Annotated in this window: 50 protein-coding genes (1 of these 50 only partly in view); 27 read left to right on the forward strand and 23 right to left on the reverse strand. The window is 65.7% G+C overall.

Going from position 1 to position 57,209, the window contains the following annotated elements:
• The 5 genes from AC5RT8_RS06880 to AC5RT8_RS06900 form a co-directional block, all read left to right on the forward strand.
• A protein-coding gene (locus AC5RT8_RS06880; protein WP_494094962.1) for an AAA family ATPase crosses the window boundary here: on the forward strand, positions 1–169 show its 3' end. 2,573 nt of this gene lie to the left of the window's left edge; the window shows 169 of its 2,742 coding nt (coding positions 2,574–2,742); its start codon lies beyond the left edge, outside the window; it ends in the stop codon at positions 167–169.
• 194 nt (positions 170–363) lie between these two features.
• Entirely contained in the window at positions 364–2,064 is a 1,701-nt protein-coding gene (locus AC5RT8_RS06885) for a sugar transferase (protein ID WP_494094963.1), read from the forward strand.
• A 49-nt stretch (positions 2,065–2,113) separates the two neighbouring features.
• Positions 2,114–3,103 (forward strand): NAD-dependent epimerase/dehydratase family protein, encoded by a 990-nt coding sequence (locus tag AC5RT8_RS06890; protein ID WP_494094964.1) that lies wholly within the window; start codon positions 2,114–2,116, stop codon positions 3,101–3,103.
• Positions 3,084–4,421 carry a glycosyltransferase family 4 protein gene (locus tag AC5RT8_RS06895; RefSeq protein ID WP_494094965.1) on the forward strand — a complete coding sequence of 446 codons (1,338 nt, stop codon included), beginning with the start codon at positions 3,084–3,086 and terminating at the stop codon, positions 4,419–4,421. Before AC5RT8_RS06890 ends, AC5RT8_RS06895 begins: the two co-directional genes overlap by 20 nt.
• On the forward strand, positions 4,421–5,113 hold the full coding sequence (locus tag AC5RT8_RS06900; protein WP_494094966.1) for an LbetaH domain-containing protein: 693 nt from the start codon (positions 4,421–4,423) through the stop codon (positions 5,111–5,113). Before AC5RT8_RS06895 ends, AC5RT8_RS06900 begins: the two co-directional genes overlap by 1 nt.
• Positions 5,114–5,130: 17 nt before the next feature.
• Here the strand turns inward: AC5RT8_RS06900 and AC5RT8_RS06905 are convergent, their stop codons facing one another.
• Positions 5,131–5,913: an SGNH/GDSL hydrolase family protein gene (locus AC5RT8_RS06905; RefSeq protein WP_494094967.1), complete on the reverse strand. Its 783-nt coding sequence runs from the start codon at positions 5,911–5,913 to the stop codon at positions 5,131–5,133.
• A gap of 107 nt (positions 5,914–6,020) precedes the next feature.
• Between AC5RT8_RS06905 and AC5RT8_RS06910 the strand changes: the two genes are divergently transcribed.
• From AC5RT8_RS06910 to AC5RT8_RS06930, 5 genes are all read left to right on the forward strand, one after another.
• Positions 6,021–6,884, forward strand: coding sequence for a glycosyltransferase family 2 protein (locus AC5RT8_RS06910; RefSeq protein WP_494095192.1), 864 nt, complete (start codon positions 6,021–6,023; stop codon positions 6,882–6,884).
• Entirely contained in the window at positions 6,877–8,136 is a 1,260-nt protein-coding gene (locus AC5RT8_RS06915; RefSeq protein WP_494094968.1) for a glycosyltransferase family 4 protein, read from the forward strand. Before AC5RT8_RS06910 ends, AC5RT8_RS06915 begins: the two co-directional genes overlap by 8 nt.
• Positions 8,133–9,581 (forward strand): O-antigen polymerase, encoded by a 1,449-nt coding sequence (locus AC5RT8_RS06920; protein ID WP_494094969.1) that lies wholly within the window; start codon positions 8,133–8,135, stop codon positions 9,579–9,581. The genes AC5RT8_RS06915 and AC5RT8_RS06920 overlap by 4 nt, the downstream gene beginning before the upstream one ends.
• Positions 9,578–10,402, forward strand: a complete 825-nt coding sequence (locus AC5RT8_RS06925) for a CDP-alcohol phosphatidyltransferase family protein (protein WP_494094970.1) — start codon at positions 9,578–9,580, stop codon at positions 10,400–10,402. Before AC5RT8_RS06920 ends, AC5RT8_RS06925 begins: the two co-directional genes overlap by 4 nt.
• A 63-nt stretch (positions 10,403–10,465) precedes the next feature.
• A complete protein-coding gene (locus AC5RT8_RS06930) occupies positions 10,466–11,638 on the forward strand; it encodes an MATE family efflux transporter (protein ID WP_494094971.1) in 1,173 nt (390 codons plus the stop codon).
• Between the two features lie 56 nt (positions 11,639–11,694).
• Here the strand turns inward: AC5RT8_RS06930 and AC5RT8_RS06935 are convergent, their stop codons facing one another.
• From AC5RT8_RS06935 to AC5RT8_RS06945, 3 genes are all read right to left on the reverse strand, one after another.
• On the reverse strand, positions 11,695–13,170 hold the full coding sequence (locus tag AC5RT8_RS06935; RefSeq protein WP_494094972.1) for a tyrosine-protein kinase domain-containing protein: 1,476 nt from the start codon (positions 13,168–13,170) through the stop codon (positions 11,695–11,697).
• Positions 13,171–13,235: 65 nt separating this feature from the next.
• Entirely contained in the window at positions 13,236–13,964 is a 729-nt protein-coding gene (locus tag AC5RT8_RS06940) for a hypothetical protein (protein ID WP_494094973.1), read from the reverse strand.
• An 86-nt stretch (positions 13,965–14,050) separates the two neighbouring features.
• Positions 14,051–17,128 (reverse strand): CBM96 family carbohydrate-binding protein, encoded by a 3,078-nt coding sequence (locus tag AC5RT8_RS06945; protein WP_494094974.1) that lies wholly within the window; start codon positions 17,126–17,128, stop codon positions 14,051–14,053.
• Between the two features lie 246 nt (positions 17,129–17,374).
• On the opposite strand from AC5RT8_RS06945, the gene AC5RT8_RS06950 reads away from it, so the two are divergent.
• Positions 17,375–17,827, forward strand: coding sequence for an FAD synthase family protein (locus tag AC5RT8_RS06950; protein WP_494094975.1), 453 nt, complete (start codon positions 17,375–17,377; stop codon positions 17,825–17,827).
• On the forward strand, positions 17,824–19,314 hold the full coding sequence (locus AC5RT8_RS06955) for a glycerophosphodiester phosphodiesterase (RefSeq protein WP_494094976.1): 1,491 nt from the start codon (positions 17,824–17,826) through the stop codon (positions 19,312–19,314). The genes AC5RT8_RS06950 and AC5RT8_RS06955 overlap by 4 nt, the downstream gene beginning before the upstream one ends.
• On the opposite strand, the gene AC5RT8_RS06960 is transcribed toward AC5RT8_RS06955, so the two are convergent.
• The gene (locus tag AC5RT8_RS06960; protein ID WP_494094977.1) at positions 19,311–19,784 is read right to left on the reverse strand and encodes a VanZ family protein; all 474 of its coding nucleotides are present in this window, start codon (positions 19,782–19,784) and stop codon (positions 19,311–19,313) included. The genes AC5RT8_RS06955 and AC5RT8_RS06960 overlap by 4 nt on opposite strands.
• A 51-nt stretch (positions 19,785–19,835) precedes the next feature.
• Positions 19,836–22,082, reverse strand: coding sequence for a LamG-like jellyroll fold domain-containing protein (locus tag AC5RT8_RS06965; RefSeq protein ID WP_494094978.1), 2,247 nt, complete (start codon positions 22,080–22,082; stop codon positions 19,836–19,838).
• Between the two features lie 338 nt (positions 22,083–22,420).
• On the opposite strand from AC5RT8_RS06965, the gene AC5RT8_RS06970 reads away from it, so the two are divergent.
• Both AC5RT8_RS06970 and sufU read left to right on the forward strand, forming a co-directional pair.
• The gene (locus AC5RT8_RS06970) at positions 22,421–23,737 is read left to right on the forward strand and encodes a cysteine desulfurase (RefSeq protein WP_494094979.1); all 1,317 of its coding nucleotides are present in this window, start codon (positions 22,421–22,423) and stop codon (positions 23,735–23,737) included.
• A complete protein-coding gene (sufU, locus tag AC5RT8_RS06975; protein WP_494094980.1) occupies positions 23,738–24,196 on the forward strand; it encodes a Fe-S cluster assembly sulfur transfer protein SufU in 459 nt (152 codons plus the stop codon).
• Positions 24,197–24,209: 13 nt separating this feature from the next.
• On the opposite strand, the gene AC5RT8_RS06980 is transcribed toward sufU, so the two are convergent.
• The gene (locus AC5RT8_RS06980) at positions 24,210–25,523 is read right to left on the reverse strand and encodes a UDP-glucose dehydrogenase family protein (protein WP_494094981.1); all 1,314 of its coding nucleotides are present in this window, start codon (positions 25,521–25,523) and stop codon (positions 24,210–24,212) included.
• 69 nt (positions 25,524–25,592) lie between these two features.
• Positions 25,593–27,149: a sensor histidine kinase gene (locus tag AC5RT8_RS06985; protein ID WP_494094982.1), complete on the reverse strand. Its 1,557-nt coding sequence runs from the start codon at positions 27,147–27,149 to the stop codon at positions 25,593–25,595.
• Positions 27,150–27,383: 234 nt separating this feature from the next.
• Between AC5RT8_RS06985 and AC5RT8_RS06990 the strand changes: the two genes are divergently transcribed.
• Positions 27,384–28,190 (forward strand): response regulator transcription factor, encoded by an 807-nt coding sequence (locus tag AC5RT8_RS06990; protein WP_494094983.1) that lies wholly within the window; start codon positions 27,384–27,386, stop codon positions 28,188–28,190.
• Between the two features lie 29 nt (positions 28,191–28,219).
• Here the strand turns inward: AC5RT8_RS06990 and AC5RT8_RS06995 are convergent, their stop codons facing one another.
• The 3 genes from AC5RT8_RS06995 to AC5RT8_RS07005 form a co-directional block, all read right to left on the reverse strand.
• A complete protein-coding gene (locus tag AC5RT8_RS06995) occupies positions 28,220–29,908 on the reverse strand; it encodes a sensor histidine kinase (protein ID WP_494094984.1) in 1,689 nt (562 codons plus the stop codon).
• A 109-nt stretch (positions 29,909–30,017) separates the two neighbouring features.
• A complete protein-coding gene (locus AC5RT8_RS07000) occupies positions 30,018–30,395 on the reverse strand; it encodes a hypothetical protein (RefSeq protein ID WP_494094985.1) in 378 nt (125 codons plus the stop codon).
• 309 nt (positions 30,396–30,704) lie between these two features.
• Positions 30,705–31,283 (reverse strand): arsenate reductase/protein-tyrosine-phosphatase family protein, encoded by a 579-nt coding sequence (locus AC5RT8_RS07005; protein WP_494094986.1) that lies wholly within the window; start codon positions 31,281–31,283, stop codon positions 30,705–30,707.
• Positions 31,284–31,507: 224 nt separating this feature from the next.
• On the opposite strand from AC5RT8_RS07005, the gene AC5RT8_RS07010 reads away from it, so the two are divergent.
• The 5 genes from AC5RT8_RS07010 to AC5RT8_RS07030 all read left to right on the forward strand — a co-directional run bounded on the left by AC5RT8_RS07010 (position 31,508) and on the right by AC5RT8_RS07030 (position 34,984).
• Complete coding sequence (locus AC5RT8_RS07010; protein WP_494094987.1) at positions 31,508–32,029, forward strand: alternate-type signal peptide domain-containing protein; 522 nt, start codon at positions 31,508–31,510, stop codon at positions 32,027–32,029.
• 83 nt (positions 32,030–32,112) lie between these two features.
• Positions 32,113–32,679 carry a SipW-dependent-type signal peptide-containing protein gene (locus tag AC5RT8_RS07015; protein WP_494094988.1) on the forward strand — a complete coding sequence of 189 codons (567 nt, stop codon included), beginning with the start codon at positions 32,113–32,115 and terminating at the stop codon, positions 32,677–32,679.
• 16 nt (positions 32,680–32,695) lie between these two features.
• The gene (locus AC5RT8_RS07020) at positions 32,696–33,445 is read left to right on the forward strand and encodes a signal peptidase I (RefSeq protein WP_494094989.1); all 750 of its coding nucleotides are present in this window, start codon (positions 32,696–32,698) and stop codon (positions 33,443–33,445) included.
• Positions 33,445–34,389 (forward strand): hypothetical protein, encoded by a 945-nt coding sequence (locus AC5RT8_RS07025; RefSeq protein ID WP_494094990.1) that lies wholly within the window; start codon positions 33,445–33,447, stop codon positions 34,387–34,389. The genes AC5RT8_RS07020 and AC5RT8_RS07025 overlap by 1 nt, the downstream gene beginning before the upstream one ends.
• Positions 34,382–34,984 (forward strand): hypothetical protein, encoded by a 603-nt coding sequence (locus AC5RT8_RS07030; protein ID WP_494094991.1) that lies wholly within the window; start codon positions 34,382–34,384, stop codon positions 34,982–34,984. Before AC5RT8_RS07025 ends, AC5RT8_RS07030 begins: the two co-directional genes overlap by 8 nt.
• Positions 34,985–34,987: 3 nt before the next feature.
• Here the strand turns inward: AC5RT8_RS07030 and nhaA are convergent, their stop codons facing one another.
• From nhaA to AC5RT8_RS07050, 4 genes are all read right to left on the reverse strand, one after another.
• Entirely contained in the window at positions 34,988–36,355 is a 1,368-nt protein-coding gene (gene nhaA, locus AC5RT8_RS07035) for a Na+/H+ antiporter NhaA (protein ID WP_494094992.1), read from the reverse strand.
• A gap of 172 nt (positions 36,356–36,527) precedes the next feature.
• Complete coding sequence (locus AC5RT8_RS07040) at positions 36,528–36,749, reverse strand: SCO4848 family membrane protein (protein WP_494094993.1); 222 nt, start codon at positions 36,747–36,749, stop codon at positions 36,528–36,530.
• A 3-nt stretch (positions 36,750–36,752) separates the two neighbouring features.
• The gene (locus tag AC5RT8_RS07045; RefSeq protein ID WP_494094994.1) at positions 36,753–37,256 is read right to left on the reverse strand and encodes a DUF2505 domain-containing protein; all 504 of its coding nucleotides are present in this window, start codon (positions 37,254–37,256) and stop codon (positions 36,753–36,755) included.
• Positions 37,257–37,378: 122 nt separating this feature from the next.
• Positions 37,379–38,044 carry a hypothetical protein gene (locus AC5RT8_RS07050; RefSeq protein WP_494094995.1) on the reverse strand — a complete coding sequence of 222 codons (666 nt, stop codon included), beginning with the start codon at positions 38,042–38,044 and terminating at the stop codon, positions 37,379–37,381.
• A 347-nt stretch (positions 38,045–38,391) separates the two neighbouring features.
• Here AC5RT8_RS07050 and AC5RT8_RS07055 point away from each other — a divergent pair, with 347 nt between their 5' ends.
• The gene (locus AC5RT8_RS07055; RefSeq protein ID WP_494094996.1) at positions 38,392–40,053 is read left to right on the forward strand and encodes a M28 family peptidase; all 1,662 of its coding nucleotides are present in this window, start codon (positions 38,392–38,394) and stop codon (positions 40,051–40,053) included.
• A 196-nt stretch (positions 40,054–40,249) separates the two neighbouring features.
• Complete coding sequence (gene mfd, locus AC5RT8_RS07060; protein ID WP_494094997.1) at positions 40,250–43,849, forward strand: transcription-repair coupling factor; 3,600 nt, start codon at positions 40,250–40,252, stop codon at positions 43,847–43,849.
• A 6-nt stretch (positions 43,850–43,855) separates the two neighbouring features.
• Here the strand turns inward: mfd and AC5RT8_RS07065 are convergent, their stop codons facing one another.
• The 4 genes from AC5RT8_RS07065 to AC5RT8_RS07080 all read right to left on the reverse strand — a co-directional run bounded on the left by AC5RT8_RS07065 (position 43,856) and on the right by AC5RT8_RS07080 (position 45,390).
• A complete protein-coding gene (locus AC5RT8_RS07065) occupies positions 43,856–43,993 on the reverse strand; it encodes a hypothetical protein (RefSeq protein ID WP_494094998.1) in 138 nt (45 codons plus the stop codon).
• Between the two features lie 133 nt (positions 43,994–44,126).
• Positions 44,127–44,378, reverse strand: a complete 252-nt coding sequence (locus tag AC5RT8_RS07070) for a hypothetical protein (protein ID WP_494094999.1) — start codon at positions 44,376–44,378, stop codon at positions 44,127–44,129.
• Between the two features lie 39 nt (positions 44,379–44,417).
• The gene (gene deoC, locus AC5RT8_RS07075) at positions 44,418–45,092 is read right to left on the reverse strand and encodes a deoxyribose-phosphate aldolase (protein WP_494095000.1); all 675 of its coding nucleotides are present in this window, start codon (positions 45,090–45,092) and stop codon (positions 44,418–44,420) included.
• A gap of 157 nt (positions 45,093–45,249) precedes the next feature.
• Positions 45,250–45,390, reverse strand: a complete 141-nt coding sequence (locus AC5RT8_RS07080; RefSeq protein WP_494095001.1) for a hypothetical protein — start codon at positions 45,388–45,390, stop codon at positions 45,250–45,252.
• A 217-nt stretch (positions 45,391–45,607) separates the two neighbouring features.
• Between AC5RT8_RS07080 and AC5RT8_RS07085 the strand changes: the two genes are divergently transcribed.
• The 3 genes from AC5RT8_RS07085 (at position 45,608) to AC5RT8_RS07095 (ending at position 48,815) form a co-directional block, all read left to right on the forward strand.
• The gene (locus tag AC5RT8_RS07085; protein WP_494095002.1) at positions 45,608–46,669 is read left to right on the forward strand and encodes a hypothetical protein; all 1,062 of its coding nucleotides are present in this window, start codon (positions 45,608–45,610) and stop codon (positions 46,667–46,669) included.
• Between the two features lie 260 nt (positions 46,670–46,929).
• Positions 46,930–47,244 carry a DUF7793 family protein gene (locus AC5RT8_RS07090; RefSeq protein ID WP_494095003.1) on the forward strand — a complete coding sequence of 105 codons (315 nt, stop codon included), beginning with the start codon at positions 46,930–46,932 and terminating at the stop codon, positions 47,242–47,244.
• Positions 47,241–48,815: a putative bifunctional diguanylate cyclase/phosphodiesterase gene (locus AC5RT8_RS07095; RefSeq protein WP_494095004.1), complete on the forward strand. Its 1,575-nt coding sequence runs from the start codon at positions 47,241–47,243 to the stop codon at positions 48,813–48,815. Before AC5RT8_RS07090 ends, AC5RT8_RS07095 begins: the two co-directional genes overlap by 4 nt.
• Before the next feature lie 15 nt (positions 48,816–48,830).
• Here the strand turns inward: AC5RT8_RS07095 and AC5RT8_RS07100 are convergent, their stop codons facing one another.
• Genes AC5RT8_RS07100 through AC5RT8_RS07110 form a run of 3 tightly spaced genes read right to left on the reverse strand, consistent with a single transcriptional unit; the run spans position 48,831 to position 52,016 of the window.
• Positions 48,831–49,388, reverse strand: a complete 558-nt coding sequence (locus AC5RT8_RS07100) for a dihydrofolate reductase family protein (protein ID WP_494095005.1) — start codon at positions 49,386–49,388, stop codon at positions 48,831–48,833.
• Between the two features lie 18 nt (positions 49,389–49,406).
• On the reverse strand, positions 49,407–51,167 hold the full coding sequence (locus AC5RT8_RS07105; RefSeq protein WP_494095006.1) for a phospho-sugar mutase: 1,761 nt from the start codon (positions 51,165–51,167) through the stop codon (positions 49,407–49,409).
• A gap of 48 nt (positions 51,168–51,215) precedes the next feature.
• Positions 51,216–52,016 (reverse strand): purine-nucleoside phosphorylase, encoded by an 801-nt coding sequence (locus AC5RT8_RS07110; RefSeq protein WP_494095007.1) that lies wholly within the window; start codon positions 52,014–52,016, stop codon positions 51,216–51,218.
• 92 nt (positions 52,017–52,108) lie between these two features.
• Here AC5RT8_RS07110 and AC5RT8_RS07115 point away from each other — a divergent pair, with 92 nt between their 5' ends.
• A complete protein-coding gene (locus AC5RT8_RS07115) occupies positions 52,109–53,515 on the forward strand; it encodes an NAD(P)H-quinone dehydrogenase (RefSeq protein ID WP_494095008.1) in 1,407 nt (468 codons plus the stop codon).
• A gap of 176 nt (positions 53,516–53,691) precedes the next feature.
• Positions 53,692–55,110 carry an MFS transporter gene (locus tag AC5RT8_RS07120; protein WP_494095009.1) on the forward strand — a complete coding sequence of 473 codons (1,419 nt, stop codon included), beginning with the start codon at positions 53,692–53,694 and terminating at the stop codon, positions 55,108–55,110.
• Positions 55,111–55,186: 76 nt separating this feature from the next.
• Here AC5RT8_RS07120 and AC5RT8_RS07125 read toward each other — a convergent pair whose 3' ends face one another.
• The gene (locus tag AC5RT8_RS07125) at positions 55,187–56,992 is read right to left on the reverse strand and encodes an acetyl/propionyl/methylcrotonyl-CoA carboxylase subunit alpha (protein WP_494095010.1); all 1,806 of its coding nucleotides are present in this window, start codon (positions 56,990–56,992) and stop codon (positions 55,187–55,189) included.
• Positions 56,993–57,209 lie beyond the last annotated feature (217 nt).

The raw sequence follows: 57,209 nt of genomic DNA on the forward strand, positions 1-57,209 counted from the left end.
CTCCGGCGCAACCACCAAGGACATTGCCGGCCATTTCACGTTGTCCCAGCGGACCGTTGAGGGGCATGTCTACCGTATCTACGTGAAGCTGGGAATCAGCCGGAGAGCGGATCTCGAGGCAGCCTACCGTGCCCTTGAACCGGGACCCCGGACGGCATCCCTGCTCTAGCTTTTCCGGCAGCAGCGGGACAAGGAGTTCCCGCGGTCTTCGTGCCCGCGTAGCAATACAGGTAGACGGGCTACGGGGCAGGGCCGGTCCATCCTTCCAACTGAGTACCTGGTACTCGTGCCCGCAGCAAACGGTCCTCCTAGATTGATGCCCGTTGGTAACTGTCGGCTTGGAAAAGGAATGACGGTCTCGTTATGGGTGCTGATATGCATGCCCGGCTCCTGCCGGGTGCCCGGGCAGGAGGAGCAGTGCCCCCGGCAAGCTCCGACGCCGCCGGCATGCAGCTGACCACCGATCCTCCCCGCCCTGCCGCCGCCCTTGCCGGACCGCTTCGGACACCACCAGCTGATGGGGGTCCGGCCATGACTGACCTTCGGGCTGCAGCGCCGGACGTGCTGCCGGCGGAGTCCTTCATCTTTCCCAGTTTCACGACCAGGCGCCCCTACAGCAGGGCAGCCCAAACCCGAAGCGCGGCCGTTGTCTGGAACCGGCGATACTCACTGATCCTCACGGTCACCGATGCCCTAGTGGTTTTCGTGGCGGCCCTCTCCGGACACCTCGTCTGGTTCGGCCTGGCACCGGCCCCGCTCCGGATCGGGTCCTTCACCACCACCTATCTTGTGGTGTCCGTGGTGGTGGGGTGTGCCTGGATGCTGGCCCTCCATGTCTACCGCAGCCGGGATCCGAGGATCATCGGCATCGGCACCGACGAATACAAGCGCGTGGTCAACGCCAGCGTCGTCCTGCTGGGGGGCCTTGCCCTTGCCTCAGTGGTCTTCCAGTTCAACGTGTCCAGGGGGTACTTCGGGCTCGTTCTGCCCGCCGGGGTCGGCGGTTTGATCTGCTCCCGCTGGCTGCTGCGCCAGTGGCTGCAGGGGCAGCGGAAGCGCGGACGCTACCTCTCCAAGGTCGTGGTCCTGGGGCGACCGAGGGACGTCCGGTACGTGGTGCACCAGATCAATGCCAAGTCCCGCGCGGCCTATCAGGTGGTGGGCGTGGTCCTTACCGGCAAACGGCGCGGCTGGCTTGACGTGGACGGCGCCCGACTGCCGGTGGTGTCGGATGAAGATACGGTTGTCGATGCCGTGGCCAGGCTGCAGGCGGACGCCGTGGTGGTCGCCGGTCCGACCAAAGGCGGAAGCCGTTACGTCCAGGAACTCGGCTGGCAGCTGGAGGAATCATCCACCCAGCTCATCCTGACCACCGGACTGACCAACGTCGCCGGCCCGCGGATCCACTCCCGCCCCGTGGAGGGCCTGCCGCTGATGCACGTGGAACTGCCGCAGTACACCGGAGGCAAACACGTTCTGAAGCGGGCCCTGGACATCGTTCTCTCCGGTGCCGCACTGCTGGTCCTCCTTCCCGTCTTCCTGGTCCTTGCCGTGCTGGTCCGCCGGGATAGCCCGGGCCCGGCCATTTTCCGGCAGGAGCGGGTAGGCCGCGGCGGAAAAGTCTTCGAGATGCTCAAATTCCGCTCCATGGTGCAGACCGCCGAGGATGACCTGGCCGGCCTTTTGGACCGGAACGAGGGGTCGGGGGTGCTGTTCAAAATGCAGCTCGACCCGCGCGTCACCCGCGTGGGGCGCTGGATGCGCAAATACTCCCTCGATGAACTCCCGCAGCTGTGGAACGTTTTCCTCGGCCATATGTCCCTGGTCGGCCCGCGCCCTCCGCTGCCCCGTGAAGTAGCCCAATACGGCAACCGGGTGCACCGCCGTCTGTACATCAAGCCCGGACTCACAGGTATGTGGCAGATCAACGGGCGATCGGAACTCAACTGGAAAGACGGCGTCCGGCTGGACCTGTACTACGTCGAAAACTGGTCGCTTGCCGGCGACCTCATCATTCTCTGGCGCACGGTGCAGATGCTGCGCCGGCCAGTGGGCGCTTACTAGCCCTTTCCCTCCGGCTTCGGCTGGTCTCCCCAATAAGAAAGCGGAAACCATGAAATCTCTCGTAACCGGAGCCGGCGGATTTATCGGCGGCCACCTCGTAGCACGGTTGATCAGTGAAGGCCACGAGGTGCGGGCCGTCGACTGCAAGCCGCTGGACCAGTGGTACCAGGTCCACGGCGGCGCCGAAAACATCCAGGGCGACTGCTCCCTGCTGGAAACCGCCCGGGACGTCACCCGCGGAGTGCAGCACGTGTACAACCTAGCTGCGGACATGGGCGGCATGGGATTCATCGAAAACAACAAGGCGCTGTGCATGCTGACGGTCCTGACGAGCACCCACATGCTGGTGGCGGCGCGCGACGCCGGCGTGGAGCGTTTCTTCTACAGCAGCTCGGCGTGTGTCTACGCGGCGGATCATCAGACAACCACCGATGTTGTCGCGTTGAAGGAAGAAGACGCCTACCCGGCCCAGCCGGAGGACGGCTATGGCTGGGAAAAGCTGTTCACCGAACGGATGTGCAGGCATTTCCAGGAAGACTACGGGCTGCAAACGAGGGTTGCCCGGTTCCACAACGTGTACGGGCCCGAAGGTACCTGGGACGGCGGCCGGGAGAAAGCGCCGGCGGCGCTCTGCCGGAAATTTGCCCACGCCTCCCTGACCGGCGACTTGGACCTGGAGATCTGGGGAGACGGCGAACAGACCCGAAGCTTTATGTACATCGACGACTGTGTGCGGGGCATCCTCGACATCATGAACGGCGACTCCGCCGAACCCGTGAACCTCGGGTCCGCGGAGCTGGTCTCCATCAACCAGATGGCAGACCTATTGGAGCAGATCTCCGGAACGGTCGTAAACCGGAAGTACAAGCTCGACGCTCCCCAGGGCGTTCGCGGCCGCAACAGCGACAACACCCTGTTCCGTGCGACCTACGGATGGGAACCGTCGATTTCACTGCACGACGGACTGGAGCAGACGTATGCCTGGATCCAGGACCAGGTAAAAGCGCAAAGGGGCAGGAATGCATATCCAGCTGCATGACTTTTCCGGCCACCCGTTCCAGGCCGAGCTGTCCCGCGAGCTGGCTACCCGGGGGCACACCGTGGACCACGTGTACTCGGCCCAGTACTCCAGCGGGAAGGGGACACTGGAACGCACCCCGGCTGATCCCCGGCAGCTGCGATTCACGCCGCTGACTGCGGATCAGCCGTTCCAGAAGTACAGTGCCGTGGGCCGGCTTCGGTTTGAACGCGCCTATGCGGCCGCGTGGCTGGCGCACGTCGAGAGCTCAGAGCCGGACTGCGTTGTGGCCTGCAACGTCCCGCTGTTCGCGCTCGGAATTTTCCAACGGACCGCAGCCCGGCGGAGGCAGCCGTGGCTGCTCTGGCACCAGGATCTCTTCAGCAACGCCATTTCCGAAGAGCTCAGCCGCCGCCTGCCCGGGCCCGCAGCTGCTGCGGGCCGGGCGCTGGTCCGGCGGCTGGAAGCCGGTGTCGTGCGCAGCGCCACCCAGGTCGTGGCGATCGGGGAAGAGTTCCGCCAGGCGTATCGGCTCTGGGGCGTCGGAACCGAACATGTCACCGTCATCCCGAACTGGGCCCCGATCGGTGAAATCGTGCCCCGGCCGCGCGAGAACGCGTGGGCGGCCGAACATCTTCCCGACGGAGACGAACTGCGCCTGCTTTACGCCGGGACCCTTGGCCGCAAGCACAATCCGCTGCTGTTGTCGGGTCTGCTCCGCTCGGCCATCGACGCCGGCCTGCCTGCCCGTCTGATCGTTGCATCCGAAGGGGAAGGTATCGACATGCTAAGGGAGGACCTCGAGAGGCACCCCGGGCTGCCCGTAACCCTGCTGCCGTTCCAACCGGCGGCGGAGCTTCCGGACATGCTTGGCGCGGCGGATGTGCTGGTGACCGTCCTGGAGCCGGGTGCCTCCAGGTTCTCCATACCGAGCAAGGTGCTGAGTTCCCTCGCAGCCGGGCGTCCGGTGCTGGGACTCATGCCCGGGGACAATCCCGCTGCGGGGGATATCAAGGCAGCCGACGGCTTCGTCGGGCCGCCTACGGAGTTCGGTATTGCCGGAGCTGTTGGATGGCTGCGCATGCTTCAGCGAAATCCGGACGCGGCAGACGCCGCGGGACGCAGGGGCCGGGACCTGGCCGAGAGCCGCTTCGGAATCGGCCCGATCGCTGATCGGTTCGAAGCGGTCATCGGCCGTGCCGCAGCCTCCGGACAGAGTTCGTCCGGAACACCTGTGTCCGCTCAGCGGCCGGCAGGACCGCCGCCGGAAGGGGCGGAAGGTCCGCGTCCCCGGCCGGCGCATGCTGCCTCGGGACCGCGCGGACGAAAGGCCTCCTGATGCTTCGGGAGAACAGGGAACAGCAGGGGGTCCGGAAGGACACGGAAGGGGAGGAGAGCCCGACAGCGAACCGGCGCCGTCGTCCGCCTGTCATCGACCTCTCACGTGCCCCCGGATCCGGCGAGGCTTGGGGCCGGCCCCGTGCGGTCGTCTACCTGTGGTCCGCCTGCGAGCTGGTCTTTGTCACCAACCCGTGGCAGATCAGCTCACGACTGCGTGTGGCTGTGCTGCGTGCCTTTGGCGCCGAGATCGGAGCCGGGGTGATCTTCCGGCCACGGACTCGGGTGAAGTCACCGTGGAAACTGCATATCGGCGACCGCACGTGGATCGGTGAAGGGGTCTGGTTCCACAACCAGGACCACGTCCATGTCGGCGCCGACGTCGTGATTTCCCAGGAGACCTTCCTGACCACCGGCAGCCACCGTGCACGGACGGACATGGGACTGGTCACCAGTCCCATCCGCATAGGTGATGGAGCGTGGATCACGTCGCGCTGCATGGTGCTGGGAGGAACCAGCATCGGGGAGTCGGCCCTCATCCAGCCCATGACCGTGGTCAAGGGGACCGTCGGGCCCAACCGCGTGTACGGGCGCGAAGCGCAGCCCGGCGAACTGGGGTCCCGGTTCCCTGACGCACGGGAAACCGGGAACAGTGCCGCCGGTCCCGCACCCGCACGGGACGGCCGGCCATGACCATCGGGCGGGCGGAGTCAGGAGGCGGGCACGAGGTTGCCGATCTCTTCCTTGAGGAGCGGGAAAACCTTCGAGGCAAGGTAGGCGTGGCCCTCGTCCGTGGGATGGATTCCGTCCGCACCAATCAGTCCGTCGCCCGCGTCCACAAACCAGCCTTCCGCGAGCGCATCGATGTAGCGCAGGTTTTCATCAGCGGCGGCCCTGGCCATGGCTGCGTTGTTCGCCGAAATGAAGTCCGGAACGTTGGCATCCACCCAGACCGGTCCGATGACCACCACCTTCGTCTGCGGAGCAATGTCCCGGATATCCGAATACAGCGCACGGGCCGCTTCATACATCGCTTCCTCGGTCTGCACGCCGTCGTTCCGGCTGCCGAAGACCATGACAATGTCTGCTGTGCTCCGGAGCCGGAGAGTGGCGGCTTCCCGGAACACCAGGCCGCTGCTGCCGCGCGTGATGTACCCGGAACCGGGCTGCGCGATCACATTCACCTCCACCTGGGCATCTTCGTCGTTGAAGCGCGTTCCCACGAGCCTGGTCCAGTTCGCTTCATCGCGTCCGCCCTCCGCCGACCCCGCCACGTAGGAGTCGCCGAGGATGTCGATCTGCGGGACCTGCTGCCCCAGGGCGTCGGGCCGGGAGTCCGTGGACCGCGGCTCATTGCCGGCACCGGCCGACTCCGACAGTGCATAGAGCGTTATCCATCCGGCAGCCAGGAGGAGGAGTGCGAAGCCAATAATCCTGGGCCACCGGTGGCGGCTCAGGAAAGGAGTCCGGCGATCATCGCGGCGTGTAGACATTCATAAATAATAACTGAACCGGTCCCATAATAAATGCCCGCGCAATCGAAGACAATTACCTGCTTTAGGGGGGAAAGTACGTGGATAAAATACCTGTATCCGTATTGGTGCAAACAAAAAACGAGGAAAATGGAATATCCCAGTGCCTGGCGGAACTTTATGATTTCGACGAGGTTATCGTCGTCGATTCCAACAGCACCGACCGGACCGCGCAACTGGCGAAGGAAGCCGGCGCGACAGTGGTCAACTTCACCTGGGACGGAAAATTTCCGCAGAAAAAACAGTGGCAGCTGGAAAACGTCCCGGTCCGTAACGAGTGGCTGCTCATGCTGGACGCGGATGAAGCTCCCACCCCCGAATTGGCCCGGGAACTGCGGCATATTGCCGCAGACCCGGAGGAAACCCGAGTGGCGTTCGACCTGCCGGTTGCCTACTATTTTGCCGGCACCGCGCTGCGGCACGGACACCGCGTGGTTAAGCGGGCCTTCCTGCGCCGGGGGAGAAACGCATTCCCGGACATAGACCTCCTGCATCTGCCCGGCATGGGTGAAGTGGAAGCCCATTACCAGCCGGTACCCGACGGACCGGTGGGACGGACCTCGGGCAAGCTCATTCATAATGACACCGATCCCGTACGGACGTGGTTCGAGCGCCACAACCGCTATTCCGACTGGGAGGCCTATATCCGGGTAAGTCCGGAAACAAGGGACAGCGTCAGGGAAGCGAAAAGCGGCCAGGGGCGGCGCTTTGATGCTGTTCCGTTGAAACCTCTTGTCTTTTTCCTCTACAGCTACGTCCTGCGCCGGGGGTTCCTGGACGGCCGCGCAGGTTTCGATTATGCGCTGGCCCTCTCCACCTATTACTGGCAGATCGGGCTCAAGAGCCGGGAACTGCGCCGTTTCCAGTCCGTAGGCCAGGCAACGGCTCCCGTGGCAGGACCCCGCACCGGTTTGGGTCGGCCCCGTGGATAGCCTGCCGGGACAACCGGAAACAACGGGCAACCCGGTCGGATCCACAGGAACGCTGCGGGTACTCCAGCTCGGCGGGCTGGCCGGTCCCGGCGTTGCGGCGGGCGGCGTCTGGGCCGTGGCCCGAATGCAGTGCGCCGCCCTGGCCGACAGAGGAAACTCCGTTGAACTGATTGGCGGGTGGCTGGGCCGCGTTCCGCGGGACGGAATGCCAACGGCTGCGGGGAAGGGGACGGCAGTGCGTCCCCGACGGCGGCGGGAGGCGCCGGAAGACGGGCTGCGCGCCCGGTACTTCCGCGTGCGCCGCCCGTTTCCCGGGGCGCGGCTCCGGGGGCTCGTCAGCCTCCGGTTGCCGCGGAAGGTAGCCGCATCGGCAGCAGCCGCCGACATTGTGCAGGTGCACCTCTGCCGCGACTTCATCACCACTGTCTCCACTCTGCTGCTGAGCCGCGGGAGCACACCCGTGGTCGCCCAGTCCCATGGAATGCTCGGGCCGCGGACGTCCTTTCCGGTACGGATCTTCGACGCAGCTGTCACCCGCCGGCTGGTGCGCATCCCGCATCTCTGGCTGACTCTGACCGCAGCCGAAGAGGACGGCCTGCAGCAGCTGGGTGTGGAAGCGGCTCGGATGCGCCGGGTGGTCAACGCGGCACCCGCATCCGCATCCGAGTGGGCCGACCCCGAAGAAGCCGTTTTCCTGTTCGCCGCACGGCTGGCGGCAAGGAAACAGCCGTTGGTCTTTGTCCGTGCGGCCCTTGCGGCGCTGGACGCCGGACTGGACGCCCGTTTTGTCATTGCCGGACCGGACCAGGGCGAAGCGGCAGGAGTGCGCGAACTTATCGCGGCGTCCCGGCATGCCGGACACTTTGATGTGCCCGGCGAGCTCTCCCCGGAGGAAATGCAGGCGGCACTGGCCACTTGCACCGCCTACGTCCTTCCGGCGTTGAACGAACCGTATCCAATGTCCGTCATTGAGGCCGCGGCCGTCGGAACGCCAATGATCGTGACCACCGAATGCGGCCTTTCTGCCGATCTTGATGCCGCAGATGCTGCGGTGCTGGCCGAACCGTCAACGGACGCGTTCTGCGAGGCCATGCTCAAGCTCGCTGCAGATCCGCATCGGCGGACGGAGCTGGGGGCAAATGCCCGGCGGCTGCACCGCCGGGCATGGTCCGCCGAAGCCCTCGCTCGGGATCTGTGCACCCATTACGCCGAGGCCATCCGTTCCGCCGGGCTGACGGGAGGCCGGTCATGAGCCTCCGTCTGGTCCCGCCGGAGGCTGTCTCGGGTGCACACCGTGCGGACACCCGTTTCGGTGTCCGGACCGCCGTCGCCCTGGTGGCATTCCTGCTGTTCGCCGTGGTCCTCCCGCTGGAGGTGCGCGGCGCCAGCGCGGTCTTTTTCACGCCGGCCGACTTCCTGATCCGCTACACGGTGGCCCTGTACGCCGCCGCCCGGCTTGCCGCCCTCCTATGGCAGGCCGAAATCCGCCCCGTGGCAGGAGTGTTCTGGATCTTTGTCTATACCGGCATGGGACTGGCGCCGCTGGCGCAGTTGACGACCGGACGGACCACAGCCCTTGCCATCCAAGTGAATGAGGACCTGCTGACGCTGGCCAGTCTCCTCACGCTGCTGGGTTGCCTGTGTTTCGACCTTGGCTACCACGTCAGGCAACGCCGGCGCGGCACCCGGGAGCCGCGGTTTCGTACCCTTCGCAGCATGGACGTGCTGCGGGTCTTCTCCGTTGCCGCCATTGTCGCGGCCGTCATCTACATCATCCAGGTGGGCGGATTGTCGGTGTTCTTCCTGAGCCGGCAGGAAACCAGCGAGGCACTGGATGAAATCAGCCCGGACAGCGGACAAGCGCTGCGCGCCATCATTTCGGCAGCCGGTTCAGTCACCTGCCTCACCGCGCTCATCTTCTACCTGCACCTCTGGCGTACCAGGGACCGGGCACCGGCTGCCGTGGACGGTGTCCTGTTCTCCGTCCTGGTGGTCATGAACGTCATCGTCAACAATCCCATTTCCAACTCCCGCTATTGGACGCTGGCGGTGCTGTTCGGCTTGGTGCTGCCGCTGATCCGCGGACGGAAAGGACTTTTCAACACGGCCGTGATCGGTGGCGTGCTGGCTTCGATCATTGTCTTCCCGTTGTCGGACATTACCCGGAGGGCAGCCGGAACCGGGACTGTGGTGCAGGTTGATTCCGTCTGGAGCACCATCGCCACCAAGGACTATGACCAGTTCACGATGCTCGCCAACACCCTCAGCTATACCCAGGATCACGGGCTGACCTGGGGGAACCAGGCACTGGGACCGCTGCTGTTCTGGGTTCCCCGGGTCGCCTGGCCCAACAAACCGTTGGATACCGGCGTCGAAGTTGGTCTGTGGATGAACAGCACCAACGTCAACCTGTCGGCGCCGCTCTGGGCAGAAGCCTGGATCAACTTCGGCCTGTTCGGGTTGATCCTGGTGTTCGTCCTGCTGGGACTGTTGGCCCGGCGGCTGGACCGGGGCTTCCGTGCCGAGATCCTCAGCAAGGGTGCCGTCGGCTACCTCGGCATTTCGATTTTCGCGGGATATCTCTTCATCCTTCTGCGCGGGTCACTGCTCCAGTCCATGGGACGGCTGATGATCCTGGCGCTTTCCATAGCAATCCTCACGGCGGCGACAAACCGCCGAGAAAGGCTGGAACAATGAGCCGGATCCTTCCCCAGTCCTCCGCCCGGCCTGCCTTCCGGGAATCGTTTCATCAGCTGAAGCAGGCGCAAAAGGCCAGGAAAGGTGTTCCGCTGTACCTGCTGTACGTGAACCGCCCGGCAGGGCGCGCCGTGGCGGCAGCACTGCGCCATAGCCGGTTCACTCCCAACCACGTCACGGCGGCGGGCGCGGTACTGACTTATGGTTCGCTGCTCTGGCTGGCCTTCGGCGCCGGGCCGACACCTGCCTCCGCCGCCGTGGGAATCCTGCTGGCACTGGGCTACGTCCTGGACTCGGCGGACGGGCAGCTGGCCCGGCTGCAGGGAACCAGCTCAGCCTTCGGGGAATGGCTTGACCATGTCCTCGACAACGGACGGATCGCGGTGATGCACTTTGCCGCCTTTTGCTTCCTGGCGCGCACCACCTCCGTGGACCATCTGCTGCTTGCCGCGGGCTGCGGTCTTTTCCTGGTGGCCAGTTCGGGGATCTTTTTCGGCGGGGCGCTACTGGACCAGCTGCGCCGAAATGCCCGGCCAAGGCCGCCGGTGCCCGACGGAGACCGGCAGGCGGGGACGCCGACCGCACCGATTGCGGAGACCGCGGCGGCCCGCGGCCGCGCCGACGAGGAGCGGAACCGACGGCAGCTGCTGCGTTCTGTGGTGACCCTGCCAGTGGACTATGGCCTGACCTGCCTATCCTTCCTGCTGCTGCCTTGGCCCCAGCTGTTCCTGGCGGCCTACCTGTTGCTGGCCTGCGCCCACGTGCTGATGTGCCTGGCATTCCTGCCGAAGTGGCGCTCCGAGTTGATGGCGCTGGGTTAGGTGGGAGGGTTCCGCCGGGTTATTACCTTTGCAGACCAGGGCGTTTCAAGCATTTCCAATTTCGTGGCAGTGGCCGTCGCCGCCAATGTCGCAACCGCACACGAATTCGGGCAGTTTTCCCTCGCCTATGCCGGGCTGCTGCTGTTTCTCGGAGGACAGCGTGCGCTGGCCGGGGAAACGCTGCTGGTCCGTTACTCCCGCACTGGACAGCTGACACCGGCCGTCGCTTCCGCCGGCCTGGGCGCGGCGGTGCTTGTCGCCGGCCCGGCCGCCATACTGCTGCTGGCCGGCGCGGTCCTTGCCGGCCCGGACGACGCCTTTCTGTGGTTGGTCATGGCGGCGGTGTCGCCCTTTGTCCTGCTTCAGGACAACGTCCGCTATCTGTTTATCTGCCAGGGCAGGCCGGGAAGAGCCTTGTTGATTGACGGCGTCTGGGCGGCCGGATCCATCACCGCCATGGTGCTGACCGCGGGAAGCGGCGGCCGGCTCGAAATTGTGCTCCTGTGGTGGGGGGCCGGCGCCGCCGCTGCCATGCTGCTTGGACTTCTCCTGAGCCGCAGCCGCCCGGCTCCCGTTGCAGGCGCCCGCTGGCTTTGGCTGAACCGGGACTCCGCCTTCCGTTACCTGGCGGAATTCGCCACCTTGAACGCGTCCTCTTTTGCCGTGCTGTATTTCCTGGTCTTCCCGCTGGGGGCCGCGGGCGTAGGTGCACTGCGTGCCGCTCAGCTGCTCTTTTCGCCGCTGAACACCGTGTTCAGCGCGATTAAGACGGCGGTCATCCCTGAACTGGTGCGTACCCGGGGCACACCGGCGTTCCGCAGCCGGCTGCGCGAGACAGCGGGCATAGTGCTGCTCCTCGCCCTGGGCTGGGGAGCGGCCGTGCTGCTGCTGCCGACGTCCGTGGGGGAGCTGGTGCTGGGGGAGACCTGGCACAACGCCGCGGAGCTGCGCTGGCCGTACGCTGCACAATACCTGGCGATGGTGCCCTATACGGTGCTCCTGGCCTATTTCCGGGCAAGCCAAGCCAACCGGCTTTCCACGATGATGCGCGGTGTGCTTGCTGCGCTGACTCTTGTCCTGCCGCTGAGCCTGGCGGTCACGGGGTCATCCGCGGCATCGGCGTGGGGCTTCGCTGCGGCGGCCGGTGCGGCAGCACTCTCCGGCCTGCTCGCCGTCCGGCACACCCGGCGCCGCCGCGGTACGACGGCGCCGGCGGTCCTGGAATCCATGGACTAACCTAGCGGATGCCCTCCGGACGGACTGGCCAGTGGTGATTCCCTGCGGGACAAGAATCAGGCAGAACCTGCTCCGCTGCTTAGCGGCTGTCCCTTACCCAGGGTGCGGCTGCGCTCGGTGTCACGGATGATCGCGGCTTCGGCTTCGGCAACCGGTGAGGCTGGTCCGCCGTCGTTGTCCTTCAGCACCGACAGAGGCGCCACGCCGTAATCGGCCAGGTAGGCAGAGTTGGCATCCGGGCCGTTGCGGGGAATCCGGTTGAGGACCACGCCCACGACATTGGCGTGGACGAGGCTGAGCTGTTCCACTGCCTTGGTCAGGTTGTGCTGGCTGACCCGGGTGGCGCCGACAACGAGGAGCAGGCTGTCGGCGTGGCGGGTCAGGATGGCTGCATCCGCAACCGGCAGGACCGGCGGAGCGTCGAAGATGATCATGTCGTACTCCGACTCCAGCTCCACAATCAGTTTCTCCATGGCAGCCGAGCCGAGCAGTTCAGTGGGATTGGGCGGCAACGGACCGGATGTCAGGACAGACAGTCCGCCTGAACCCCAGCGCTGAGTGGCTTCGGCCAGAGTGGTGCGGCCAATAAGGACGGTGGTCAGGCCGACGCCGCCCTCGAGGCCGGTGGCTGCCGCAACCGAGGGAAGCCGGAGGTCAGCGTCGACGAGGATGACTTTCTGCCCGCTGAGGGCGATGCTGAGGGCCAGGTTCAACGCTACGGTGCTCTTGCCTTCCGCAGCCTGCGAGGACGTGATCACCAGGGACTTCATTTGCTGGCTAACGGCGGCAAACTCCAGGTTGGTCCGCAGCTGGCGGAAGGCATCGGTGCCGGCACCCCCGAGGACCACCGGGCTGGAGGTGTGTCGCGGTGATTCGGTGATCCCGCCCAGCAGCGGCAGGGTGGTGGATTTACGAACATCGGATTCCGTGCGCACATGCCGGTCCAGCACATGGCGGAGAATCGCCACCACCAGGCCGAGGGCAAGCCCGTACAGCAGCCCGAGGGCCAGGTTCAGCGGTGTTTTCGGGCTGGAGGCAGCCGTGGGCGGCTGCGCGGTGTCCACCGAGGTCAGGCGTACGGGGGAGGGAAGGCCGTTCGTGGGGCGTTCGAGGTCCGCCACGGACGAGATCAGGCTGGCTACGACGCCGTTGGCGATGTCCGCGGCCCGTTGGGCGGAGGAGTCAACTGCTTCGATTTCGATGATCACCGTGTTGCGGGAGGTGGATGCCTTGACCCTCGACGCGAGTTCCTGGGCGGATATGTCCAGTTCGAGGCTGTCGATGACCGGATCCAGGACCTGGGGCTTACTCACCAGGTCAACGTAGGACTGCACGCGGGCGAGGGCGAAGACGCTGCCTTGCTGCAGTTCAGCGGACGTTTCCACGTTCTGCGTAGACACGAAAAGGCTGCTGGCCGCGGTATATGTTTTGGGCATCAGGACCGACACTGCAGCGGCGGTGATGAGTCCGATCAGTGCAAATGAGACTATGAGCATCCAATTCCGGCGCAGGATCAGTATTTGTTCGCGCATATCCATTGGTTACCCCTTCCCTTGGATAGGCAGGTGGGTTTGCAGGAAAACGTTGTGCGTATGAGTCATGAACGGAACCACGAATAGCACTGGGTGGATTCCACCCGTGCGGCGTCCGCTCCGATGCTCAGCGGAGCGGCCCCGTCGTACGTGCCGATCAGGTCCCCTGAGGCGGCGTAGACAGTGACGGTGCATCCCTCGGGTGCTCCGTACGCCCGATATGTGCCAACGGCAATCGACGGCGATTCCGCGTGCGGGTCCGGGTTTCCGACGGAGAAGACTCCGTCCGGAAACCCGAGTCCTGCTGCGTCCAGATCGGGCTGCAGCTCAGGGCACAGCGAGGCAATGGCGTCCGCGGTATCCGCCCCGGGATTCATGATGAGCTCACTGAGCACGGATTCCGGGTCCACGGCCTTGGCACTCACCAGCTGGTCGCAGCGCTCCTGTCCTATCTGCAGCACGGCGTTGGGATCTGTTCCTGCCGGCACCTTGTTCTCCAGGAACTGCTGCTCGGGTGCGGCGAACGTGGGTTCCGGCGCCGGCTGGGGTGACTGGACAACGGCTTCCGGTGCCTGGCTCTCGCCCGTCTGCCCGGACCCGCCGGTGGGTTCCGGCGCCGGAGCAGACGGCTCTTTACCCGTACCTGGACGCTGGGACTGTGACGCTTTGGCAGACGGACTGGACGTTGACCCGGCTTCCGTGCCGGGTTCCTGCTGGGAGCTGCAACTAGCTGCGGCTCCCAGCAGCGGCATCAGAAGGAGAACCACGGCCGTTCGCTTGAGACCTGTTTTCATGAGGCGCTTTCTGTCGGTTGGAGGAATACTGCGGCACCGGTGCCGGGCCGGACCCGGCATCCGGCACTGGCATCGGGTTCAGGCGGCTACGGAGCAAAGACGAGCGTCAGTACCGGCCGTCGGGTGGAGGGCGCTTCGCGGGTGTAGAACCAGGCGTTGTCCGTCCCGACGCCGGTGATCCCGAGGTCCACGGTTCCCGACAGCATCGAGGAAATCGCGGCAGTGTCCAGGGGGACGGTGTACGCCGTGTTGGTTGCGGTGGGGGAGAGGGTGCCCAGGGCCGTACCACCCAGGGCGGGACGGCTGTTGTAGGTGGTGGCCGCCTCGGACCATGCTCCCGACACTGCCTGGACGGCGTGCTGGTCAGTGGAATTACTGAACGTTTCAGAAGTGGTGTAGACCCTCAGGGTGGCCGACACCAGGCGCAGCCCGGCGGGAACCTCCGGGGCGAAGCGCAGATAGGACTGGTAGGCCTGGGTGCCGCGGGAAGCCATGGAGATGGCGCTTCCATTGGCCGCATTGGGGGAGCCCTGGTTGACGTAGGTGTCGGCGGTCGGCGTCAGGGACAGTGTCACCGGTTCGGCCGGCGGCCCCGCGACCGTCGCACTGACCTCGGCAGACGGCGGTCCTGTATTGCCGGCCGCATCGATGGCCAGCAGGCGGTAGTAATACGTGCCGGGCGCCAAATCCGTGTCCGTGTAGGACAGCGCGGAACCGGCAGTCGTGGCCAATAGGTTTGCGGCGGAGGGCTCAAACCCGGAGGTTGCGGACCGGTGGACCCGGTAGCCGGTGACCGCGACATTGTCGCTGGCCGCGTTCCAGGCAAGTGCGGCGGTTGTCCCGGTGACGGTGGCCTCGGCTCCCGTCACGCTGCCCGGAGCAGTGGTGTCCGGGGCGGGGGTGACGGGAGCAACGGTTCCACCGCCGGCAACGAAATGCCGGGCGACCTGCTCCGCGGTCAGCGCCGTGGGATAGGCAGAGAAGTCATCGATGGAGCCGGCCAGATAGCCGCTCGTGGGACGGCTCGGCCAGAGGGGGCTGAGGGTGTCTCCACCCACACGCCAGGAACCGGTGTAGGTCTGCGGTGCGGACGCGGGACTGCTCCCGACGGCCGCGCCGTCCACATAAAGGGTGAAGCCGGAGCCGGTCTGGGTGGCGACGGCGTGGTGCCAGGCGTTGTCATTGTAGGCACCGGCGGTGCTTACCGTGACGGGCTGATTCCCGGCGTCGAGCACCCCGTAGACCAACGTTCCGGCCGTGGTCATGTAGAGCCGGCGGTCAACCGTACCGCTGGAGTTGCGGTCGAGTCGGCGGTTGGGCTGGCCGGAGGCAAAGGCGAAGATTTCGCCTCCGCGGACGGTATCGGTCCTGAACCATGCTTCGGTGCTGTAGGTGCCGGGCGCGGGATACCGCTGCTGGCCGGAGACCTGGTCATCCACCCCGTCAAACACTGCCGCGGTACCGGGGGAAACCGCCCCGCCGGTGCCCGCCAAGGCTGGTCCGCCGTAGGGGATGCCCCTGCTGTTCCCGGGGGAGCTGTCCGCCGCAGTGGTCGCCGTACTGTCGTCCAGCCGCCAGTATGTGGTGGCCCCGTCGCCCAGGACGGCAGCCGGGTAAGGCTGCGTGGAAGCAGCGGTGGTAACGGATACCTGGCCGGAGAGAGCGCTGGTATTGGTACCGTCGCTGGCCCGGACCCGGTACGTGTACGCCGTTCCGGGTGTCGCCGTCCGGTCGGTGAAGGAGAGCTGCGGAGTGTTGAACCACGTGGAGTTTCCCGCGACCGTACCCAGGGCGGTGGAACTGCCGTTGCGGTAAATGCTGTAGGTGAGGGATGAATCGTCGTTGTCCACGCTCTGCGTCCAGCGGATCTGGTTTTGTCCGGCGGCCAGGCTGACGGCACTCACGTTTGCCGGGGTTCCGGGTGCGGCAGAGGCAGGGCCGGGACCAAAGCGTGTCAGGCCCTGCTGGGAGGCGCCGTTGGTGGTGGTGAATTCACCGCCCACCCACAGGACGTCTCCGCTGCCCGTGGAGGTGGTCGCGAGCGCCCTCGGGCCGAGGCCTTCGCCCGTACCGTCGTTTGTGTCCGGACTCCATCCCAGGAACGGATACGGATTATCGATGTCCTGGGCCGAAAGGTGCCGGCGGTTACCGTCGGCAAAGCCATTCATTCCGGAGCAGTCATGCACATGGTGCCCGGAATACAGCACGTCCTTGTAGGGCAGTACCGCCTGGGTGGCACCCTGGCAGGTGTCCTTCCAGATCTGCTCGAAGTTCCCGCCCAGGGCCAGGCGGGCCCGTCCGTCGAAGGACCGTGACCCCAGGCCCTCGCCGGCGACGTAGAAGCTGGTTCCGTCGCTGGTGATGTCCTTGAGTACCGCAGTGGCCGGAATGTAGCCTGCCGCCGGGTAGGTGCGGACATTTGCTCCCGTGCTGTTGTCCACTACCGCCATCGCCCGGGATTCAGCGCCGTTGACCGTGCTGAAATCTCCCCCGAGGAGCACCACGTTCCTGCCGTCGGGAACATCGACCGCCCGGCCGACTCCGTCGGCGGCGGGCGCCCAGGGAAGGAGTCCCCCTGTGGTGCCGACGGCGGCGAACCGGCTCCGGGCGCTGCCGCCGACGGACGTGAAGTCTCCGGCGATATAGACGGCTCCCGCGGTGGCTGCGATCGAGCGGACGGTGCTGTTCACTGTCCCGGGGGTGAAGCGGGTATCCACTGTGCAGTCCGGGAGGTTTATTGCCGCCAGCCGGTTTGCCGCGACGCCGTTCACGGTGGTGAAGCTGCCGCCGACGTAGAGTTTCCGGCCGTCCGGTGAAACGTCCATGGCCCGCACCGTGGTGCCTGTCCCCCCGGTAAACGACAGTGCGCAGGTGGTGGGGGACCCTGTGTAGGCATCAAAGGCGGCAAAGTTCACTGCAGAACGGGATTGGCCGCTGCCGGCGGCGGTGCCCGGCGGGCGGACCTGGGTAAACGTCCCGCCGACGTACATGACGCCGTTGGCCTCGGCCATGGTCCAGGCGATTCCGTTGGTTTGCCAGGTGGGGAGTGCGACCGCCGAGAAGGCGACACCGGGCGACAGCGCCGACGCCGGAGCGGCAAGGCCGACCAGAGTGGCCAGGGCCAGTCCCGCGGCGGAACATAAAGCTGCAATTCTCTTCTTCACGGCGTACCGCCTCATGAGCTGGGACGGGCCAGCGGCCCGGAAACTGGACGAAAGCGTATCCGCGGCTGATTGCTTGTCCCACGGTGGCGCTTACTCGATTAGTCGGCCCAAGTACCCAGACGTCCTGTACCGCTACGCATGTTTTTCAGGGTGCTACGCGAATCCGGCGGATTCGCTTTACCGCTTCCCGCGCTGCGTCCAAGCTGGGCTCGGCATGTAGTGGACAAGGAAGAGAGGTGGCGCCAAATGGCAATACGGATCGGTTATGCCTCGGGCGTTTATGACCTCTTCCATATCGGGCATCTGAACCTGCTGAAACATGCCCGCAGCCAGTGCGACTACTTGATCGCCGGCGTGGCCTCGGTGGAGATGACGAGGCGGTTGAAGGGGACTACTCCGGTGGTTCCGCTGGCGGAGCGGCTGGAGATTGTGCGCAGCATCCGTTTCGTTGATGACGTGGTCATTGATGACCATTTGAACAAGGCGGACACCTGGCGGGAAGTCGGGTTCAATGTCTTCTTCAAAGGGGACGACTGGCGGGGCACCGAGAAGGGTGACCGGCTGGAACGGGACATGGCAGGCATCGGAGTGGAAGTGGTCTATTTCCCGTACACGGCCTCCACCTCCTCGACCGTGCTGCGCCGGGCCTTGACGCTCCTCGACGGTGGCCGGCCTGAGGGCTCCGCCCTGAACGCATGAAACCTCCTTACCCGGCGGCGTCGGGGACCCCGCGCTCCGGCGCCGGACTGACCCGCCGCGAGCTGCTCACGCTCGGTGCCGCCGGACTGGTCCTGACGGCGTGCGACACACGGGCCGCCGGCAGTGAAGCAGGTCCGTCTGAGGACGCCGGGCCGGCTCCGGTCCACACCGTGGATTCCATGCTCGCCTCGGCTCCCTTCCTCGTGGCGCACCGCGGGTCCTGGGACAACTGGCCCGAACATACGATGGCTGCCTACCGGAACTCCGCAGCTGCCGGAGCGGTGGCCCTGGAAGTCTCCGTCTGCGCCACCTCCGACGGGCAACTCGTCTGCCACCATGATCTGACCACCGAACGCACCACCGGCCAGCGGCTGGTCATCAAGGATTCGACGTACGCCCAGCTGGCCGAACTCCAGGTCGATGCCCGCGCATGGTTGGGGCCGCAGGCGGCCCTTGAGAGGATCCCGCTCCTGAAGGACGTCCTCGATTCTTTCGCTTCCAGCCATGTGTTGTTCATTGAAGATAAACAGGGGACCAACGCGCAGGCCGTGCTGGATCTCATGGACAGCTACCCGGACTCAAAGGACCACCTGATCTGGAAACAGTCTGCCCAGGCGGGACAGATCGACGCCGTCTCCCGGCGCGGATATGCCAGCTGGGGCTATTTCACGGCGGAGCAGTTGGACCTGGTGCCGGAGCTTGGCGGCCGGTTCACTTATCTGGGAGTTCACCATTCGGCCACGGACGAGCAGTTGTCCGCCGTGGTGGCGACCGGAAAACCCGTCATTTGCTGGGAGGTCCATACCCGCGAGCTGCGGGACAGGCTCCTGGGACTGGGAGCTGCGGGACTGATGTGTGCAAACCTTCCCTATCTGGCCGCCGATGATCCGCTGGCCACCGAGGACAGCTTCGAGAACGGACTGCGCGCACCGGGAGACCTTCCGTGGAATGTCGGCCAAGGCTGGGAATTCCAGCCGCAGCTGAAGGCACCTGAAAAGTCCCTCCTGATGGCGGCACCGGCTAACAGCAGCTACCGGATGGGGTCCATGGGTCCGGTCCGCCGCGAGGTGTACAGCATCCGGTTTGATATGCGCTGGCCGGACACGTTGCCCATGGACAATACGGTCCACGCCGGGCTGGCATTCGGACAGGATGACGACCGCGCTTATCGGGTACTCATTCCCAGCGATGTAGGCGGCTACCATTTGGTCATTCGCCCGACGGGGGAAATGACGCTCCTGCTGCGCAAGCCCGGCGAAACCGGCGGACTCCGCCTGAATTCGATGGAAACGGCGCCGGCCCGCGCCGGTGAATGGATGAGCTTCAAGGTCGATATTGCACCGGACAGCATCCGGTATTCACGCCTGGACGGTGCCGGATGGGCAGGGATCGCCGGGGACCGCAGGTTCCGCGGCGGGTACTTCAGCCTGTCCCGGAACTATTCGGACGACTTCCCGGTGGAGTTCCGCGCCGTGAAAGTCACCTAGCGGCGCGTCCCGGCAGCCGTTTTCCCGCCGCGGGATTTGAGGCGGCGGCGACGCTGCCGCCGGTATTTCCATGCCCGGCGCGAGGCCGTTGCAACTGCCGCCCCGAGCAGGGCGCCGGAGGCATTGAGCAGGACGTCCTGCACAGTGCCGCGGCGCTCGGGGAGGACCAGCCCCTGGACAACTTCGACGCCGGCGGACAACCCGGTGCACATCAGGAACGCCACCCACCACAGCCTTTCGGGCAGCAGCGCGGCTGCCAGAATGCCCAGCGGGAGAAACAGCAGCACATTGGCGAAGGACTCGATGACCGCGTAGTCCACCCACTCGGGAAGCCCCCGGCCCCTCAGCGCGCGCACGGACCGCAGCAGGGTCCCGTAGTACGGCCGGTCCACCGGTGCAGGCCAGAACAGGACCACCGCCATTCCCGCCAGGACGAGTCCCGACGCTGACCAGAGGAGGACGCGCGCCAAGGGAGACCGCCGGTTATTCACCGACGGTCTCCCTGGCTGCCCGGACGGGGATTATCTGCGTCCCAGCTGATTGTGGTTGGCCACCTGGGCCGGCGAGAGTGCGGACGGGTAAACGGCGAACTCGTCAATGGCCCCGTTGAAATGGCGGCTGGCCGGTGTGCTGGGCCAGTTCGTTGAGAGCGAGTCTCCGGCAATCCGCCAGGACCCGATGCTTGACTCGTTGACACTGACCGTATTGGAGGCAACCCTGACGCCGTCCACGTAGAGCACCATCCCCCCGGCGCCCTGGGTGGCCACGACGTGATGCCAGGCGTTGTCGTTGTAACTGGCTGCCGACGTGATGACTTTCGGGCTGCCGGCGGACCAGGTGCCAAACACCAGCCTGCCTTCATTGGTCATATAGACATGACGGTCGTATTTACTGCTGTAACCGGCATAGGTTCCGTTGCGCCTGGGCTGTCCGTTTCCGAAGCCGAAGATTTTTCCGCCGCTGGTGGTGCTGGTGCGGATCCAGGCCTCGGCACTGTAGACCGACGGGGCGGTTATCCGCTGGGGCGCGAATATAAGGTCATCGGTGCCGTCGAACACCGCCGCCCGGTTGCTGTCATTGGCCAGGGCGCCGGCACTTTCTCCGATCCTCGGCCCGCCGTAGGGCAGCCCCATCCGGTTACCGGTGGACGAATCGGCGGCGGCGGCGAATGAGTCACCCAGCCGCCAGTACGTCGTTGCCCCGTCTGCCCGCACTGCTGCCGGATAGGCGGCTGCCAAGGAAGCCGTGGTGATCTGCACCTGTGCGGACAGCGGCCCGGTATGTCCGTTGGGGTCGGTTGCCCGTACCCGGTACGTGTACGCAGTCCCAGGCACGGCGGTGGTGTCGGTGAAGGACCCCTGGGGAAGATCCCACCAGCGGGAAGACACCTTGACGGTTCCGAGCGCCGTGGACGACCCGTTGCGGTAAATGCTGTAGGTCAGTTCCGAGTCGTCGGGGTCCGAAGCAGCCTGCCAGCGGACAGTGTTCTGGCCGGCGGCGCGGGACTCTCCGCTGAGGAACTGCGGTGTCCCCGGCCCCGCGTTTCCGGGGCCGGGGCCGAACCGCGTCAGGCTTTGCTGGGATCCTCCGTTGACCGTGGTGAATTCCCCGCCGGCCCAGAGGACGTCGTTTGCCCCGGCGGTGGTGTGTGCCAGGGCCCGCGGCCCGAGTCCTTCGCCCTGCCCGTCGTTGGTGATCGGATTCCACTGCAGCATGGGGGAGGGGGTGTCGATGTCCTGAGCACTCAGGTGCACGCGGACGCCGTCGGTGAACGCGTTCATGCTGGAACAGTCGTGTGCGTGGTGCGCGGAGTACAGGGTTCTGCCGTAGATGGATACCGCCTGGGTGGCACCGAGGCAGGTGTCACGCCAGACCTGGTTGTAGGTGGTCAGGTCCAGCCGGATGCGCCCGTCAAAGACGCCGCCGCCGGTGCCCTCATTGCCGACGTAGAAGTTCGTCCCGTCCGAATCTATGGATTTCACGGAGGAGGTCCGCGGGATGAAGAAGTTCGGGTAGGTGCGGACATTGCCGCCGGCGCTGTTGTCCAGGACAGCCAGCGCCTTGGAATCGGCGCCGTTCATGGTGAGGAAGTCCCCGCCGGCAATCACCACGTTCCGTCCGGCCGGGGCGTTCAGTGCACGTACCGGCTGGTCCGCTGCGGGCGCCCACGGCAGCAGCGAACCGGTGGTGCTCACCGCGGCCAGCCTGCCGCGGGACGCCGTGCCCACCGTCCTGAAGTCCCCGCCGAAATAGACGGCAGATCCGGTGGCCTCGATGGCCCGGACAGTGGAACTGACCGTGGGTGGTTTGAAAGCGGTGTTGACGGTGCAGGAGGGAAGATTGATGGCTGCAATCCGGGTGGTGCTCACGCCGTTGACGGCCCCGAAGCTGCCTCCGATGTACAGCGTCCTGCCATCCGGTGAAACGTCCAGTGCCCGGACCGTTGCGCTGCCCCCGGTGACCGAGAGGGAACAGCCGGCCGGGTTCCCGGTGTAGGCATCGAAAGCGGCGAAGTTGACCGCACTGACGGATCCGGCTCCGCCTGCTGCGGTGCCCGGCGGACGGATGGCCGTGAACGTACCGCCGGCATAAACCACGCCGTTGGCCTGGGCCAGTGCCCACACGATCCCGTTGGTTTGCCAGGTGGGCAAGTTCGTCGCGGAAAAGGCGACACCGGGTGAGATGGCTGCGGCCGGCGGGGCCAGCCCGATCAGGGTGCCGGCGGCGAGTAAGGCTCCGGTAAGTAATGCAATGAGTTTTCTGCGCACGATAATCAGACCCCTGGCTCGTGTTCCCCCGGTACGCCTCATCGAGGCGCTTTCCCCATGACGCCCGCTGCAGGACGTTTCCCCTTAGGAAGCTAGCCGTCGCCTCTGCGTCCGGTAATGCGTACAGGTACGCGCTTTCTTGGTGCTGCCTACGTAGTGGTCCCGGAAGGTGGTCCCCGGAGCCGTCGTGCGGGAGCGCGTGCCGGGATGAGACGAACTAAGGCCCGGCTCAGATGCGCTTAGCGGGCGGCGATGGGATGATTAGCAAAGAGTTCCGTTGCGTAATGGTGCAGATCACCTGACGCGCACATCCGACGGCCAGCCAAGGAGATTCTCCCGTGCCTGTGGTTTCCACCCCCGATACCCTCCGGCCCGCCCACGGGCCCCTGGACAACGCCGAAGTGCTGCGCATCCGCAACGACTTCCCCATCCTGGACCAGAAGGTCAACGGCAGGCCCCTGGTCTATCTCGATTCCGGTGCCACGTCCCAGAACCCGCTCAGCGTCATCGAGGCCGAACAGGAGTTCTACGAGCAGCGGAATTCCGCGGTCCACCGCGGCGCCCACACCCTGGCGGTTGCCGCAACGGAGGTGTATGAGGACGCCCGCGCCAAGGTTGCCGGTTTCGTGGGGGCGCGCCCCGAGGAAATTGTCTGGACCTCCAACGCCACCGAGGCGCTGAACCTGGTGGCCTACGCCTTCTCGAACGCCGCCGTCGGACGCGGCGGGGAAGCGGCCCGCCGCTTCGCACTGGGCGCAGGCGACGAAATAGTGGTGACGGAAATGGAGCACCACGCCAACCTGATTCCGTGGCAGGAGCTGGCGGCACGCACCGGAGCGACGCTGCGGTTCATTCCGGTGGACGACGACGGCGCGCTGCGGCTGGAGGAGGCCGAGCGGCTGATCACCGGGCGCACCCGGATCGTGGCGTTCACCCACGCCTCCAATGTGCTCGGAACCATCAACCCGGTGCAGGCCCTCGTGGACATGGCACACCGGCAGGGGGCGCTGGTAGTGCTGGATGCCTGCCAGTCCGTGCCGCATCTGCCCGTGGACGTAAAGGCCCTGGACGTGGACTTCGCGGCATTCTCCGGACACAAGATGCTTGGACCCACCGGCATCGGCGTTCTCTACGGACGGTCGGAACTGCTCAACGCGATGCCCACCTTCCTGACCGGTGGCTCCATGATCACCACCGTGACGATGGACAGGGCCGAATACCTGCCGGCACCGCAGCGCTTTGAGGCCGGCACCCAGCGCATTTCACAGGCCATGGCTTTGGGCACCGCCGTCGATTACCTGCAGGAAACCGGGATGGACCGGATCCACGCCTGGGAAACCACGCTCGGCCAGCGGCTGGTGCGGGGGCTGGAGCAGATTGACGGAATCCGGGTGCTGGGTCCGAAGGCCGGTGAGGAGCGCATCGGCCTGGCGGCGTTCGACGTCGACGGCGTCCACTCCCATGACGTGGGGCAGTTCCTGGATGACCAGGGAATTGCGGTGCGGGTGGGGCACCACTGTGCGCAGCCGCTGCACCGCCGGCTCGGCCTGGTCTCCACCACGCGTGCCAGCACCTACCTCTACAACACCACAGACGACGTCGACGCGTTCCTGGCCGCAGTCGCCGGCGTCCGTCCCTTCTTTGGAGTGAAGTAAATGAGTTCGGACCTGCAGCAGCTTTACCAGCAGATCATCCTGGAACATGCCAAGCGCCGCCGCGGCGACGGGCTCGTCGAAGCTCCGGCCGGGGCTGCTGCGGGGGAGTCGCATCAGCTTAACCCCACGTGCGGGGACGAGATCACCCTGCGCGCCGTCCTCGACGGTTCCGTCCTGGACGGCATCAGCTGGGAGGGCCAGGGCTGTTCCATTTCCATGGCGTCGGCGTCGGTGCTGACCGAACTCGCTGCGGGCCTGGAACGCAATGACGTCCTGACCCTGGTGGACGAGTTCCGCACGCTGATGCGTTCCCGCGGCAGCATCGAACCGGACGAGGAAGTGCTTGGCGACGCCGCCGCCTTCGCCGGTGTTGCCCGGTATCCCGCCCGGGTGAAGTGCGCCATGCTCGCCTGGGTTGCTTTGGAGGAAGCGCTGCTGGCCGCAAACCCGTCCGCGTAGCCTTCGGCGCGGGCTACGGCCGGCCCATGCCCCGGTAGCTCCAGCCCGCTGCCCGCCATCCGGCCGGGTCGAGGACATTCCGGCCGTCAATAATGTTCCTGTCTGCAACGAGGGCCCCGGCGGCTGCGGGATCGAGGGACCGGTACTCCTTCCACTCCGTCAGCAGCACCACGGCGTGGGCGCCCAGCAGGGCGTTTTCCGTGACCGGATCGTAGGTCAGCTCGGGGAAGCGGCCCTTCGCGTTCTGCAGGGCCTGCGGGTCGGTCACTGTCACGGTGGCACCCTGGAGCTGCAGCTGGGCCGCAGCGCTGAGGGCCGGGGAATCCCGTACGTCATCGCTTTCCGGTTTGAAGGCCGCACCCAGGATGGTCACCCGCTTGCCAAGCAGGGACCCCCCGCAGATCTCGCGCGTCATCTCCACGACTTTGGAGCGGCGGCGCATGTTGATGGCGTCCACCTCGCGGAGGAAGGTGAGCGCCTGGTCGGCACCGAGTTCTCCGGCGCGGGCCATGAAGGCGCGGATGTCCTTGGGCAGGCAGCCGCCGCCGAAGCCGACGCCGGCGTTCAGGAAGCTGCGGCCGATCCGCTCGTCCATGCCGATGGCATCCGCCAGGGCAGTGACGTCGGCGCCGGAGGCTTCGCAGACCTCGGCCATCGCGTTGATGAAGCTGATCTTGGTGGCCAGGAAGGAGTTCGCGGCGGTCTTGACCAGTTCCGCCGTGGCATAGTCCACCGTCATGCGCGGGGTCCCGGTGGACAGGGGAGCGGCATAGACCTCGTCGAGGACGGCGGCAGCGGCAGCCGCGGCATCGCCGTCCGGCACGCCGTAGACGAACCGGTCCGGGGAGAGGGTGTCCTGCACGGCGTGGCCTTCGCGCAGGAACTCGGGGTTCCAGAGGAGGACGGCACCGGGGGCTTTGTCGGCCAGCTCGGCGGCCAGCCTCGCCGCGGTGCCCACCGGGACGGTGGACTTGCCCACCACTACATCCCCGGGAGCCAGATAGGGAGCCAGACCGGCGACGGCGGCGTCAACGTAGCGAAGGTCTGCCGCGTACTCACCCTTCCGCTGGGGCGTGCCGACGCAGACAAAGTGGACGTCTGCACCGGCGGCGTCCGCCAGGTCCGTGCTGAAGCGCAGGCGTCCGCTCTCGAGTGCTGCCGCAAGCAGTTCGGGCAGGCGGGGTTCAAAGAAGGGCGGCCGCCCGGCGGCGAGATCTTCCACCCTGGCGGTGTCGACGTCGATCCCCACCACGTCATGTCCAAGCGTGGCCATGGAAACTGCGTGGACTGCGCCCAGGTAGCCGCAGCCAATGACGGAAATACGCACTGTTCCCCTATGTTTCATCGCGGTTATTCGGGCCGCAACAACCTTATCCTGCGTTTTTCGCAGACAGGGTCAGGGAGCTGACGCAGGCAGCTCCACGCGGAAGGTGCTGCCGACCCCGATCTGCGAGCTGAACGAGATCCCTCCGCCGTGCGCCTCGACAATCGACTTAGTGATGACCAGGCCCAGCCCCACGCCGGGAATGGCGGCCTTCTTGACCTGGCCCGTGCGGAAGAACTTGGTGAAGACTTCCTGCTGGTCGGCCTCGCTCATTCCGATGCCCGTGTCTTCGACCTCCAGGACCAGGTTCCCGTCTTCGCGGCGGGACCGGACCGTGACCTTGCCGCCGTCGGGGGAATACTTGATGGCGTTGGAGAGCAGGTTGTCCAGGACCTGGGATATGCGGTCCGGATCCACCACTGCCTGCAGGCCGGATTCGCAGTCACAGTCCAGGTCCACACCGATCGATGTGGCCCGGGCCGCAGCGGAATCCAGGGCGATCCGCACCAGGTCGGTGACGTCGGTTTCCATGCGCTGCAGGTGCATCGTCCCGGAGGCCGTGGTCAGCAGGTCCGACACCAGCAGCAGCAGCCGCTCCGCATTGCGCTGCGCCACCTGGAGGGCGTTCACCAGGTACGCCGGCAGGCCGGAGGTTTCGTCGTCGTCGAGCACGAGGTCCAGGTAGCCGATGATGGAGGTCAACGGGGTGCGCAGTTCGTGCGAGACGCTGGAAACAAAGTCCTCCCGTGCATTGAGGGCATTGACCATCTCCGTGACATCGCTGTACGCCAGTACCGAGCCGGCGAACCTTCCGTTGTCCCGCATGGCACGGGCACAGACGGCGAGGGCCCGCTGCCGGTCCCCGGTGCCGACCCAGACAATGACGTCCGAAAAGGATTCCTCGCGCATGGCCCGCTGTGAAGGCCGCTGTGCGGGGTCCACCGGGGTGAGCTGGTCCAGGCCGTAAATACGGGCGTCCCCGTCCGTGTCCGCCGCGTCCGTCAACCCGGCCAAGGCGTGGTTGCTCCGCTGCCGGCTGTTCATGAGGATGGTCCGGCCGAAGGCGTCCACCGCGGTGACTCCCACGTCGACCGTTTCCAGCACAGCGTCCAGCAGCTGGGAACGCCTCCGGGTTTCCTGCAGGCTGGCCTGCAGCTCGGATTCGATCGCCCCCAGCCGTTTCTGCTGGGAGGTGGTGTCACCTTCCACGGTGGAGACCACCACGCCGATGGCGAGCATGATGAACGGGATCAGCATCGGTGCCGCCAGATCGGTCGGGCTGGGCCAGCCGTCCGACTGCGTGAACAAGGGCGTCCACAGCACCACAGTGCTTCCGGCATAGCTGAGGAGCCAGCCGGTCCGCGGCGCGGCACCGGACCAGGACATCCAAAACACCGGGAACACACAGAGGAAGCTGAGGCCGGTCACCGCCAGGCGCCCGTCATGGTAGAGGCCGCCCACCACCGCGAAATCAAGCACCGGAATGGTCCAGTAGGCCAAAGGGTGGGACCGTTCCCAGGGCACCGCAACGCAGGCGGCGGTCAGCAGGGCCAGCAGGATCAGTGCAAACCGGAAACCGGTGCCGCTGTAGACATGGGGAGCCACAAGCGCGGTAATGGGCAGGGCCACAGCCACCGAAATTAAAAGGGGCAGCTGGCTGATAAGAAGCCGTAGGCGCAAATGCAGTTGATAAAACTGTTTGCGGATGCCCAATAGGGCCGCAGCGCGGGCTTCGAGACTCGACATAAAAAGAGGAACCCCCGGATTCCAATAGTGGTAGCTCAGAGTATAGGGGTGCTCCTGTAGGATACCGAGCAAGGGGAGCGGGGAATCAGAAGGTCTCGCAGGACAGGAAAACAGAACATGGACATTCAACGCGTAGCGGTCATCATCGAAGATGACGCGGATATCCGCGATCTTCTCAACGCGGTTTTGCAGCAATCCGGTTTCAAGGTCTATACCGCTCCGAACGGATCCGAGGGCGTTGACGCTGTTCGGCTTCACAACCCGACTGTGGTCACATTGGACCTGGGTCTTCCGGATATCGACGGGTTTGAAGTCATCCGTCAGCTGCGGCAGTTCAGCGACGCCTACATCGTGATGCTCACGGCCCGCGCGGAGGAGCTGGACACACTCATGGGGCTGGAAGCCGGCGCCGATGACTACATCACCAAACCCTTCCGCCCCCGCGAACTGCGGGCCCGCATCTCTGCGATGCTGCGCCGCCCGCGGGGTGAAGCGGCCGCTGACGACAGCACGCCGGCCCCCGGCGGCACGCCTTCCGCCCAGGAAGGCCCCGGCTCCGCGCCGGCCCCCGCCGTCCCCGTTCCTGCCGTTGCTGCCGGCACGCTCGCCCACAACGGTTTGACCCTGAATCCGGGAACCCGCACCACCGAGATCGAAGGCAAGGGCGTAGAGCTCACCCGCACGGAGTTCGACCTGCTGCAGGCGCTCCTGGAGGGCGGCCGTTTGGTACGCACCAAGACGGACCTTGTGCGGCGGCTGCGCGGCGAGGAATACGACACCGGCTCCTTCATCAGCGACGCCGACGAGCGGACCGTCGAAGTGCACGTGGGAAACCTCCGCCGGAAACTCGGAGACGATTCGAAGGCGCCGCGCTGGCTCGAAACCGTACGCGGCGTCGGCTACCGGCTGGCCCCGCAGGCCTGACCGGCCCACCCGGCCCGGCCGACCCGCATCTACACCGCGGCGGGTACCCCGGCGGGCAGCTCGACTGTAAAGGCCGTACCGCACCCGAGGACGCTTTCCACCCGGATGCTGCCCCCGTGCGCTTCTGCAATGTCCTTGCTGATGGCCATGCCGAGGCCGACGCCGGGGATGCCTGCCTGCCGCACCGTCCCCGTGCGGAAGAACTTCTCGAACACGCCCTCGGCGTCCTCGGCGGCCATGCCCATCCCGGTATCGGCCACGCGGAACACCGCACGGTCTCCCTCGCGCCAGGCAGTCACGGTGACCGTCCCGCCGTCGGGGGAATACTTGATGGCGTTGGAAAGCAGGTTGTCCAGGACCTGGGAAATGCGGTGCGGATCGGCGTGCATAGGCAGTTCGGCCGGGGCATCGTTCACCAGTTCGACGCCGGCCTCCCGCGCCCTGTCCCGGACCGCGGCGAGGCTCGCGGAGATGACATCCGTCAGGCACATGGACCGGTATTCCAGCTGCACGGTGCCCGAAGCGGCGGTGAGCAGATCCGAGACCAGCCGAAGCAGCCGCTCGCTGTTACGCAGCGCCACCTGCAGGGATGCGGGAATGGTGCCCTGCAGCCCGGTCTCTTCTGCCTCGTCCAGGGCCAGGTCAAGGTAACCCATAATCGAGGTCAGCGGGGTCCGCAGCTCGTGGGAGACGCTGGCAACAAAATCGTCCTTTGCGGCCAGTGCACTGATCAGGGCCGTGACTTCGGAGAAAACAATGACCGCGCCGCTGAAGCCGCCGTCGTCGTTCCGCAGTACCGTGCCCGAGGTATTCATGGCCACCTGGTTGCCGGGAGGACCCAGCCACAGCTGCACATCGTGGAAGTCCGCACCGCGTAGGGCCCGGGCAACAGGACGTTGCTCAAACGGTACGGGGGTAGTGCGGTCAAGGGCATAAAGGAATAGATCCCGTTCATGCGGGTGGGCTAGCCCGGCGGGCAGCGCCCGCTCCTGCAGCAGCCGCTGGCGCCGGTTCATATGCCGGGGGATGCCGTCCTCGCCAACGAGCAGGACCCCGACGTCGATGGCGTTCAACACGCCGTCGAGCTGTTGGGACTGCCGCTTGCTCTCCGCCAGGGCGGCCTCGAGCAGCCGGTCCTTGCTCTCCAGGGTTTCGCGCTGGGAGCGGATATCCTCCCGCAGCACCGAGACGGTGACCGCCACGCCCAGACATACCAGCGGAACGAGCAGGGGAGCGGAGAGGGCCGCGCCGCTCACGGGTCCGGCGGTGCCCGACAGGACCGGATACCACACGCACAGCAGCGGGCAGAAAAAGCTCAGGTACCGTGCCGCCGACGGCGATACACGGGACCAGGACATCCAGAACACCGGGAACACGTACAGCAGGCTCAGGCCGGTGAGGATGTCCGTGCTGCCGTGCTGAAGCTGGGCGATGGCTGCGAAGTCCAACAACGGAATGGTCCAGTAGGCCGGATACCAAAGGTGGTTCCACGGGATGGCGATGCACACTGAGGTAACCACGGCCAGCGTGGCCAGGCCGGACACGAACTCCCGCCGCTGGAAGAGCTCCGGCAGCGTCCAGGCGGCAACGGCGCAGATCAGCCCCACCACAATGACCAGCGGAGCCTGGCTTACCGCGGTCCGGTAGCGCAGCGGCAGTTCGTGGAACTGGGAGTGGATGCCGAAGAACTTCAGCGTCGACTGCGACAACCGCGACATGTGACCCCCTTGTAAGCACAACAGGGTCTAACGATACCGGTGGTATGCCAGACGCGTGACCGCGGCCACCCGGCAGGACTTCAGCAGCCCGGGGCGGGGCCGGCAGGTCCTAGGCGGCGGAGAACAGGGACGGCTCGCTTAGATGAGCCATGGTTTCCGTACCGCAGGCACGGACAGCGACAACCATGGCCTCCAGTCCGAGTATGTCCCGGCGCGACACCAGGTCCTGTGCAACGGCTCCCAGGGCGGACAGCCGTTCCGCGCCGGCCATGTGGCTGGAAATCTTGATGCTCAGGACCACGTCCATGGCTGCGTCGAAGTCCCGGGCCAGCACGGCATCGTGAAGGCGGGTGAAGCGGCTCTCCCACATGGAAATGAAACTGGACACGAATCGGCGGCAGGACTCTGCGCCCACCTGGTCGCTCAGCTCCTGCAGCCTTTCCAAGGAAACCAGCCGTACGTCCGTTCCTTCGTGGGGCAGCATCATGGCCTGGTGCTCCCTCGGCGCGGGGCGGCATTCTGCTTTGGTGCCGAGACTGGTGCAGCGGCTGACGGGCTCGGCGGCCCTGCCAGCGGAGACTGCGGGGAAGTCAGATACAAGCAAAATTTCCTTAGGTGTGGGTGGTCGCCGTGGGGTGTTCGGTGCCTGGCGGAAGCCGGCCGAAAGCTCCCGGCCGATGCCCCACGGTCTCACTCCAACCTCAGGAAACGTTGCCTGCAACGCTCAAGATCGGGGCAATATTGCGGATCGCACGGCTCCGGCCGCGCGCCGACGTTGTGTTCCCGCCACCACCGGTCAGTGGTAGCGGCGCTCCCAGGCAATCAGCGTCTCCACCGCGGGGGCGAGTTCCCGGACCATTTGCCGGTAAACAGCGTCGCTGCGGCGGTACGGGTCCACAACGTCGTCTTCTTCCGGCCCTGCCGGATGGGCGCTGCGCAGCCGCAGCGCACGGGCAGTGGCGGCCCGCCAGCGGTCTGCGGCCGGTGCGTCGGGGTCTGCATCGACAAGGGGCAGCAGCCTGGCCAGTTCACGCAGTGTGAACGTCCGGCGCAGCAGCTCCGGGGTGAGCTCCACTATTCTGCTTCGGTGCATCCGGGTCAGGGCAAGTACCAGCTCCTGGTCCCGGAGGATGTCCGGGGTGAGCTGTCGGGAGCTGAAACCGGCTGAGTCCGCGCCGAAGATGTTCACGAATCCGGCCACATGCGGTTCGATGCCGGAACCGACCAGGGCGCGCGTTCCGGCACTGGTGACCTCGAATGCCCCCGGAGCCACTTCGTCCAACCCCGCCTGGAGCAGCCGCTCGGCCATGGGGGAGCGGCAGATGTTGCCGGTACAGACGGTCAGAATACGGAACGGAGCAATGGCTGTTCTCATGTCCTCAGGCTTCGGTAGGGCCGGTTCCGGGCGGTTCCGGCCCGGTTTGCGCTGGTGTTGAGGTTACCTTGTGCGGTGCTTGAGCTTTGCCGGAATGTTTCACGAACCCTGTGTTTCGGCGGCGTTGTTTCTTGAGGGGAGGGAGGAAAAGTAATACCCAGCGGCGGGGAAAAACTTCCTCAGGCCAAAACGGGTTACACGAACAAGGGGACATGATGAACAAGATGGCAAAAGGCGCACTCTCGATCGGCCTGGGCGCAGCACTCCTCCTCGGCGGCGGCGGCACCCTGGCGGTGTGGAACGCGGAAGCCACGGTCGCTCCGGGCACCATCGCGGCCGGCGACCTGAACATCAAGGCCGGAGCGGGCACCTGGACCAACGCCGCCGGCGAAATCGACATCAAGACTTACAAGGTTGTCCCGGGCGAGGTGCTGACCTTCACGCAGAAGCTGGATCTGACGCTGGTAGGCGACCAGATGAAGGCACAGCTGGCCTACACCACCACCGGCGCGCAGAACTCGTTCACCAGCAGCCAGCAGCCGGTCATCTCCATGTCCACCGTGGATGCTGCCGGCAAGCCGGTACTGCTGGACCCGACCAACCTGACCCCGGCCAGCCTCAGCACCAGCAAGGGCGTCGTCACGGCGAAGGCCGTGTTCACTTTCAACAGGGAAGCAGTGGGCGATAAGAACGCAACGCTGTCCCTCGGCGAGACCAAGTTCACCCTGACCCAGGTCGCCAAGTAAAGTAAGCCATCTTGTTCTAACCCCCGGCTGTGCACGGTGCAAAGGCATCGTGCACAGCCTGTTCCCCTCCGGAGGCGGAATTCATGAAGAGCACAGCAAAGGCTGCGGGTTTGATCCTCGCTGCCGTGGTGCTTGGTTTGATGACCGTCCAGGGAACCTACGCGCTGTGGAACGCGACGGCAACGTCGGATCCCGGCACCGTGCAGGCCGCCGATTTCAACATCACCATCACCGATCCCGAGGGTACGAAGTACGGGATGGCAACGACGCCGTCCCTGGCGCTCACCCTGGGACAGCTCCCCAAGGGCCAGCCGGCGTACCGTTCCCTCACCGTCGAGAACGCAGTCAACGTCACCGCCGACTCGCCCCTGGCACTCAAAGCCGGCTTGAACATTCAGTCGGTGGAGAACAACTTCGGCGGAAACCTCACCGTGCAGGTGGCCGACCTTGGTGCCAACCCCGCGTGCAACGCCCCCGGGGTTGCGTATGCAGACACCCTTCCCGCCCCGCTGGACCTGCCGTGGAAAACAGCACGGACGGTCTGCGTAAAGGTGGTGCTGGGCGCAAAGACCCCGGCCGCCCTAATGGGGCAGCCAATCAAGATCAATGCAAACCTCTCCGTGGCGCAGGCCGCGCCGGTCACCAAGTAGTGGATAGGACAACACCATGAGCGGTCGCAGGAAAGCAGAAGGTTCAGCCAGCCCCCTGGGCTTCATCGGTGCCGGCCTGAGCTACCTCGCCCTCTGCCTCGCCGTATTGGCGGCCCTCGTCCTCGTGCTTGTCCCGATGCTGACGGGCTCGCAGACCTACAGTGTCCTGACCAGTTCCATGGCCCCCAAATACGCTCCGGGCACCTTCCTTGTGGTGAAGCCTGTCCCGTTCGAAGAGCTGCGGGTGGGTGACATCATCACGTACCAGATCGAGTCCGGAAGCCCCGCCGTTATCACGCACCGGATCACGGCCATCAGTGCCTCGCAGGCCGGCGAAACCATGTTCACCACCAAGGGTGACAACAACGACGCCGAAGACGCTCTCCCCGTCCGCGAAGTCCAGGTCCGAGGCAAGCTCTTCTACGCGGTGCCGTTCGTCGGATTCGCTGCCAATGCCCTTGGCAACTCTGAGCGCGGGGCTGCGGCGCAGTGGGGTGCCGTTGCCCTTATGGGCTACGGGGTCATCTCGCTGGTCCGTGGTGCTTTGGCCAAGCGGCGTGAGAACGAGGAGACGCCGGAGCAGGGGCCGGACGGCGGCGACGGCGGCGATGACGACTCCGGTTCGACGGGCACGACGGGCACCGAACATCCGGAACCTGCGGCGGACCCGCTGGAATATGACGATCCCATCCTCACCGACTGCAACTGCGGCACTGCCGCCAGGCACTCCCACCGGATGGATAACCGGACGCCCGCGGGCGTCTGATGGAAACACTGAGACGGGCGCCCCTGCGGTGGGCACGTGTGCCGGCCGTCCTTGCGCTGGCGGCGACGGCGGCACTGGCCGGCGCCCCAAGCGCCCTGGCATCCAACGGCTACCTTGAATTCAGCTCGGATGGAGACCGTTACGGGTCCACCATCGCCGGTCCGCTGTTCAGCCGGGCCGTAACCTATGTTCCCGGAACCGAGCAGGCTGCGACCGTCTGGGTCCGCAATAACAGTGCGGACCCGGCCCGGCTAAGCTCTGCCGCCAGGATGATCCGGTCCGACCCGGAACTGGAAGGGTACCTGGGCCTGGCTGCAGCCTCCGGCAGCAGTTCCGCCGAACGTACGCCCCTGGGTGCGCAGGGCACATGTTCGGACCTGCCGACCACTTGGGACCTGGCCGGCGGCGAAGAAGTGGAACTGACGTTCGTCGTCGACCTGTCAGTAGAGGCCTCCAACGCGACCCGGAACACGGCTTCCGAATTTGACCTTCTCTTTTACCTCGAGTCGACCCAGGCCGGGCTTACGGCCCGCAGCGCCTGCGATGCGGCGGACTATGGAAGCGGCAATGGCGGGGACGGGGACACCGCAGGCGTCGTGCCGATTCGGGAAACGGGGAGAGCGGGCGACGCCGGTCCGGCCGTACGCAGTATTATGCCGGCGGCGCGCACAGCGGGCTCCCTCACAGCACTGCCCGGAAGCGGTACCGCCGGCCGCGGGCCGCAGGCCGTGGCAGCCGGGGCGGTCAACACCCCGCCGGCTCCCCGTGCACCCAAGGGGGTCGATGCGGGCGCGCCGGGATCTTCCCCCGAGGTCCTGGATGCCAGGGTCCAGAGTACGGTGGAACCGGTGATCCACTCCTTGTCGGGTACGCTCCTGATAGCAATGTCGGTGGCGTTCACTGCGGCAGTGGTTCTTCGGGTATGGAGTAGAAGATATGAGTGACAGGCAGTCGGGGGCTGCTTCCGGCACGGCAAGGGATTCAAACCGCGCCGGCAGAGGGTTTGCGCGCCTGCATGCCCAGCCCGGCTTCCGGCCGGCCTCGGTGGCTTTTGCCCTGACCGTGATCCTTGGCATAGGTGGCCCGGCTGCGTATGCGTACTGGAGCCAGTCGACGGCCGTCACGGTGACGGGGACCACCGCCCGCCCGGTCACCCCGGTACCGACGAACGTGACCTGCCAGAAGACGACCCCCATCCAGCTGGCGTGGCCCGCCGCCGCCGGTGCCGATGCGGAGGTGCGTTATGTCGTCACTCTCCAGGCACAGGGTATCGCTGCTGACTATGTCCTGCCTTCGAAGACCTACAAGGTCACACCGGGGACGCTGTACTCGGCAGCAGTATCCGGCATGTCCACCCGCACCACGGGAACGACGGTCACGGCCACCGTCCGGAGCGCGATTGTCAGGACGGGGCTGCCCGACACTACGGTGAAGGTCCTGCCCAGCGATCTCGTGTTTGCCTCAAACCCGAGTACCGGAGTGGTTCTTCGCGTGACGGCGTCCTCGAACGGGCAGTTTAGTCTCACCTGCCCCAAATAGGGGTCACTGCCCCTCGCCGTTCTGGTACACGTCCGGAATGCCGTCCTGGTCATCGTCACGGCGTTCCTCTGCTTCGATGACCCGGTAGCGCCGGTTCCGCGCGGTCAGCAGGGCTGAGGCCAGCAGGGCAGCCAGGACGGAGGCCACGAGGATGCCCACCTTGGCGTCGTCGTTGTGGAGGGACCCGACGGGGAAGCTCAGGTCATTGACCAGCAGGGACACGGTGAACCCGATGCCGGCGAGAATCCCGATGCCGGTCAGGTCGACCCAGCGGACGTCGTCGTCGAGCTTGGCGCGGGTTCCTGCGGTAACGGCCCATGTGGTGAGCAGGATGCCGATGGGCTTGCCGATAACCAGGCCCAGGATGATGCCGATGGCCACCGGATCCTTAACCACGGCGCCAAGTCCGCTCCAACCGCCGAGGGCAACGCCTGCCGAAAAGAAAGCGAACACCGGAACCGCAAAACCGCTCGAGATCGGCCGGAAGCGGTGTTCGAAGATTTCCGAGAGGCCGGGCGCTTCAGGATTGGCAGGCAGTTTCTGCCGGTCCGGGCCGCGGCGCAGCACGGGAACAGCAAAGCCCAGGAGTACTCCGGCCACGGTGGCATGCACGCCGGAGGCATGCATCAGCGCCCAGGTAGCGATACCAAGCGGCAGCAGGATCACCCAGGCGGCCCATCCGCGGGTTCCGAAGAAACGAGGAACGCGCTGGACAAGGAGCGTGAATGCGGCCAGCGGCAGCAGCATCCACAGGAGGTAGCTCAGGTGGACGTCTTCGGAGTAGAAGAACGCAATGATGGCGATGGCGATCAGGTCATCCACCACGGCCAGGGTCAGGAGGAAGATCCGCAGTGCGCTGGGCAGGTGGGAACTGATGACCGCCAGGACGGCCAGCGCGAAGGCGATATCGGTGGCAGTGGGAATGGCCCAGCCCCGCAGGCCGTCCGACCCGGAAATGAGGTTGACGGCTACGTAGATCAGGGCGGGCACAATCACGCCGCCCACCGCGGCCGCAATGGGCACGATCGCCTGCTTCACATCCCGCAGGTCCCCGGCAATGAACTCCTTCTTCAGCTCAAGACCGACCAGGAAGAAGAAGATGGCGAGCAGTCCGTCGGCTGCCCAGGTGCCGATGCTCAGCTTCAGATGCCAGGGCTCATAGCCGATTTCGAAGTCGCGGACGGCGAAGTAGGAGTCGGCGGCCGGCGAATTTGCCCAGATCAGTGCGGCTACGGTGGCGACCAGCAGCAGGATTCCGCCAACCGTTTCCTTGCGGAGGATCTCGCCGATACGGAGCGTTTCGCCGTAACTGCGCCTTCCAAGGATGGTGCGTGCACTGTTTGGCTTGGAGGTCGAGGGATCAGAGCCCATGAAGGATTTCCTAACGAATTCGGGTACGGCAAGACTATTGCCGACCAGACTTCCCGGCGCACCGTCTACCAGTCTAACCGCATCTTCGCGGGCGGTGACCGGGCCGGTGCGGCGCACGGCAGCAAAACGCCCCGGGAGGAATCCTGCCGGGGCGTTCTGGGGACGGGGAAACTTAGCCGATGAGGCCACGGACACCGATGACGAGGGTGGCCAGGCCGAAGATGATCGCCGTGCTGATCTTCATCAGGTTCATGGTCATGTAGCGGGTGGCCGCACCGTTGGCGTCCCGCGACCGCGGGGATTTCAGTACATCCCGCAGGTAGGACGGCCAGACCAGGACGGACCACAGGCCGGCGATAACGAGGACCAGTGCCAGGGGAGTGGAAAGGACCATGGGTTAGCTCTGCCGGCTTTCGATCCACTTGCCGGCCTGGCCGGCCTGGATGGTCAACGCCTTGCCGATCATCGGTTCGGCGGCCTTGGCGATCTTGTCACCAAGGAACGGAATGGACGAGGATACCTTGCCGTCCACATCAACCCGGGTGCCTTCGGGGGTGCTGACCAGTCGCTGCACGGCGTTGACCTTCAGCGGTACCCCGCCCACGGACAGTTCCACCGTGGCTTCCCGGGATCCGTCGGCGGCCGGGGCGGCCCACTGCTCCTTCTGGGTAACGGTCAGGGTGGCGCCGACGAACTTCTTGGCCATGTCCGGCAGCCGATCGGTCGGCATGGTCCGCACCGCAGTGAGGATGAAGGCAGCGGCAGTGTCGCCCTCCACGGACGCGGATACCAGGGAACCACCGACGTGTTCGCTGATGCTGCGCAGGAACCCCTCATCGGCGAACGTGTCGGTTACGGTGCGTACGTCGTAGGGCAGGATGGTCGATGCGTTCAGGGCCATAGGTCCTCCGTAGGATGGGCGTGATGCCGGAATCCGCGGGTTTGCACCTCGGGGCCGGCCAAAACTCATCCTAAACCGGGCGGGCGGCTGCCCTAAAACCGCCGCTCCGGGCTGCGGCCCGGCTACGACACCAGGTTGATGCAGCCAGCCGCGTCCCCGGCCGCGCCGCCCTGCTCTGCATCGAGGATCAGGAGGGACTCGGCGTCGTCATCGGACGGCACCCAGGGGACCGTGGTGCTCGCGTCCGCGTTGCCGGCGGCATCGGTGGTGAAGTCCAGGACGAGGCTGTCGGACCCGGCCCGGTACTCCGCACCGGCGTCCGCTGGAGCAGGGCCGCAGTTGTCCTCGTGCAGCCGGGCGCTGTAGGTGGTGTCAGGCGCGAAACTCTGCGCCTGCAGCCGCACCGTGGTGTCCGCGTCGGTTTCCTCGACGGTGACAATGGCAACGGAGTCGTCCGGGATCAGCGCGGTGCTGTAGGTGGTCGCGGCGGCGTCATCACAGTACGGGCCGAACGTGCCTTCGATGATCCCGCCGGGAGTCGGGGAAGCGGTAAACCTTCCGCAGCGCTCGGGATTGGCCGTGGTGCCCGGGATGCCCGCGGCCTGGCAGCTCTCGTCGCCCGGGCTGCCGGGGGAGACGGTGGCGCAGGAAGGATCAGCGGACGCGGAGGCGGAAGTACTGGCGCGTGAGTCGTTGTAGCCGTCGCCTTCGGGGTTGCCGGCGCAGCCGGTGAAAGCGAGCGCGAGTACCGCCGAAACGGCCACCCGGAGGGGAACGTGAGCTGCCATGGGGCAATCCTTACGTCGTAGACAGGAGCCTGCTGTCCGGCCTTTCCAGCGTGGCAGGGGCACCGGCGAAAAACCAGATCCGCAGGTGCGCTTCGGCCCGCCGGGCCGCACCTGGGCCAAAACGGCCCACGCTATGTGCTCCGGCGGCCGAGCAACAGGGCGGAGGCGGATCCCCGTGGTGATCGGAACCGATCACGCTGCAGCTGCCGGCGTTCCCTTACTCCGGGCCGGAAGGTGGCGTACGTTCTGCGGCACGGTACCGCCGCCGGAGATCGGGGCGGTTCCGGACAAACACCGGCACTCGCGCGGGACTCACATCTAGGGGAACGATGAACAGGAACAGAACTTTGCGTACGACGGCGCTCGCGGCGGCGGTCTTCCTGACTGCGGCAGGGCAGGCGCCGGCTGTGGCGGACGGCAACGTCGCTGAGGCCCAGCAGAACATCAGCGACACTGCGTCCGGCTACGGCCATCCCGGCAAGGGACACCCGGGGAAAGGCCATCCCGGGAAGGGACATCCTGGGAAGGGATACGGAAAGCCCGATGCCAGTGACGTACTGCGGCAGAAGGTGACTCTCAGGAACGTGCTGCGGCACCTGGACGGGCTGCAGGCAGCGGCCGATGCCAACGGCGGAAACCGTGCGGCCGGAACCGCCGGCTACGAGGCATCCGGACGGTACATTGAGAAGCAGCTCCGCCGGGCCGGCTACAACCCGGTCCGCCAGCCCTTCTCCTACGACCAGTTTGAACTGGCTTCGGAAGCGCTGGAGCAGGTATCCCCGGACGAGCGGACGTTCGAGGCGGGAACCGACTTCAGTACCATGACCTACTCCGGAGCCGGCGACGTGACGGCCGCCGTGACGCCGGTGGACGTCAACCTCACCGGCACCCTGGCATCGACCTCCGGCTGCGAACCGGAGGACTTTGCGGGATTCCCGGCCGGAAACATCGCATTGCTGCAGCGGGGCATCTGCAGTTTTGAGGTCAAGGCGGAGAACGCCGCCGCCGCCGGGGCATCAGCCGCCGTCATTTTCAACCAGGGCAACGAGCCCGAGCAGCCCGGCGATGACCGCACCGGCTTGGTGGCCGGCACCGTGGGCCCCGAGGAGCAGGCCATTCCGGTGGTCAGCGCCACCTTCGCCCTGGGCGAGGAACTCGCCGGATCGCCGGATGCCGTCCTGCACGTCCTCGTGGACTCTTCGGTGCGCACCATTGAGTCCTTCAACATCCTGGCGGATACCCGGACCGGTAACCCGGACCGCACGGTGGTGGTGGGAGCGCATCTGGATTCGGTTCCTGCGGGGCCGGGCATCAACGACAACGGCAGCGGTTCGGCCGCCACTCTCGAAACCGCTATCCAGCTTGCCAAGACCAGGACCAAGGGAGGCCTGGAAAACCGGGTCCGGTTCGCATTCTGGGGCGGGGAAGAGGACGGGCTGGTGGGCTCGCAGCACTACGTCGACTCCCTGGACGAGGCCGGCCTGGCCGGAACCCTGCTGAACCTGAACTTCGACATGATCGGATCCCCGAACTACGCCCGGTTCATTTACGACGGCGACGGTGACGCCTTCGGACCGGACAACGAGGACGCGGGACCCGCCGGATCCGACGTCATTGAGGAGGTCTTCGAGGAGTATTTCGCGTCCCAGGGCCTGCCGACCGTACCGACGGCGTTCGACGGCCGGTCCGACTACGGCGGGTTCATCGCCGAGGGCGTCGACATCCCGGCGGGAGGGCTGTTCACTGGCGCCGAAGGTCTCAAGACGCCGGAGGAAGCCGCGCTGTTCGGCGGGACGGCCGGGGCCGCGTATGACGCCTGCTACCACGCGGAGTGCGACGACGTCTCGAACATTAACCGGAAGGTCCTGGACGAAATGTCCGACGCCGTGGCCCATTCCGTGATCACCTTCGCACGGACCGAAGAGGATCTGCGCGGCGGGGAAGCTAAGTCCCGCCAGCAGAGCGTCCCGGCGGACAACCAGTACCGCGGCCATAAGCTGCTGAAGTAGGGGCGGAACGGCACCGCCCGGTGCCGTTCGAATAAAAGCGGGAGGCCGCCGTCGGCCTCCCGCTTTCCTATGTTTTCCGCTCTCAGCGACAGCAGCGGGTCACCGGTCGGGCAGAAGGTAATGTGGAAGAAAACCCCGGGGTTCCAGTTGCGAACTTCGGGTATTTGCGTTGCCGTCATGAAGGAGAAAACACCCCATGAGCCTGAACGGACTGCGTGCCGCCCTCGCCGAGGACCCCTCGTACGCAAGGGTGCGGACCCTTTCCTCCCGGCCCGTCGCCGGCCGCAGCGAAGACCTGCAGATCGGCGCCCCGCAGGGCATGCGTGCCGCACTGCTGGCGGAAGTGGTGGACGGGCTGGCGGCAGCGGAGACGGGGGACGGTATTCCGCCGGTGGTGCTGGCCGTGACGGCGACCGGACGGGAAGCCGAGGATCTGGCGGCCGCCCTGCGCAGCTACCTGCCGCTGGCGGGCATCGAGGAATTCCCCAGCTGGGAGACACTGCCGCATGAACGGCTGTCCCCGCGCTCGGATACCGTGGGCCGGCGCCTGTCGGTGCTCCGCCGGCTGGCACATCCGGAGACCGCACCGGTGCAGATTGTGGTGGCGCCCGTGCGCGCCGTGCTCCAGCCCCTGGTAGCCGGGCTCGGCGAGCTGAAGCCGGTGTCCCTGAAGGTCGGTCAGGAGCAGCCGTTCGATTCGGTGGTCTCCGCCCTGTCCGAGGCTGCCTATGCCCGGGTGGACATGGTCTCCCACCGCGGTGAATTTGCCGTCCGCGGCGGCATCCTGGACGTGTTCCCGCCCACCGAAGACCACCCCATCCGCATTGACTTCTTCGGCGACGAGGTCGATTCCATGCGCTGGTTCGCTGTTGCGGACCAGCGGACCCTCACCGGCGAGCACATCATCCACCCCTCCGAGCTGTATGCCCCGCCGTGCCGCGAAATCCTGATCACGCCGTCGGTCATGAGCCGGGCAGCCAAACTTCAGGACCAGATGCCCGCCGCCGCGGACATGCTGGAGAAGATCGCCGGCGGGATTGCTGTGGAGGGCATGGAATCCCTGGCCCCCGTGCTGGTGGACTCCATGGTTCCGCTGATGGGCGAGCTGCCGCGCGGCTCCATTGCCGTGGTGATCGAGCCGGAAAAGGTCCGCGCCCGGGCCCATGACCTGGCTGCCACCAACGAGGAATTCCTGGCTGCCGCGTGGGCGACGGCGTCCGACGGCGGATCCGCGCCGCTGGATCTTTCCGCCGCGCTTTCCGCGGACCTGGACGCCGCGAGCTTCCGTTCCCTGGCTGATACCCGCACCGCCGCGCATGCCAATGACGTGGCCTGGTGGTCCATCACCTCCTTCAACCCGGATGACGAAACCGTCCTGGACATCGACACCCTCACCATCAACGCCCGCGAGCCGCGCGGCTACCGGGGCGACGTGGCGGAAATGATGGAGTTCATCGGCGGCCGCGTCCGGGACATGTGGCGCGTCGTCGTCGTCACCGAAGGGCCGGGACCGGCGTCGCGTCTGGCCGAACTCTTCCGCGAGAATGACATCCCCGCAGCCCTGGTGGAGTCCGTGGACGAGGAGCCGCGGCCCGGCGTCATTGCCATCACCACCGCCAGCGCCGGCCGCGGGTATGTTTTCGACACCCTCAAGACCGGGTTGCTGACCGAAGCGGACCTGCTGGGCCGCGCCAGTGCGTACTCCACCAAGGACATGCGCAGGATGCCCTCGAAGCGGCGCAACGCCGTCGACCCGCTGCAGCTGCAGGAGGGTGACTTCGTCGTCCATGAGCAGCACGGCGTGGGAAAGTTCATCGAGCTGATCCAGCGGGCCACCGGCACCGGCACCAACAAAACCGTGCGCGAATACATGGTGCTCGAATACGCCTCCTCCAAACGCGGTGCCCCCGGAGACCGGCTCTTCATTCCCACCGACCAGCTGGACCAGATCACCCGCTATGTGGGCGGGGAGACTCCGGTGCTGTCCAAGATGGGCGGCGCGGACTGGGCCAAGACCAAGAGCCGGGCGCGGAAGGCGGTCAAGGAAATTGCCGGGGAGCTGATCCGGCTGTACTCCGCGCGGATGGCGTCGAAGGGTCATGCCTTCGGGCCGGACACCCCGTGGCAGCGCGAACTTGAGGAAGCTTTCCCCTACATCGAAACCCCGGACCAGCTGACCACGATCAACGAGGTCAAGGCGGACATGGAGCGCGAAGTACCCATGGACCGGCTAGTCTCCGGCGACGTGGGCTACGGCAAGACCGAGATCGCGGTCCGGGCAGCGTTCAAGGCGGTGCAGGACGGCAAGCAGGTGGCCGTGCTGGTACCCACCACCCTGCTGGCGCAGCAGCACGTGGAGACCTTCAGCGAACGCTTCTCCGGCTTCCCGGTGCGGGTGCAGACGCTGTCCCGGTTCCAGACCGCCAAGGAAGCCAAGGAAGTGGTGGAGGGCGTCCGGACCGGCGCCGTCGACGTCGTCATCGGCACCCACCGCCTGCTCTCGCAGGAGGTCCAGTTCAAGGACCTGGGCCTGGTGATTGTCGATGAGGAGCAGCGCTTCGGCGTCGAACACAAGGAGGCGCTGAAGAAGATGCGCACCAACGTGGACGTGCTGGCCATGAGCGCCACCCCGATTCCCCGCACCCTGGAAATGTCCCTGACCGGCATCCGCGAAACGTCCACGCTGGCCACCCCGCCGGAGGAACGGCACCCGGTGCTGACCTATGTGGGGCCGTACACGGACAAGCAGGCCTCCGCCGCCATCCGCCGCGAACTGATGCGCGAGGGTCAGGTCTTCTTCGTCCACAACCGGGTCTCCTCGATTGACCGGACTGCCGCGCACCTGCAGGAACTGGTGCCCGAGGCGAGGATCGCCGTCGCGCACGGCCAGATGAGCGAGTCCAAGCTGGAACAGATCATCGTGGACTTCTGGGAGAAGCGCTTTGACGTCCTGGTGTGCACCACGATTATCGAGACCGGCCTGGACATCTCCAACGCCAACACCCTGATCGTGGACCGGGCGGACCACTTCGGCCTGTCCCAGCTGCACCAGCTGCGCGGCCGCGTGGGCCGCGGCCGGGAACGCGCCTATGCCTACTTCCTGTACCCGTCGGAAAAGCCGCTGGGCGAAGTCGCACTGGAGCGGCTGAAAGCCGTGGCCACCCACAACGAACTCGGTGCCGGCATGCAGCTGGCCATGAAGGACCTGGAGATCCGCGGTGCCGGCAACCTGCTGGGTGGGGAGCAGTCCGGGCACATCGCCGGCGTCGGCTTTGACCTGTACATCCGCCTGGTGGGTGAAGCCGTGGCCGACTACCGCGGCGAGGCCGAGGAGAAGGCGGCGGAGATGAAGATCGAGCTGCCCGTGAATGCGCATCTGCCGCACGAATACGTGCCGGGGGAGAGGCTGCGCCTGGAGGCGTACCGCAAGCTCGCCTCGGCGCTGACCAACGAGGCTATCGACGAAGTCCTGGCCGAACTGGTGGACCGCTACGGCGAGCCCCCGCTGGAAGTGAAGAACCTGATCGACGTGGCCCGCTTCCGGGTGGACGCACGCGCCGCAGGGCTGACCGACGTCGCCCTGCAGGGCAATTTCATTAAGTTCGCACCCGCCGACCTGCCCGAATCGCGCACCATGCGGCTGCAGCGCATGTATCCGGGCGCACTCGTGAAGCCGGCGCTGAACGCAGTGCTGGTGCCGAAGCCGAAAACGGCCAGGATCGGCGGCAGGGATCTGGTGGATGCCGAAATCCTCGCGTGGGCCAAGCAGGTGCTCGAGGCCGTGTTCAAGGAGTAGGGCCGGCTAGCCCGTCACCGCAATGAGGAAGACAGCGGCAGCGGCCACTACGCAGGAGGCGAGTACCGAGTAACCGATGAGGACGATACGCTGCTGCCGGGCCCGGTCCCGGCGCCATTCCCTGCGGGTCATGGTCGTAGTCATGGCCTGAATCTAGGGGCCGGGCGCCGGAGGTGGAAAGAGTAGGACACACCTGCTTGGCGGTGCAGACTACTCAGTTAAACAGCGATGCACCCCGGCGGGGACGCCGGGGTGCATCGCTGGTGACGTGCGGGACTTACTCGTTGTGCGAGTAGCCCTTGGCCAGTTCCTTGGTGGTGTCGGAACGGCCGATGCTGAACGCCACGAGGTACATGCCGGTAGCGGCAACCAACAGAATGGCCATCGGCCAGACGTTGTCCAGGGTCAGCCAGTTCACTGCGTAAATGGCGCCGAGGAAGATGGCGAACATCACGGCAAAGATGAGGATGTTGCTGACCAGATGGCCCTCGCCCGAATGTGACGGCTGCTTTGACCGTGTTCCAACCATGAAGTTCTCCGTTTCAAAAAGTGTCAGTAGCTATGCCGGTCAGTAGTCCGACGTGGCTTTGCTTCCATTAACAATAGCGATTCCGGAGCTCGCTCCGATACGCGTGGCTCCCGCGTCGATCATCGCGCGTGCATCTTCGAGGGAACGGACACCGCCGGAGGCCTTGACGCCCAGGTCCGGGCCCACGGTCTTGCGCATCAGGGCAACGTCTTCGGCAGTGGCTCCGCCGCCGTTGAAACCGGTGGAGGTCTTCACGAAGTCTGCGCCGGCTTCAACCGAGGCCTCGCAGGCCAGGACCTTCTGCTCATCATTGAGCAGGGAGGTTTCGATGATGACCTTGAGGATTCCGCCGGCAGCGTGCACCGCGTCGGCAACGGCTGCGATGTCGCGGACCAGGGCGGCCCGGTCGCCGCGCCGGGCAGCAGCGATGTCGATGACCATGTCGATCTCGTCGGCTCCGTCCTGAAGCGCGCCCTGCGCTTCGAAGACCTTCACCTCAGTGGTGGTGGCGCCCAGCGGGAAGCCGATGACCGAGCAGGTGAGGACCCCGCTGCCCTTCAGGGCGTTGCGGACGGTGCCGACCCAGAGCGGGTTCACGCAGACGGATTTGAACTGGTATTCAGCGGCTTCGGAGCAGACCCGGAGGATCTCGTCGCGGCTGGCCTCGGGTTTGAGGAGCGTGTGATCAATGTACGAGGCAATGGGTGTAGACATGGGATCTATCTTGCCATAGGCCACCGGCTGTGCGTGGCTGAGATCACGTCGGCGGGACGTGGTGGCGCCGAGGGCCGATTCCGGCCGTTGATTGGTTAAAAGGCAAGGCCCGGATGTCCCGCGTTCAGTGGTTCATCCGAGCCTTGCGATGCTGTTGTTACGTGTGAGGCCAGTTGCCGTAAAGCTGAACCGCGCTGCCGGCCTGCTGTACGGGCTGGGCTGCTGCCGTTGCCGGAGCGGCGACGCCGGCTCCGACGATGACAGCTGCAAGCATCATTGCTGCACCGAGTTTCTTCATTGTTGCTCCCTCATTATGTGGCTAATTACGACATCTGAAGCATACCTATACAGTGGGCGTGCAAAATGCTGGAATTATAACTATTGAGCAAAAGCTGAGGACTTTTTGATGGGTGCTAATTTTCCGGCCCATGGCAAAGTACACTTTGGTGGTCCCTTGACCTTGCACTTCAGTCGGTCAATTTGCGCGGATTCTAACAATGAAGAGGTATGGGGCTGTGGCCAGTGACAAGGTCTTTACGTTGCACGAGTATCAGGCGAGACAAGCAAAAGCCCGCCGGGACTTTGCCGTAGCCATCGAGCACTCCAATGCAGCAGCCGAGGCGGCAAGTCGAGCAAATGACAGCAGGGGTTTCTGTCGAATGACCTTTAACACCGCGGAACTCCAGCTCGGACTCGGTCGGATTGAGGACTGTATCGCGACTTGCAGAAGCCTCCTTGCTACCGAGGCGATCAAGGAGTACCCCGATTACGAGTCCCGCGCGAGGGTACTGATAACGCACGCACTGCAGGACAAAGGAGAGACGGGAGGCGCGCTCGCGGCTGCGCGGGAAGCATCCGATTTAGCGCAGCAGAGACTACCTTCAGAGTCGCGATTCAACATTCAGCATGTGTTGGTTGCAGCCCTCGCTGAAGAAGGTGAGACAGAAACAGCATGGACGGAAGCGCTCATTCTCGCGGACATGCTGAGTACTGACGCGACTCCCCGGGTAAAAGGCATGACCCACTGGGCTATAGGCAATGTGGGCTTTATGTCAGGTCGGACCGAAGAAGGGCTGAAGCACCATCGGTTGGCCGCTGACAGCTTAGGACTAGTTAACGATGTGCGGATTTGGGCCCTGTTCAACAAAGCGTCTGTCAATGTGCGTCTAGTTGCCGGTCTGGTGGACGCCGAGACCAAAGACTGCCTGGAACGCGCTGAGGTGGCTTCTGACGTTGCCGGCGTCACCGAAATGGATCGCATCGAATTAGTGCTCACGCGAGCATGGTGGGAACTCGAGTCGGGTAATGCCTCAGTGGCGGAAGGGTTACTGCGGTCAGTCGAAGAGCAGGCAACGGGATCCTACCCGGTGCTTCAGGGGCGTTCGTTATTGCTGCTGGCTCGATCTCTGTATGCCCTCGGGCATGAAACAGATGCGGTGGAATGCGCGCGGCGTGCCGTGAATATTTTCACCGAGGTTGGTGCGACGATGTTGGCGTCCGAATGCCGGGAACTCATTGACACCATTAACTCGAGTGCCGGACAATCGCTGAACACATCGCAGAGTTTCAGAAACTAGATATTTAAGCATTGAAGACGCACAATACAGACGGGGAATCCGGTTGGACGCGGTAAGCCCCAGACGCTCCGGAACGGTAAGCACATTCCGCTGCATCTGAAATCCTGCGCGGCGACTTGGGGGAAGCAATGGCAAGACAGAACACCGCCCAGTACGGCGGTGCCGAGAGTTCCGCGCCTGATGCGCCCGGCAGCGGCTCGAGCCAGCAGCCGCCGGCCTGTGGGACCGCACAGGTAAGACTGGCAGATCAGGGGCACTTGGTGCTTGTGCTGCCCCCGGGCGAGGTGGTTACCGGTTCCATGGCTGCGGAGATCGACGCAAAGATCAACCAGTTGGTCGCCGCCCGGAGTCTTCCGCTGCTGCTCACGCTCACGGGAGTCGAGTCCATTTCCCGCAGCGCACGCGATGTGTTCGTCGCCGCGCGCTTCTTGGCAGCCGTCGCCGTCGTCGGCGTTTCACCGGTGGACCGGGTGATTGCCAACTTTCTGCTCGGAGGCGAGTTGCTGCCATGTCCCACCCGGTACTTTACGGACGAAGGGGATGCCCTCAGATGGCTCGAGAGGTACACCGAGTGATTCCGGGCCCTGAAAATAGCGAAGCCTCGTCGGAAGACCCGCGTCTCAGCAGCATCATCGAGGGCATTGTCAGCATCGCAGCAGGAAACCTTACCGCCCGGATTCCCACCTCCCCGGCCCGGGACCAGGTGGACGCTGTAAGTACCGGCATCAATCTGCTGGCCGAAGAGCTGGACGACATTTACCGGGATCTCGAGCAGCGTGTCCAGAACCGTACTCAGGAGCTCCAGGAAGCACACGCGCAGATGCAGCGCATGGCCTTGTCGGATCCGCTCACCGGGTTGGGTAACCGGACCGCCTTGATGCAGCAGGTGGAGCTGGCCCTCGCGGATTGGTCCGGGGGTCCAGCTGCGCCGGCCGTGCTGATGATCGATTTGGACGGGTTCAAGGACATCAATGACAGCTTCGGCCATGGTGCCGGGGACTTTGTGCTGAAGGAAGTAGCCACGCGGCTTCTCGCATCCGTACCGGAAGGAGGCGTCGTAGCACGGCTGGGGGGCGACGAGTTCGCCGTACTGCTCTCAACCGCTGGACGTCTCACGGCCCGGACCGCCGCGGAAACAATCCAGTCCGCCCTCAATGCCCGGACCGTTGTGCAGGAACTGGATGTCTGGCCCCGGGCCAGCATCGGTATCCACGTGGCCGAGGGCCCCCAGTCTGCCGAGGAACTGCTGCTCTGTGCCGACACCGCCATGTACGAGGCCAAGGACGAGGGTCCGGGGCTGGTCCGGGCCTTCGAACCGGTGATGTTGTATGCCCGGCAGCAGCGGCGCGAGATGGCCTCTGAGCTACGTCACGCGGCGGAACGGAACGAGTTCCGGTTGGCTTATCAGCCCGTTGTTGACCTGGTCACCGGGCGGATGCAAGGCGTGGAGGTGTTGCTGCGCTGGGAGCATCCTGAGCAGGGGCTGATCATGCCGGATGTCTTCATTCCGCTGGCTGAAGAAAGCGGAGCCATCCTAGGGATCGGGCGCTGGGTGCTGTGGTCCGCTCTGGAGCAGCTGGCGGCTTGGCGGTCTGAAGGACAGGACCGGGAAGGCTTCCATATCCGCGTCAATGTCTCACCGTCCGAACTGGAGAGCATGGACCTCGTGGATTATGTCCGCGACGTACTGCGGGACACCGGCGCCACCCCGCAGGACCTGGTCCTGGAAATCACCGAGAGCGCATTTGTGGGCAGCGGAGACGTGGAGACGTACTCCATGAAAGCGCTTGAGGTGCTTGGTGTCCGCCTGGAGATCGACGATTTCGGCACGGGCTATTCATCCATTAGCTACCTGCGCCGCCTGCCGGTGGATACCGTCAAGGTGGACCGGGCACTCATTGCAGACATCGGCGGGGATAAGGGACAGCTGCAGTTTGTGGATGCCGTCCACCGGCTGATCCAGGCCGCGGGTAAGGAAGCGGTCTTCGAAGGCATCGAGACCGCAGAACAGGCGGCACTGCTGCAGAAGATGGGATGCTGCAGCGGCCAGGGGTACTACTTCAGCCGGCCGCTCACGGCTGGGCAGGTGGGACAGCTCCTGGCCAGCGGCAGCCGGCTGCCGCTGGCCACCGAGCTGCTTGCCTGACCCGAACCGGGAAGTTCAGTTCAGGACCCGGTACCGCAGGAACACCACGCCGTTGCCGAACCGCTTTTCCTCCAGCAGCTCCAGGTCCAGCCGCAGCCCGTCCGGCAGGAACCGTTTCCCGCCGCCGACGACTACGGGGGAGAGCAGCTGCTGCAGCTCGTCGACCAGTCCCGCCTTCAGCGCCTGGCCGGCGAGGTTCGCTCCGCCCACGGACACGTCGCCGTCGGACGCCTCGACCAGCGCCCGCACGGCGGCGGGATCGAACTCGCGCTCCAGCCGCGTGCGCGGCGCGGAGACCTCGGAGAGTGAACGGGAGAAGACTACCTTGTCCGAGGCCTGCCAGATCCGGGCATACTCCAGGATGGCCGGCGGCTCGCCTTCGGAAGGGACGGCATCCCAGTACGACATCACGTCATAGAGCTGCCGCCCCACCAGATGCGTGCGTACATTGCGGTCGAGTCCGTTGACGAAGCCATGCACCTCTTCATCGGGCATGCTCCACTCAAAGGAGCCGGACTCGTCCGCAACGTAGCCGTCCAGGGACGTGATCCCCGTGTAGATCAGGCGTCCCATGCTGGCCTCCCGCTGAGGTTAGAGTCCCAGGGCTGTCCGTACATCCGTCAGCACTGCGTCCAGCGTGGCGCGGGCATGTGCACGCGCGGCCGGCAGCTCGGCCGCCGACCCCACCGGCTCAATCACTTCGAGGTAGCACTTGAGCTTGGGCTCGGTTCCGCTGGGACGGATGATGACCCGGGTGTTGTCCTCGGTAATGTACCGCAGTCCGTCCGTGGGGGGCAGGTCTTCCGTGCCAACGGACAGGTCGACGGCGGATACCACCGGCGAACCGGCGAACGCTGCAGGCGGGAAGTTCCGCAGCCGCTGCATCATCTCCGAACGCAGTCCCAGGTTCTGGACCCGGACCGAGAGCTGATCGCTCTGGTGCAGCCCGTGCTGCAGGGCGAGTTCGTCGAGTTCGTCGAAGAGCGTGCGGCCGGCAGCCTTCAGGGATGCGGCGAGCTCGGCCATCAGCACGCCGGCGGAGATTCCGTCCTTGTCCCGGACCAGGCCCGGCGCCACACAGTAGCCCAGGGCTTCCTCGTATCCGTAGGTCAGCTTCGGCACACGGGAGATCCACTTAAAACCGGTGAGCGTTTCGTGATGGTCGAAACCTGCCGCCTCGGCAATGCGGGCCAGGAGGCGCGAGGACACAATCGAGTTGGCGAAGACGGCGCCGGAGCGTGCCTTCTCGCCGCGTACCTTCCACCGGCCGGCGGCGATCCGGCGCGCGATATGCCGGCCCAGGAGGGCGCCGACCTCATCGCCGCGCAGCATCCGCCACTCGCCGGTGGCGGGGTCCTTGGAGGCGACGGCGGCGCGGTCGGCATCCGGGTCATTGGCGAGGACAAGGTCCGCGTTGCGTTCGGCGGCGAGCTTCAGTGCCAGATCCAGCGCCCCGGGCTCCTCGGGGTTGGGGAAGGCGACCGTGGGGAAGTCCGGGTCCGGCAGTGCCTGCTCCGGAACCAGGGTCACCGAGGTAAAGCCCGCTCCGCGAAGGACCGCGGACATGGTCTCGCCGCCGACGCCGTGCATGGGGGTAAGCACAATATGCAGGTCCCGCTCCGGGTATCCCTCGGCATGCATGAGCCGGTCCACGGCGCCGATATAGTCCGCGATCAGCGACTCGGAAACCTCCGTGTACCCGTCCGGTGCCAGCTCGATGGAGTTCAGCGGCACGGTGTAGTCGATCCGCGCGGCGATTTCTGCGTCGTACGGCGTGACGATCTGCGCACCGCGGCCCGGACCCTTGACCGTCCTGCCGCCCAGGTAGACCTTGTAGCCGTTGTCGGCGGCCGGGTTGTGGCTGGCCGTGACCATCACACCGGCGTCCGTGTCCAGTGCGCGCACCGCGTACGCCAGCACCGGCGTCGGCAGCGTGCAGGGGAGCAGGAATGTCTCGATGCCGGCGGCGCCGAATACGGCAGCCGTCTCCAGCGCGAAGTCCTTGGACTTGTACCGTGCGTCATATCCGATGACGGCGCTGGGGGTCCAGTTATCGCCGGCGGTGTCCTGGAGGAAGGAGGCGATGCCCGCTGCGGTGCGGCGCACCACCACGCGGTTCATCCGGTTGGGGCCGGCGCCCAGCTCCGCACGCAGCCCGGCCGTTCCGAACTCGAGCGTTCCGGCGAACCGATCGGCCAGCTCCTGGGCGGCAGCTGCGTCCTTGCCGTCCGTGTCCGCCAGCGTGCGCAGGAGGGTGCGGAGCTGGCGCACGGTATCGGGATCGGGGTCGCTGTCCGCCCATGCCTGTGCGGCTGCGGTCAGTTCGTCAAGGTCAGCGGGAATCAGAGTCATGTGAATACCTAATGTGGCTGGTGCGGGTAACTGGGCGGCGGGAAACTGCTAGATCTTGTTGATGATCTCGGCAAGCAGCTTGGAAATACGCGGTCCGGCGGCCTGTCCCGCTTCCAGGACCTCACCGTGGCTCAGCGCCACGGGGCTGATGCCGGCGGCAAGGTTGGTCACCAGGGAAATGCCGAAGACCTCCATGCCGGCGTGCCGGGCCGCAATGGCTTCGAGCGCCGTGGACATGCCGACCAGGTCGGCGCCGATGGTCTTGGCGTAGCGGACCTCGGCCGGGGTTTCGTAGTGCGGGCCGGTGAACTGTGCGTAGACGCCTTCGTCGAGGGTCGGATCCACGCTGCGGGCCACGTCACGCAGGCGGGAGGAGTACAGGTCTGTCAGGTCCACGAACGTAGCGCCTTCAAGCGGGGACGCGGCGGTGAGGTTCAGGTGGTCGCTGATCAGCACCGGGGTGCCCGGCTGCCACTCGGGATTCAGCCCGCCGCAGCCGTTGGTGAGAACCATGACCTTCGCGCCGGCTGCCGCTGCGGTGCGGACGCCGTGGACAACGGCGCGCACGCCCTTGCCTTCGTAGTAGTGGGTGCGGGCACCCAGCACCAGGGCGCGCTTTCCGTCGGTGGTGAGGACGGAGCGGATGGTGCCCACGTGCCCCTGCACGGCGGGCGCGGAGAAACCCGGGATATCGGAGGCGGAGAGGGTGGCTGTGGTCTCGCCGATCAGTTCCGCGGCTTCACCCCAGCCGCTTCCGAGGACGAGGGCAATGTCATGGGAGGGTACGCCGGTGTGCTCTGCAATGTAGTCGGCGGCCTGCTGGGCAAGTTCAAATGGGTCGTTAGTCACTTAACAAACTTACAGCCTTGCCGGATGCCCCGAGGCCGGTGGCGGGCGCCACCGTTTGAGCGCTGTTCCCTGATGGGACAGAATAGAGCCTTGTGACCAGCCAACTTGATTTCACTGCCCGGAAAATTGCGATTCTAGGAGGGGGCCCCGGCGGCTATGAGGCCGCCCTCGTGGCCGCATCCCTTGGCGCGGATGTGACAATTGTCGAGCGGCAGGGGCTGGGCGGCTCCGCGGTGCTGACCGACGTCGTTCCCTCCAAGACCCTCATCGCCACCGCCGACGTGATGACCCGGCTTACCGCGGCACGGAACCTCGGCGTCGAATTCGGGGACGTGGAAACCCCGGCATTCGCAAACCTGAAGGTGGTCAACCACCGCCTGCTGGCCCTCGCCCGGGAACAGTCCAACGACATCCGCAGCACCCTGGAACGCGCCGGGGTGAAGGTGAAGATCGGCAGCGGCCGGCTGCTGGACAACACCACCATCGAGGTCACCGCCGACGACGGCACGGTGGAAACGGTCAAGGCCGAGGCCCTGCTGATTGCCACGGGCGCGAACCCCCGCGAGCTGGACACCTCCATTCCCGACGGGGAACGGATCTTCACCTGGAAGCAGATCTACAACCTCACCGAGGTCCCCGAACACCTGATCGTCATCGGTTCCGGCGTAACGGGCGCCGAGTTCGCCTCCGCCTACAACGGCCTGGGCACCAAGGTCACACTCATCTCCAGCCGTGACCGGGTGCTGCCCGGCGAGGACGCGGACGCCGCCGTCGTACTGGAGGACGTGTTCCAGTCCCGCGGCATGACCGTGTTGAGCCGGTCCCGCGCCGACTCCGTGGTCAACACCGGCGACGGTGTGCTGGTCACGCTTTCGGACGGGCGCACCGTGGAGGGCAGCCACTGCCTCGTGGCCGTCGGCGCGATTCCGAACACGGCCGGGATCGGCCTGGAGGAAGCCGGCGTGCAGCTGGACGAGCGCGGCCAGATTCGGGTCGACGGCGTCTCCCGCACCACGGCGAACAACGTCTACGCGGCCGGCGACTGCACCGGCGTGTTCAACCTGGCCTCCGTTGCCGCGATGCAGGGCCGCATTGCCGTGGCACACCTGATGGGCGACGGTGTGAAGCCGCTCAAGCTCAAGACCGTGGCCTCGAACATCTTCACCTCCCCGGAAATCGCGTCCGTGGGCGTCTCCGAGGCGGACGTGGCCGAGGGCCGCTACCAGGGCGACGTCATCAAGCTGTCCCTGCACACCAACGCCCGGGCCAAGATGATGGACACCAAGGAAGGCTTCGTAAAGATCATTTCGCGCAAGGGCTCCGGCACCGTGATCGGCGGCGTCGTCGTCGGTCCCCGCGCCTCGGAACTGATCTTCCCGATAGCCATTGCCGTCACACAGAAGCTGCACGTGGACGACCTGGCCAGCACCTTCGCGGTCTACCCCTCCCTCTCCGGCTCCATTTCCGAAGCCGCCCGGCGGCTGCACGTGCACCTGTAACCCGCTGCCCATCCTTTCCCGCGTCCGCGGCGGCACGACCGCCGCGGACGCGGGATTTTTTATGCCCGAATCTAAGCCCTGCGAAACATTTGTCCGCAATGTGGACACAAATCTCAAATAACGGACGGATACTCCTACGATGTGGATACTTCAGTTCCTCTTGCGAAAGAGTTCCAATGTCTACAACGAATCCCTCCGCCGCAGCCACCCCGGCCAAGGCCAATTCCAAGAGCCGCGTCATTGTTGCCAGCCTGATCGGCACCTCCATCGAGTTCTACGACTTTTATGTCTATGCGACCGCCGCGGTCCTCGTCTTTCCGCGATTGTTCTTCCCGGAGGCTGAAGGAGCCACGGCGCTCCTGAGCTCCTTTGCCGTCTTCGGAGTGGCTTTCATCGCCCGACCGCTCGGCTCCATCATCTTCGGGCACTTCGGCGACAAGGTGGGACGCAAGGGAACACTGGTGGCCTCGTTGCTGACCATGGGCATTGCCACGTTCCTGATCGGCTGCCTGCCGACGGCGGACATGGCGGGCTGGAGCTTCTGGGCTCCGGCGCTGCTGGTGGTGATGCGGTTCGCCCAGGGCCTGGCACTCGGCGGGGAATGGAGCGGCGCCGCGCTGCTCGCCACGGAAAACGCGCCGGCCAACAAGCGCGCGGTGTGGGGGACCTTCCCGCAGCTGGGTGCACCGATCGGTTTCATCCTGGCCAACAGCCTGTTCCTGGTGCTGAGCATGCAGCTGAGCGAGGAGCAGTTCATGAGCTGGGGCTGGCGCGTGCCCTTCCTGGCCAGCGCCGTGATGGTGATCATCGGCCTCTATGTCCGGCTGAAGCTGGTGGAAACCCCGGCCTTCCAGAAGGCGCTCGATTCCGGCGAAGTCAAGAAGCTGCCGCTGGGCCAGGCATTCCGGTTCAGCTGGCGCCAGATGATCGCCGGCACGTTCATCATGCTGGCCACGTACGTGCTCTTCTACCTGATGACCACCTTCACGCTCTCCTACGGCACTGCCGCCAAGACTGAGGAAGCTGCCCGCGCGGCTGCCGAGAAGGCCGGAAAGGCCTTCGATCCGGAGGCCTTCGCCCCGGGCCTAGGCTACGCCCGGAACGACTTCCTGATCATGCTGATCATCGGCGTGGTGTTCTTCGGTATCTTCACCCTGGTCGCCGGGCCGCTGGCGGAGAAGTTCGGCCGCCGCAAGATGCTGCTGGCGGTGACCGCCGGGATCTTCGCCTTCGGCTTCACGTTCGCTCCGCTGTTCGACGGCGGCACCGCCGGTGTCATGACCCTGTTGATCATCGGCTTCACCCTGATGGGTCTGACCTTCGGACCCATGGGGGCACTGCTGCCGGAGCTCTTCCCGACCAACGTGCGGTACACCGGCTCGGCCATCGCCTACAACTTCTCCTCGATCCTGGGTGCGGCCGTGGCTCCGTTCATCGCTGTCGCCCTGTGGCAGGCCGCCGACGGCAGCCCGTGGCTGGTGGGCATCTACCTGTCGTCCATGGCCGTGCTGACCCTGGTGGCACTGTTTGTCACCAAGGAAACGCGCGACGTCGACTATGAGAACAATGCCAGCGAGGCCGTGAAGGTCCTCTAAGCCGTTCCAACGCAGCAGGCCCGGTTCCCATTGCGGGAACCGGGCCTGCTGCGTTTGTGCCGGTGCTTGTGCCGGATCAGTCCAGGATCGAGGCGATGACGGCGCCGGCGGAAACCGTAGCGCCAGGCAGGGCGCTCAGCCCGGAGATAGTGCCGGACTTGTGCGCGGTCAATGGCTGTTCCATCTTCATGGCTTCGAGCACCACCACGAGGTCACCCTCGCGGACTGCTGCCCCGTCCTCGACGGCCACCTTGACGATGGTGCCCTGCATGGGCGACGTCAGGTCATCCCCGGCGGCGGCGGCGGAGGCGCCTCCCCGCGAACGCTTGCGGGCCTTGCCGTTGCTGCGGGCGCCGTTGGCAGCACCGGCTGCGGAGCCGCCCAGACCGGCCGGGAGCACAACCTCCAGCCGTTTGCCGCCTACTTCCACGGTCACGCGGCGGCGCTCGTCGTCGTCGTCGCCCGTTCCGGGTTCGCCGCTCCAGACCGGGATGGTGTTCGCGAACTCGGTTTCGATCCAGCGGGTGTGGACGCCGAAGCTGTCCTCGCCGGTGAAGGCGGGGTCGGCAACGACTGCACGGTGGAAGGGCAGGACGGTCGGCATGCCGACGACGTCGATCTCGGCCAGGGCGCGCCGTGCCCGCTGCAGCGCCTCGCGGCGGGTGGCACCGGTGATGATCAGCTTGGCGAGCATGGAATCAAAGTTCCCGCCCACGGTTTCGCCGGCTTCAATTCCGGAGTCCACGCGGACGCCGGGGCCGGTGGGCAGCTTGAACTCGGAGACGGTGCCGGGGGCGGGCATGAAATTGCGGCCCGGATCCTCGCCGTTGATCCGGAATTCGATGGAGTGGCCGCGTACTTCCGGGTCCCCGTAGCCCAGTGCCTCGCCGCGGGCGATGCGGAACTGTTCGCGGACCAGGTCCAGACCGCTGACTTCCTCGGAAACCGGGTGCTCCACCTGCAGGCGGGTGTTGACCTCGAGGAACGAGATGGTTCCGTCCCTGCCGACGAGGAATTCGCACGTCCCGGCACCCTGGTAGCCAGCTTCCTTCAAGATGGCCTTCGATGCCGCGTACAGGCTGGCGTTCTGCTCTTCGGAAAGGAACGGGGCGGGGGCTTCCTCGACCAGCTTCTGGTTGCGGCGCTGCAGGGAGCAGTCGCGGGTGGAGACGACGACGACGTTGCCGTATCCGTCGGCCAGGCACTGGGTTTCGACATGGCGCGGGGCGTCCAGGAAGCGCTCGATGAAGCACTCGCCGCGGCCGAAGGCGGCCGTTGCTTCCCGGACGGCGGAGTCGAACATTTCGGGGATTTCTTCGCGGGTGCGGGCGACCTTGATACCGCGGCCGCCGCCGCCGAAGGCTGCCTTGATGGCCAGCGGGAGGCCGTGACGGTCTGCGAAGTCCAGGACGTCCTGGGCGGACTCCACCGGATCCGGGGTTCCGGGAACCAGCGGTGCGCCGACCTTGGCTGCAATGTGCCGGGCCTGGACCTTGTCGCCGAGCTGCGAAATGGCGCTGGGGGAGGGGCCGATCCAGGTGAGGCCGGCGTCGATGACGCGCTGGGCGAATTCGGCGTTTTCGGAGAGGAACCCGTAGCCGGGGTGGATGGCGTCGGCACCTGCCCGTGCGGCGGCGTCGAGGATCTTGTCCATGTCCAGGTAGGACTCGGCTGCGGTGCTGCCGCCCAAGGCATAGGCTTCATCCGCGAGGCGGACATGCAGGGCGTCGCGGTCCGGGTTGGCATAGACCGCAACGGCGGCGATTCCTTCATCGCGGGCTGCGCGGATGACGCGTACCGCAATCTCGCCGCGGTTGGCAATGAGGATCTTCGTGAGTGCCTTGGCGGGGGTCGCAGCAGGCGCGGGGGTGTTCTGGCTCATTGGTGCACTGGCTCCTTTTGATCTGTTCGGAGCCTAGCGCGGTTTTGTGGTCTCGGGCCATAATGCGTGCTGTTTCTGCGTGGGAACCGTCCCTTAGTTGTGGAGATTCTACAAAGGCGGGGGTGCTCCGGGGTCACCGGGAGCTATGTTCTGGGTTCCGTAGCCGGTGGCCTAACGTCGCGGAATCCTGGGACCATGGCCGTGGCTTTTGCGCAGC

It is taken from the genome of Arthrobacter sp. Ms25 (genome assembly GCF_059090365.1).

Excerpts from the sequence above, each read along its gene's own strand:
- AC5RT8_RS07050 (WP_494094995.1), bottom strand. The coding sequence starts at position 38,044 with ATGGCAGCTCACGTTCCCCTCCGGGTGGCCGTTTCGGCGGTACTCGCG.
- AC5RT8_RS07080 (WP_494095001.1), bottom strand. The coding sequence starts at position 45,390 with ATGAAGAAACTCGGTGCAGCAATGATGCTTGCAGCTGTCATCGTCGGA.
- AC5RT8_RS07045 (WP_494094994.1), bottom strand. The coding sequence starts at position 37,256 with ATGGCCCTGAACGCATCGACCATCCTGCCCTACGACGTACGCACCGTA.
- AC5RT8_RS06935 (WP_494094972.1), bottom strand. The coding sequence starts at position 13,170 with ATGCGCGAACAAATACTGATCCTGCGCCGGAATTGGATGCTCATAGTC.
- AC5RT8_RS06950 (WP_494094975.1), top strand. The coding sequence starts at position 17,375 with ATGGCAATACGGATCGGTTATGCCTCGGGCGTTTATGACCTCTTCCAT.
- AC5RT8_RS06905 (WP_494094967.1), bottom strand. The coding sequence starts at position 5,913 with ATGTCTACACGCCGCGATGATCGCCGGACTCCTTTCCTGAGCCGCCAC.
- deoC (WP_494095000.1), bottom strand. The coding sequence starts at position 45,092 with ATGTCTACACCCATTGCCTCGTACATTGATCACACGCTCCTCAAACCC.
- nhaA (WP_494094992.1), bottom strand. The coding sequence starts at position 36,355 with ATGGGCTCTGATCCCTCGACCTCCAAGCCAAACAGTGCACGCACCATC.
- AC5RT8_RS06940 (WP_494094973.1), bottom strand. The coding sequence starts at position 13,964 with ATGAAAACAGGTCTCAAGCGAACGGCCGTGGTTCTCCTTCTGATGCCG.
- AC5RT8_RS07040 (WP_494094993.1), bottom strand. The coding sequence starts at position 36,749 with ATGGTCCTTTCCACTCCCCTGGCACTGGTCCTCGTTATCGCCGGCCTG.
- AC5RT8_RS06925 (WP_494094970.1), top strand. The coding sequence starts at position 9,578 with ATGAGCCGGATCCTTCCCCAGTCCTCCGCCCGGCCTGCCTTCCGGGAA.
- AC5RT8_RS07005 (WP_494094986.1), bottom strand. The coding sequence starts at position 31,283 with ATGAGAACAGCCATTGCTCCGTTCCGTATTCTGACCGTCTGTACCGGC.
- AC5RT8_RS07030 (WP_494094991.1), top strand. The coding sequence starts at position 34,382 with ATGAGTGACAGGCAGTCGGGGGCTGCTTCCGGCACGGCAAGGGATTCA.
- AC5RT8_RS07105 (WP_494095006.1), bottom strand. The coding sequence starts at position 51,167 with ATGACTCTGATTCCCGCTGACCTTGACGAACTGACCGCAGCCGCACAG.
- AC5RT8_RS07125 (WP_494095010.1), bottom strand. The coding sequence starts at position 56,992 with ATGAGCCAGAACACCCCCGCGCCTGCTGCGACCCCCGCCAAGGCACTC.
- AC5RT8_RS07000 (WP_494094985.1), bottom strand. The coding sequence starts at position 30,395 with ATGATGCTGCCCCACGAAGGAACGGACGTACGGCTGGTTTCCTTGGAA.
- AC5RT8_RS06990 (WP_494094983.1), top strand. The coding sequence starts at position 27,384 with ATGGACATTCAACGCGTAGCGGTCATCATCGAAGATGACGCGGATATC.
- AC5RT8_RS07120 (WP_494095009.1), top strand. The coding sequence starts at position 53,692 with ATGTCTACAACGAATCCCTCCGCCGCAGCCACCCCGGCCAAGGCCAAT.
- AC5RT8_RS06995 (WP_494094984.1), bottom strand. The coding sequence starts at position 29,908 with ATGTCGCGGTTGTCGCAGTCGACGCTGAAGTTCTTCGGCATCCACTCC.
- AC5RT8_RS07015 (WP_494094988.1), top strand. The coding sequence starts at position 32,113 with ATGAAGAGCACAGCAAAGGCTGCGGGTTTGATCCTCGCTGCCGTGGTG.
- AC5RT8_RS07020 (WP_494094989.1), top strand. The coding sequence starts at position 32,696 with ATGAGCGGTCGCAGGAAAGCAGAAGGTTCAGCCAGCCCCCTGGGCTTC.
- AC5RT8_RS07070 (WP_494094999.1), bottom strand. The coding sequence starts at position 44,378 with ATGGTTGGAACACGGTCAAAGCAGCCGTCACATTCGGGCGAGGGCCAT.
- sufU (WP_494094980.1), top strand. The coding sequence starts at position 23,738 with ATGAGTTCGGACCTGCAGCAGCTTTACCAGCAGATCATCCTGGAACAT.
- AC5RT8_RS06885 (WP_494094963.1), top strand. The coding sequence starts at position 364 with ATGGGTGCTGATATGCATGCCCGGCTCCTGCCGGGTGCCCGGGCAGGA.
- AC5RT8_RS07025 (WP_494094990.1), top strand. The coding sequence starts at position 33,445 with ATGGAAACACTGAGACGGGCGCCCCTGCGGTGGGCACGTGTGCCGGCC.
- mfd (WP_494094997.1), top strand. The coding sequence starts at position 40,250 with ATGAGCCTGAACGGACTGCGTGCCGCCCTCGCCGAGGACCCCTCGTAC.
- AC5RT8_RS07100 (WP_494095005.1), bottom strand. The coding sequence starts at position 49,388 with ATGGGACGCCTGATCTACACGGGGATCACGTCCCTGGACGGCTACGTT.
- AC5RT8_RS07010 (WP_494094987.1), top strand. The coding sequence starts at position 31,508 with ATGGCAAAAGGCGCACTCTCGATCGGCCTGGGCGCAGCACTCCTCCTC.
- AC5RT8_RS06890 (WP_494094964.1), top strand. The coding sequence starts at position 2,114 with ATGAAATCTCTCGTAACCGGAGCCGGCGGATTTATCGGCGGCCACCTC.
- AC5RT8_RS06955 (WP_494094976.1), top strand. The coding sequence starts at position 17,824 with ATGAAACCTCCTTACCCGGCGGCGTCGGGGACCCCGCGCTCCGGCGCC.
- AC5RT8_RS06920 (WP_494094969.1), top strand. The coding sequence starts at position 8,133 with ATGAGCCTCCGTCTGGTCCCGCCGGAGGCTGTCTCGGGTGCACACCGT.
- AC5RT8_RS06900 (WP_494094966.1), top strand. The coding sequence starts at position 4,421 with ATGCTTCGGGAGAACAGGGAACAGCAGGGGGTCCGGAAGGACACGGAA.
- AC5RT8_RS07065 (WP_494094998.1), bottom strand. The coding sequence starts at position 43,993 with ATGACTACGACCATGACCCGCAGGGAATGGCGCCGGGACCGGGCCCGG.
- AC5RT8_RS06895 (WP_494094965.1), top strand. The coding sequence starts at position 3,084 with ATGCATATCCAGCTGCATGACTTTTCCGGCCACCCGTTCCAGGCCGAG.